The sequence below is a fragment of the Granulicella arctica genome, from assembly GCF_025685605.1.
GTDB classification, from domain to species: domain Bacteria; phylum Acidobacteriota; class Terriglobia; order Terriglobales; family Acidobacteriaceae; genus Edaphobacter; species Edaphobacter arcticus.
In genome coordinates, this window is sequence record NZ_JAGTUT010000001.1 from 4,604,891 (window position 1) to 4,662,561 (window position 57,671).

General features: G+C 58.2%; 44 protein-coding genes, 1 tRNA gene and 1 pseudogene (2 of these 46 running past the window's edge). 32 read left to right on the forward strand and 14 right to left on the reverse strand.

Translation table 11 applies throughout. From position 1 onward, the window contains the following. The 4 genes from OHL20_RS19465 to OHL20_RS19480 form a co-directional block, all read left to right on the forward strand. On the forward strand, positions 1–646 hold the 3' portion of the coding sequence (locus tag OHL20_RS19465; protein ID WP_263384818.1) for an ArdC family protein. The gene continues 311 nt to the left of window position 1, outside the view; the window shows 646 of its 957 coding nt (coding positions 312–957); its start codon lies off the left edge, out of view; its stop codon occupies positions 644–646. Beyond that, positions 646–1,062 (forward strand): DUF6908 domain-containing protein, encoded by a 417-nt coding sequence (locus tag OHL20_RS19470; protein WP_263384819.1) that lies wholly within the window; start codon positions 646–648, stop codon positions 1,060–1,062. Before OHL20_RS19465 ends, OHL20_RS19470 begins: the two co-directional genes overlap by 1 nt. 88 nt (positions 1,063–1,150) lie before the next feature. Continuing rightward, positions 1,151–2,848, forward strand: a complete 1,698-nt coding sequence (locus tag OHL20_RS19475; protein ID WP_263384820.1) for a ParB/RepB/Spo0J family partition protein — start codon at positions 1,151–1,153, stop codon at positions 2,846–2,848. A gap of 66 nt (positions 2,849–2,914) precedes the next feature. After that, on the forward strand, positions 2,915–3,760 hold the full coding sequence (locus OHL20_RS19480) for a RepB family DNA primase (RefSeq protein WP_263384821.1): 846 nt from the start codon (positions 2,915–2,917) through the stop codon (positions 3,758–3,760). Between the two features lie 170 nt (positions 3,761–3,930). On the opposite strand, the gene OHL20_RS19485 is transcribed toward OHL20_RS19480, so the two are convergent. Next, positions 3,931–4,464 carry a DUF1269 domain-containing protein gene (locus OHL20_RS19485; RefSeq protein ID WP_263384822.1) on the reverse strand — a complete coding sequence of 178 codons (534 nt, stop codon included), beginning with the start codon at positions 4,462–4,464 and terminating at the stop codon, positions 3,931–3,933. 168 nt (positions 4,465–4,632) lie between these two features. On the opposite strand from OHL20_RS19485, the gene OHL20_RS19490 reads away from it, so the two are divergent. From OHL20_RS19490 to glgP, 12 genes are all read left to right on the forward strand, one after another. Further along, positions 4,633–6,225 carry an oleate hydratase gene (locus OHL20_RS19490; protein WP_263384823.1) on the forward strand — a complete coding sequence of 531 codons (1,593 nt, stop codon included), beginning with the start codon at positions 4,633–4,635 and terminating at the stop codon, positions 6,223–6,225. A 107-nt stretch (positions 6,226–6,332) separates the two neighbouring features. Beyond that, positions 6,333–8,387: a glycogen debranching protein GlgX gene (glgX, locus tag OHL20_RS19495; RefSeq protein ID WP_263385059.1), complete on the forward strand. Its 2,055-nt coding sequence runs from the start codon at positions 6,333–6,335 to the stop codon at positions 8,385–8,387. Positions 8,388–8,501: 114 nt separating this feature from the next. Next, positions 8,502–9,971 carry a F0F1 ATP synthase subunit beta gene (gene atpD / locus OHL20_RS19500; protein WP_263384824.1) on the forward strand — a complete coding sequence of 490 codons (1,470 nt, stop codon included), beginning with the start codon at positions 8,502–8,504 and terminating at the stop codon, positions 9,969–9,971. A gap of 1 nt (position 9,972) precedes the next feature. Further along, positions 9,973–10,353: a F0F1 ATP synthase subunit epsilon gene (locus OHL20_RS19505; protein WP_263385060.1), complete on the forward strand. Its 381-nt coding sequence runs from the start codon at positions 9,973–9,975 to the stop codon at positions 10,351–10,353. Beyond that, positions 10,343–10,684, forward strand: a complete 342-nt coding sequence (locus OHL20_RS19510) for an AtpZ/AtpI family protein (RefSeq protein WP_263384825.1) — start codon at positions 10,343–10,345, stop codon at positions 10,682–10,684. Before OHL20_RS19505 ends, OHL20_RS19510 begins: the two co-directional genes overlap by 11 nt. Beyond that, complete coding sequence (locus OHL20_RS19515) at positions 10,677–10,985, forward strand: N-ATPase subunit AtpR (protein ID WP_263384826.1); 309 nt, start codon at positions 10,677–10,679, stop codon at positions 10,983–10,985. The genes OHL20_RS19510 and OHL20_RS19515 overlap by 8 nt, the downstream gene beginning before the upstream one ends. Beyond that, positions 10,982–11,689, forward strand: a complete 708-nt coding sequence (locus OHL20_RS19520; protein WP_263384827.1) for a F0F1 ATP synthase subunit A — start codon at positions 10,982–10,984, stop codon at positions 11,687–11,689. Before OHL20_RS19515 ends, OHL20_RS19520 begins: the two co-directional genes overlap by 4 nt. 24 nt (positions 11,690–11,713) lie before the next feature. Continuing rightward, entirely contained in the window at positions 11,714–11,998 is a 285-nt protein-coding gene (locus tag OHL20_RS19525; RefSeq protein ID WP_263384828.1) for a F0F1 ATP synthase subunit C, read from the forward strand. A 2-nt stretch (positions 11,999–12,000) separates the two neighbouring features. Further along, positions 12,001–12,801: a F0F1 ATP synthase subunit delta gene (locus OHL20_RS19530; RefSeq protein ID WP_263384829.1), complete on the forward strand. Its 801-nt coding sequence runs from the start codon at positions 12,001–12,003 to the stop codon at positions 12,799–12,801. Continuing rightward, positions 12,798–14,363: an alternate F1F0 ATPase, F1 subunit alpha gene (locus OHL20_RS19535; RefSeq protein WP_263384830.1), complete on the forward strand. Its 1,566-nt coding sequence runs from the start codon at positions 12,798–12,800 to the stop codon at positions 14,361–14,363. The genes OHL20_RS19530 and OHL20_RS19535 overlap by 4 nt, the downstream gene beginning before the upstream one ends. Further along, on the forward strand, positions 14,360–15,283 hold the full coding sequence (locus OHL20_RS19540) for a F0F1 ATP synthase subunit gamma (RefSeq protein ID WP_263384831.1): 924 nt from the start codon (positions 14,360–14,362) through the stop codon (positions 15,281–15,283). The genes OHL20_RS19535 and OHL20_RS19540 overlap by 4 nt, the downstream gene beginning before the upstream one ends. 15 nt (positions 15,284–15,298) lie before the next feature. Then, positions 15,299–17,827: an alpha-glucan family phosphorylase gene (gene glgP / locus OHL20_RS19545; protein WP_263384832.1), complete on the forward strand. Its 2,529-nt coding sequence runs from the start codon at positions 15,299–15,301 to the stop codon at positions 17,825–17,827. Between the two features lie 55 nt (positions 17,828–17,882). Here the strand turns inward: glgP and OHL20_RS19550 are convergent, their stop codons facing one another. Beyond that, complete coding sequence (locus OHL20_RS19550; protein ID WP_263384833.1) at positions 17,883–18,866, reverse strand: NAD(P)-dependent oxidoreductase; 984 nt, start codon at positions 18,864–18,866, stop codon at positions 17,883–17,885. Between the two features lie 197 nt (positions 18,867–19,063). On the opposite strand from OHL20_RS19550, the gene OHL20_RS19555 reads away from it, so the two are divergent. From OHL20_RS19555 to OHL20_RS19580, 6 genes are all read left to right on the forward strand, one after another. Beyond that, entirely contained in the window at positions 19,064–19,759 is a 696-nt protein-coding gene (locus OHL20_RS19555; protein WP_263384834.1) for an HAD-IIB family hydrolase, read from the forward strand. 147 nt (positions 19,760–19,906) lie between these two features. Then, positions 19,907–20,545, forward strand: a complete 639-nt coding sequence (locus OHL20_RS19560) for an HAD-IA family hydrolase (RefSeq protein WP_263385061.1) — start codon at positions 19,907–19,909, stop codon at positions 20,543–20,545. Between the two features lie 65 nt (positions 20,546–20,610). Beyond that, positions 20,611–23,055, forward strand: a complete 2,445-nt coding sequence (locus tag OHL20_RS19565; protein ID WP_263384835.1) for a phosphoketolase family protein — start codon at positions 20,611–20,613, stop codon at positions 23,053–23,055. Further along, positions 23,052–24,128: a class I fructose-bisphosphate aldolase gene (locus OHL20_RS19570; protein ID WP_263384836.1), complete on the forward strand. Its 1,077-nt coding sequence runs from the start codon at positions 23,052–23,054 to the stop codon at positions 24,126–24,128. The genes OHL20_RS19565 and OHL20_RS19570 overlap by 4 nt, the downstream gene beginning before the upstream one ends. Next, a complete protein-coding gene (gene tpiA, locus OHL20_RS19575; protein WP_263384837.1) occupies positions 24,128–24,937 on the forward strand; it encodes a triose-phosphate isomerase in 810 nt (269 codons plus the stop codon). The genes OHL20_RS19570 and tpiA overlap by 1 nt, the downstream gene beginning before the upstream one ends. Positions 24,938–24,994: 57 nt before the next feature. Beyond that, entirely contained in the window at positions 24,995–27,481 is a 2,487-nt protein-coding gene (locus tag OHL20_RS19580) for a heavy metal translocating P-type ATPase (RefSeq protein ID WP_263384838.1), read from the forward strand. 148 nt (positions 27,482–27,629) lie between these two features. On the opposite strand, the gene OHL20_RS19585 is transcribed toward OHL20_RS19580, so the two are convergent. Together OHL20_RS19585 and OHL20_RS19590 are read right to left on the reverse strand one after the other, a co-directional pair. Then, positions 27,630–28,649: a hypothetical protein gene (locus tag OHL20_RS19585; protein ID WP_263384839.1), complete on the reverse strand. Its 1,020-nt coding sequence runs from the start codon at positions 28,647–28,649 to the stop codon at positions 27,630–27,632. Positions 28,650–29,542: 893 nt separating this feature from the next. Continuing rightward, a complete protein-coding gene (locus OHL20_RS19590) occupies positions 29,543–30,634 on the reverse strand; it encodes a zinc-binding dehydrogenase (protein WP_263384840.1) in 1,092 nt (363 codons plus the stop codon). 317 nt (positions 30,635–30,951) lie between these two features. On the opposite strand from OHL20_RS19590, the gene OHL20_RS19595 reads away from it, so the two are divergent. Beyond that, complete coding sequence (locus tag OHL20_RS19595; protein ID WP_263384841.1) at positions 30,952–31,236, forward strand: YciI family protein; 285 nt, start codon at positions 30,952–30,954, stop codon at positions 31,234–31,236. 260 nt (positions 31,237–31,496) lie between these two features. On the opposite strand, the gene OHL20_RS19600 is transcribed toward OHL20_RS19595, so the two are convergent. The 3 genes from OHL20_RS19600 to OHL20_RS19610 all read right to left on the reverse strand — a co-directional run bounded on the left by OHL20_RS19600 (position 31,497) and on the right by OHL20_RS19610 (position 33,249). After that, positions 31,497–31,581: transfer RNA gene (locus tag OHL20_RS19600), tRNA-Leu, on the reverse strand. Between the two features lie 86 nt (positions 31,582–31,667). Then, positions 31,668–32,198 carry a DUF4232 domain-containing protein gene (locus OHL20_RS19605; protein ID WP_263384842.1) on the reverse strand — a complete coding sequence of 177 codons (531 nt, stop codon included), beginning with the start codon at positions 32,196–32,198 and terminating at the stop codon, positions 31,668–31,670. Positions 32,199–32,535: 337 nt separating this feature from the next. Then, complete coding sequence (locus OHL20_RS19610; protein WP_263384843.1) at positions 32,536–33,249, reverse strand: HAD family hydrolase; 714 nt, start codon at positions 33,247–33,249, stop codon at positions 32,536–32,538. A 113-nt stretch (positions 33,250–33,362) separates the two neighbouring features. On the opposite strand from OHL20_RS19610, the gene OHL20_RS19615 reads away from it, so the two are divergent. From OHL20_RS19615 to OHL20_RS19625, 3 genes are read left to right on the forward strand one after another with little or no spacing between them, the layout of a single operon-like run. Continuing rightward, positions 33,363–34,715: a Gfo/Idh/MocA family protein gene (locus OHL20_RS19615; protein WP_263384844.1), complete on the forward strand. Its 1,353-nt coding sequence runs from the start codon at positions 33,363–33,365 to the stop codon at positions 34,713–34,715. Beyond that, positions 34,708–35,736 (forward strand): DUF6807 domain-containing protein, encoded by a 1,029-nt coding sequence (locus OHL20_RS19620; protein ID WP_263384845.1) that lies wholly within the window; start codon positions 34,708–34,710, stop codon positions 35,734–35,736. The genes OHL20_RS19615 and OHL20_RS19620 overlap by 8 nt, the downstream gene beginning before the upstream one ends. 25 nt (positions 35,737–35,761) lie before the next feature. Then, positions 35,762–36,781: an arabinan endo-1,5-alpha-L-arabinosidase gene (locus OHL20_RS19625; protein WP_263385062.1), complete on the forward strand. Its 1,020-nt coding sequence runs from the start codon at positions 35,762–35,764 to the stop codon at positions 36,779–36,781. 221 nt (positions 36,782–37,002) lie between these two features. On the opposite strand, the gene OHL20_RS19630 is transcribed toward OHL20_RS19625, so the two are convergent. After that, the gene (locus tag OHL20_RS19630) at positions 37,003–40,539 is read right to left on the reverse strand and encodes a carboxypeptidase regulatory-like domain-containing protein (RefSeq protein ID WP_263384846.1); all 3,537 of its coding nucleotides are present in this window, start codon (positions 40,537–40,539) and stop codon (positions 37,003–37,005) included. Between the two features lie 162 nt (positions 40,540–40,701). Between OHL20_RS19630 and OHL20_RS19635 the strand changes: the two genes are divergently transcribed. Next, positions 40,702–42,450 (forward strand): coagulation factor 5/8 type domain-containing protein, encoded by a 1,749-nt coding sequence (locus OHL20_RS19635; protein WP_263384847.1) that lies wholly within the window; start codon positions 40,702–40,704, stop codon positions 42,448–42,450. Positions 42,451–42,799: 349 nt separating this feature from the next. Here the strand turns inward: OHL20_RS19635 and OHL20_RS19640 are convergent, their stop codons facing one another. Beyond that, positions 42,800–43,003, reverse strand: coding sequence for a hypothetical protein (locus tag OHL20_RS19640; protein ID WP_263384848.1), 204 nt, complete (start codon positions 43,001–43,003; stop codon positions 42,800–42,802). Positions 43,004–43,187: 184 nt separating this feature from the next. Beyond that, positions 43,188–44,306: an alkaline phosphatase family protein gene (locus OHL20_RS19645; protein WP_263384849.1), complete on the reverse strand. Its 1,119-nt coding sequence runs from the start codon at positions 44,304–44,306 to the stop codon at positions 43,188–43,190. Between the two features lie 194 nt (positions 44,307–44,500). Between OHL20_RS19645 and OHL20_RS19650 the strand changes: the two genes are divergently transcribed. Together OHL20_RS19650 and OHL20_RS19655 are read left to right on the forward strand one after the other, a co-directional pair. Beyond that, on the forward strand, positions 44,501–48,010 hold the full coding sequence (locus OHL20_RS19650) for a TonB-dependent receptor (RefSeq protein WP_263384850.1): 3,510 nt from the start codon (positions 44,501–44,503) through the stop codon (positions 48,008–48,010). Positions 48,011–48,071: 61 nt separating this feature from the next. Beyond that, positions 48,072–50,498, forward strand: coding sequence for a GH92 family glycosyl hydrolase (locus OHL20_RS19655; protein WP_263384851.1), 2,427 nt, complete (start codon positions 48,072–48,074; stop codon positions 50,496–50,498). Between the two features lie 3 nt (positions 50,499–50,501). Here the strand turns inward: OHL20_RS19655 and OHL20_RS19660 are convergent, their stop codons facing one another. Further along, positions 50,502–51,629 (reverse strand): SPL family radical SAM protein, encoded by a 1,128-nt coding sequence (locus OHL20_RS19660; RefSeq protein WP_263384852.1) that lies wholly within the window; start codon positions 51,627–51,629, stop codon positions 50,502–50,504. Between the two features lie 215 nt (positions 51,630–51,844). Between OHL20_RS19660 and OHL20_RS19665 the strand changes: the two genes are divergently transcribed. Both OHL20_RS19665 and OHL20_RS19670 read left to right on the forward strand, forming a co-directional pair. Next, positions 51,845–53,683, forward strand: coding sequence for a glycoside hydrolase family 127 protein (locus OHL20_RS19665; RefSeq protein WP_263384853.1), 1,839 nt, complete (start codon positions 51,845–51,847; stop codon positions 53,681–53,683). A gap of 166 nt (positions 53,684–53,849) precedes the next feature. Beyond that, a complete protein-coding gene (locus tag OHL20_RS19670) occupies positions 53,850–54,557 on the forward strand; it encodes a Crp/Fnr family transcriptional regulator (protein ID WP_263384854.1) in 708 nt (235 codons plus the stop codon). Between the two features lie 26 nt (positions 54,558–54,583). On the opposite strand, the pseudogene OHL20_RS19675 reads toward OHL20_RS19670, so the two are convergent. After that, positions 54,584–55,633: pseudogene (locus OHL20_RS19675) on the reverse strand (LLM class flavin-dependent oxidoreductase). A gap of 138 nt (positions 55,634–55,771) precedes the next feature. On the opposite strand from OHL20_RS19675, the gene OHL20_RS19680 reads away from it, so the two are divergent. Then, on the forward strand, positions 55,772–56,749 hold the full coding sequence (locus OHL20_RS19680) for a glycosyltransferase family 2 protein (protein WP_263384855.1): 978 nt from the start codon (positions 55,772–55,774) through the stop codon (positions 56,747–56,749). Here OHL20_RS19680 and bla read toward each other — a convergent pair whose 3' ends face one another. Together bla and OHL20_RS19690 are read right to left on the reverse strand one after the other, a co-directional pair. After that, a complete protein-coding gene (gene bla / locus OHL20_RS19685; RefSeq protein ID WP_263384856.1) occupies positions 56,750–57,604 on the reverse strand; it encodes a subclass B3 metallo-beta-lactamase in 855 nt (284 codons plus the stop codon). 24 nt (positions 57,605–57,628) lie between these two features. Further along, positions 57,629–57,671 carry the 3' portion of a DUF2199 domain-containing protein gene (locus OHL20_RS19690; protein ID WP_263384857.1) on the reverse strand. 461 nt of this gene lie beyond the right edge of the window, so the window shows 43 of its 504 coding nt (coding positions 462–504); the start codon falls outside the window, past its right edge — the gene reads right to left on this strand; its stop codon occupies positions 57,629–57,631.

Below are 57,671 nucleotides of genomic sequence, written 5' to 3' on the forward strand. Positions count from 1 at the left end.
CCCAATGATTGGAGCCCGCAAGAAGAAGGACACCGAGGCTAACAAGAGCAAAGACCCCGCAGCCGTCAACGCTCCCGTGTTGGTCGGATTTCGCGCCGTTTATGTGTTCGACGTGAGCCAGACCGAAGGCGCACCGCTTCCCGAGTTCACCGAGCGCACCAAGGGAGAAGTAGGGCAGTACCGCGAACGCCTTATCAACTGCACCATCGATCAGGGTATCCAGCTTGAGTTCAAGGATTCCATCGCGCCCGCGCTCGGAATGAGCTACGGCGGGAAGATTGCCATTCTTCCCGGCCAGGAACCAGCCGAGGAGTTCAGCACCCTTGTTCACGAACTCGCACACGAGATGTTGCACAAGGCAGAACGCCGCACCGCCACCACCAAGACCGTACGCGAGACAGAAGCCGAGGCAATCGCCTTTGTTGTGTCTCAGACAATCGGCCTGGACGCTGGACTCGCATCAGCCGACTACATCCAGCTTTACCACGGCAACGCCGCACTCCTCACCGAGAGCTTGGAAGTCATTCAGCGCACCGCCGCCCTGATTCTTTCCGCACTGGAAACCAAGGAAGAGGCAGAGCAGCCCGAAGCCGCACCCGCAACCGAGCAGCCCAACACCGACACCGTACTCGCGGAGGTGGCCTAGTGCAAACCATTCTCGACATCCTCAAGAAGGCCGGCGGGTGGCACCCTGGCCTCTACCTCAAGATCGACAACGCGCCATTTATGGAGCTTGTCATTGAAGCCCTAGACGAGTCAGGTCCCATGGGTTTGCCCGCCCTTTCAGTCGCCCACTACGGCACACAGAACGGCGATGCGATGCGCGACCCCGAGATGTATTTCGAGCTTGGCATCGGTGGAGGGTCGCACCTGAACCCCTTCTACTGGCGAAACGACTATGCCGGGGTAGAGCAGTGGAGCCGCAATATCGTCGGCACCAACTATGTGCAACTTGTGGAACTGCACCAGGAACACAAACGCTTCGCCGAGTTGTGGGACAGGAACCTGCGTCAGCAGGGCTTCGCCGAAGCCTACGAGCAGCACCGCAAGAACCGCCACTAACATTTTCCGTTCCGTCACGGAGCGGAAACCGATCCAGGGCGACCGCTCCGCAAACTCTCACCCCAACCATGCTCACAGGAGAACTACCGTGCAAAACAGCAGCGAATTCCAGTACATCGCCATCGACACGATTCACGAATCAGCCACCAACCCCCGCCGTACCTTTGATGAGTGCAAGCTGGGCGAGCTCGCCGAGAGCATCCGCACTAACGGCCTCATCCAGCCAATCACCGTTCGGCCCAACCCGGAAGGATTCGAGATTGTCGCAGGAGCCAGACGCTTTCGTGCCGCGCAGCTTGCCGAATTGTTTTCTCTCCCCGCCCGCATCGTCGATATCACCGACGCCCAGGCGCTTGAGTGGCAGCTAGTCGAGAATTCGCAGAGGGTAGACGTTCACCCTTACGAAGAAGCACAGGGCTTTCAGCGGCTTTTAGACATGCCCGGTTATGACGTGGCAACGCTGGTCGAGAAGTCAGGCAAGAGCCCCGCGCACGTCTACGCCCGTTTGTCTCTGCTGCAGCTCATTCCGTCGATTGCCGAGGCGTTCAGCGCCGAGCGCATTACGGCTTCTCACGCCAACCTACTTGCCCGCCTCCCGCAGGATGTGCAAGCCAACGCTTATGAGCAGTGCTGGCGCAAGGACTGGCAGGACAAAGAGCCGCACCTGCTACCCGCCAAGCACCTTTCCGCATGGATACAAACGAACCTCTATCTCTCTCTTGCCGACGCGCCATTCAACAAGGAAGACACCGCCTTGAACCCGCCTGCCGGAGCCTGCGTTACCTGTCCGCGCCGCAGTGGATTCAATACATCACTGTTCGCCGACGTTCAGGGCGACCAGTGCCTTGACGCGCCTTGCTTTCAAATGAAGGTAAACGCCCACATCGACCGCGAGATCGCAGCCCATCCCGAACTCATCCAGATAGAGAACGGATTCCGCGCCCCCAAAGAGCAGCGACCCGGCGCCGTGCGCGGCGGCACCTATCGCGAAGTCGACACCACCAACCAGAACCCCGACGCGGAACCCGTTGCCCCCTGCGAAGCCGCCAAACCCGCCATCATCGTTTACGGCAAGCGCGTAGGCACCACCCTCACAGTTTGCACCGATAGCAATTGCCCCATTCACGATCCTCGCGCCGCCGCCAAAGCCGCTGAACACCCCGCCCCGGTTATGCCGCCAGCACCCCCAACAGAAACCGAGGAAGAGGCAGAAGCCCGGAGGCAGCAGCACGAACAGCAACAGAAGAAGTACGCCGCCGAGCAGGAGCGCAGGACCGAGGAGTTCCGGCAGCGGCAGGAACGCGAACAGCAGGAGTACGAGGCGGAACAAGCGAGGCGCGAAGAGCGGCGCACGGCACGTGTCGCAACGTTCGACCGCATTATTGCTGCAGCCCCGGCCAGCTTCACTGCGCCTCAACTGCGGGTGGTCCTCCGCGCCATCGTCAACCTTGACCCGTACACCTTTGCTGATGATCTGGCTGAGGATATCGCCGCCAAGAATGAGAACGAGCAGCGCAGCGCGGAAGAACTTCTGCTGGCCACCATCGACGCTACCGCCGATGAAAGACTGACAGTGTTTGCACTTCGCCTTGCCCTCTCCGGTCACGTCGGCATTCCGAGCGAAAACGAATTCGACTTCCTCACAGAAGCCGAAGCGGTCTTCGCTCCGCTCAAACCCCAGAAGAAAACGAGCGCGGCGAAAGCCAAGAAACCAACGCTGGTGAAACCTCAGGGAAAGACACCCAACAACAAGAGCAAAGCAGCAAAGAAGCTGATCGCCGCCTAGACCAAGATGGGGGCCACACGGCCCCCGTCATTTCTTATCGTTTGCAGAAAGGAGCCAGGTGCAACCGTGGATAAGACAGAACAAGCCATTCGCAGGACCCTTGCCGCCATCGATGCGCCTCTGTATGACATCGGCATCCTGAGTGAACGCGGCATGTTTCCCCGCATGGATGCCCTCGCGGCCTCTCAGGTACTCTGCCGCATACCTTATCTCAAGTTCCGAAACGTGCAAGGAGCGCATATATTCTTCCGGCCCAGCGGAGAACACCGCTTCACCGTACTGGACGATCTCGACCGGCCCACCGTCATCCGGCTCTCCGCAGATGGTTTCGCGCCTTGCAGCTTGGTCGAGACCAGTCCCGGAAATTTTCAGGTATGGCTCAAACACGCTCAAGTCCTCTCAAAAGCTCATGGCAGCTTGGCAGCCCGAACCCTCGCCGCTCGCTATGGGGCCGATCCTAGCGCGGCTGATTGGAGAAGATTCGGACGGCTTCCCGGCCTAACAAACCGCAAGCCAGTTCACCGCAAGCCAGACGGACAATTCCCATTCGTCCGGCTTACCGCTTATTCCGGAAGCGTCTACGTCAAGGCTGAGGCCTTCACATCCGAAATCTCATCTCTCTATAGAGAGCAGGAACAGCAACGGAATGCCTTGAGGCAGAGCTTCCGGCCGTCATACCACCTGAGTTCCAGCCTCAGTCTCAGCCGATTCCGGAATGCGCCTAGATATGCAGGGCGTCCCGCAGCGGCAGATATGGCCTTCGCCATAGCCGCCTGTGCCCACGGGTGGCCTGAAAGCGGTATCGCCGCCGCTCTCACTAGCGACTACCTCTCCCGCAACGTCAGTCAGTCGCGGCGCAATGCTTACATCCGCAGAACTCTCGCAAAAGCAATCCTTTGGGCGGCTCGCTGATCCAGCGCGGGAGAACCCCCTTCGGGTTCTCCCCATCCCTCATCCCGCCCTCTCCGACACGCTCCACCTTGAGCGCATTCTGGGGCCGTTCCCTCCCCGCACCCCTCCCTTGCGGTTGTTGAGAGCTAGATTGATGGACCGCCAGCCTCCAAAGTTACGCAGGCCTGGTCTTAGCGGGCCATGACCTTCTCATCATGACAGGTGTAGGCGACGTGGTATCCGCCGTTCTGCAAGACTTCACGCGCAATGGCAACCTCTTCGGTTGTCCCATGGACCACGAGGAGGAACTTGTCAGTTTTCAGAGCTGTCTCGAACTCGATGATGCTGTCTTTGGGAATGCCAATACTTGCCAGCGCTGCGCCAAGCGCGCTCAATCCGCCTACAACGGCTGCGCCTTCCAGGCCCCCAACGATCCACGCCACCAGCGGACCGGCAACGAGAAGCGGTCCGATGCCGGGAATCGCGAACATCGCAGAACCGAAGAGCAACCCCCAGAAACCGCCCCAGTACGCACCCATCTTGCCCCAGTACTGCATCCGATCGCCGATATTGTAGTAGCCGACCGCATGCTCCTCGGTGTGCGTATCTTTAGCTGCGATCGAGAGACTCTTCAGACTCACACCCGCATCCTGCAGTTCCTGTATGGCTTTCTCTGCCTGTTCATGAGTGTGGTAAACGGCAACGACGGTATCGGTTTTCAGCATTGGTACTCCTTTTGAAACTCAAATTCGCTCTCGCGCTTTCACTAAGCCTCTACCCTGCAATCCGTGCTCGCTGTGCAATCCGATACAACTTGGAAAGCTCGTGAGACGGACAATCGGAGTCTGGGTTCCGAAAGCCCCAAATTCCTCGTGACTGCGCATGAAAGGAAGTTGCTTACGAACGATAGACACGCAAGTGCAAACTCCCAGTTCTACCTGGTAGGCGCCGGGATCGCCTCCCTTGCCGCCGCTGCCTTCTTGATCCGTGATGGAGGGGAAAAAGGCCACAACATCATCATTCTCGAAGCGTCCTCAATGATGGGCGGCAGCCTGGACGCGGCTGGAACGCCGCAGGATGGTTACTCCATGCGGGGCGGCAGGATGTTTGAGAGCAAGTACCTGTGTACTTTTGATCTCTTCTCTTCCATACCCACTATGGACGATAGTCGCACGGTGACAGAGGAAACGTTCGCCTGGAATAAGACCTTGAAAACGTCTTCCAAGTCGCGGCTTGTTAGGGATGGCAAAGGGATCACAGCTCCTGCCTTTGGACTGAGCGAAGCGCATATTCTTTCAATCGAGCGCCTCAGTATGGAGCCCGAGGCGATGCTGGGCAGAACAAGCATCGCTGAGCAGTTCGAGGCAGACTTCTTCCTCACCGACTTCTGGTTCATGTGGTGCACGACCTTCGCTTTCCAGCCTTGGCATAGCGCCGTCGAGTTCAAGCGCTATCTCGTTCGGTTCACGCACATGGTGTCTGGCTTCAACACGCTTGAAGGCATTATGCGCACGGTCTACAACCAGTACGATTCGCTGGTTAGACCCTTATGGAAATGGCTTGAAGAACGCGGCGTACAGATTCGATATGACGCCTGCGTAACTAAGCTCGACCTGACGCATGACTCTGAAGGATATAGCGTAAGCCGCATCCTGTTTGATCAAGCAGGCGAAGAGAAGCAGATCATCGTCTCCGATGACGCGTTTGTTCTGGTGACGCTCGGGTCAATGACCGAAGGATCTTCGGTGGGGTCGAACGATCGGGCACCTTCGCTCCTCGGCAAAATTGGCCGCGGGTCGTGGGCTCTGTGGGAGTCGATAGCAAACGGCCAGACTGACTCCGGCAACCCAACAAACTTTGCCGCGCATGTGGATGAGTCAAAATGGCTGTCCTTCACGGCCACCCTGAGCAAACCTGACCTTTTCGACTTCATACGCGATCTAACGGGAAATGCGCCAGGCGAGGGCGGACTTATCACGTTTCCAAATTCAAGCTGGCTAATGTCCGTCGTTCTGCCGCATCAACCGCACTTCATCGGTCAGCCCGAAAACGTGCAGGTGCTCTGGGGCTACGGCCTCTTCGTAGACAAGCCCGGCGACTTCGTTAAGAAGCCGATGGCGGAGTGCACCGGCCGGGAAGTTATGATCGAGTTGCTAGGCCATCTCCATGTGCAATCAGGATCGAAGCACATCCTCGATACCTGCCAGTGTATTCCATGCCTAATGCCGTTCATCACAAGTCAATTCTTGCGGCGAAGCCACGGCGACCGGCCCAACGTGATTCCTAAACGATCCAGGAATCTGGCATTTATAGGCGAATTTTGCGAGATGCCGGACGATGTCGTCTTCACGGTGGAATATTCGGTTCGTTCAGCTATGACCGCCGTCTACGGTCTGCTGGGTTTGGAGCTCAAACCGCCTCCAGTCTACAAAGGAGCCTACGACCTCAAGGTCCTGGCCGAAGCCTACCGCGCTCTGCATCAGTAACCCTTATCGATATTCGTGCTTCCAACGCGCGGGAGCATACGTATCACCTCGACCGGAGTTCGATGCGAATGACCGTAAAGACGCCTTTGGACACTTCACAGCTGCTAATGCCAGGGAGGCCTTTCCCTCTTGGTCCCACCATCTGTAAGAAGGGAACTAACTTCAGCCTCTTCTCAGCAAGTGCCACGATGGTTGAGCTTCTTCTCTTCAAAGGAGTCGATGACCTGGGGCCGTCAAGAACTATAGAACTCGACGCCCAGCGCAACCGCACTTCTCATTACTGGCATATTCTGGTCTGCGGCGTCGCAGCGGGACAGCTATACGGCTTTAGAGTTCACGGCCCGGACGACCCTGCGGCAGGTCATCGCTTTGACAGCCAGAAGGTTCTGCTGGATCCGTACGGCAGGAGCGTAGCCGTAGGCGAAAACTATAGCCGAGCCGCCGCCTGCAGACCCGGGGATACCGTCGCAACCTGCATGAAAAGCGTTGTCGTTGACCCAAGCCGGTTTGATTGGGAGGATGACTGCCCACTCAACCATCCGTTTCGGCAGACGGTTATTTATGAAATGCATGTTGCGGGCTTTACACGGAATCCGAACTCCGGAGTACCGGCCACCAAGCGTGGCACGTTCCTCGGTGTGGTGGATAAAATTCCGTACCTTCAAACGCTCGGAGTTACTGCTGTGGAGCTTCTACCCGTATTTCAATTCGATTCCCAGGATGTGCCCAACCGTCTGGAGAATTACTGGGGGTATGACCCGGTTTCGTTCTTCGCGCCACATCTGGCGTACTGCACGGACCGCGATCCGCAGCACTGCATGGACGAGTTCAGAATGATGGTGAAAGCACTTCACAAGGCAGGGATAGAGGTCATCCTCGATGTGGTGTACAACCACACCTCTGAGGGAAACGAGCAGGGCCCAACCGTCTGCTTTCGCGGCTTTGAAAACAACGTCTACTACATCCTCAACCAGGACAAAGCCCAGTACGCCAATTTCACCGGGTCTGGCAATACGTTGAAGGCGAACCAGTCCATTGTCAAACGCCTCATTCTCGACAGCCTGGCGTACTGGGTGACCGAGATGCATGTGGACGGGTTCCGATTTGATTTGGCATCTGTGTTTTCAAGGAACGAAGCCGGAGAGCCCATGATCAACGCTCCCATTATCTGGGAGATTGATTCGCACCCCGCACTCGCCGGCACAAAGCTCATTGCAGAAGCCTGGGATGAAGGAGGTCTGTATCAGGTCGGTAGTTTCGGACCTGATAAGTGGAAGGAATGGAATGGGCAGTTCAGGGATGACATACGAGCTTTTGTAAAGGGCGACCAAGGCACGGTGGTGAAGCTGAGGGAGCGAATCACGGGGAGCCTGGACCTCTACGGAGTAGGGGACCGACCGACAGGCCAAAGTATCAATTTCGTCACTTGCCATGACGGATTCACGGTCAACGACCTCGTGTCATATGACTCAAAGCACAACGAAGCCAATGGGGAGGGCGGCCGCGATGGGACGGATACCAATCACAGCTGGAACTGCGGGGCCGAGGGTCCGAGCGGAGATCAGACCATCTCACTTCTGAGATCGCGGCAGATCAAGAACCTGCTTGCTCTTACACTGCTTTCGGCAGGCACGCCTATGCTGCTGATGGGCGATGAAGGCCGTCGCACCCAAGGTGGGAACAACAACGCCTATTGCCAGAATAATGCGGCGAGCTGGTTCGATTGGAGGTTGGAAACTGGCAATCGGGATTTGGGCCGCTATGTTGCGCATCTGATCCGGTTGCGTTTTGGAACCGAGGTCTTAGGCAATGGTGGACGCTTCACCCTGGAGCAGTATCAGACCGAAGCGCAGTATGAGTGGCACGGGATCGAGCTCGGAAAGCCAGACTGGAAGGCCGATTCTCACTCAATCGCCTTCACGTTACATACGGCCTCGCAAAAGCGTCTGCTTTACGTGGCAGTTAACGCTTTCTGGGACACTCTTTCCTTCCAGTTGCCTAGCGGTGGAGCAGCCGGCCCGCTTGGCTGGCGGCGAATCGTGGACACCTCTCTCGCTTCGCCCGACGACATCGCCGATGCTGGAAGGGGAGTTCCGGTCACGGATGCCAGGTATATCGTCAACTCGCGCTCATTGATTGTTCTCGAGACCAGCCTGAGCTAAGTGAGCAAAAGAGCACAGCCCCATACTCTTGGGCGAGATACTGTTTGATAGGCCAGCAGTTGGCCATGTCCCCGATCCTGGGCGGCACATTGGCCAAGACTAGGGAGAAAAGCGATGTCAGACGAACATGAGGCATCGAACTTCGGCGTCATATCTTCCATCCGGGGCAGTGTCGTGGACGCGCACTTTCCTGGCTTACTACCTTCTGTATTCTCCATCCTGCGCTGTGGCACCAAGGAAGCTATTGTCGTTGAGGTGATGGAGCAGATCGATCAACATCGGGTCCGGGGCATAGCGCTCACAGCTACCCAGGGACTCGCTCGCGGAATGGTGGTACGAGATACGGGTAAGCCTCTTCAAGCGCCTGTAGGCAAGACAATCATCTCGCGCATGTTCGATGTGTTCGGCCGCGCGATCGACCGTCAGGCAGAGCCGACAGAGACGGAATGGCGCAGTGTGCATCGGTCTCCACCGTCAATGGCAGATCGTCTTACCAAATCCGAGATCTTTCAGACTGGCATTAAGGCAATCGATGTGCTGGTACCGCTGGAGCGCGGAGGCAAAGCGGGTCTCTTCGGAGGGGCGGGTGTAGGCAAGACCGTGCTGCTGACCGAGATGATCCACAACATGATCGGCCACCAAAAGGGGATGAGTATTTTCTGCGGCATCGGCGAGCGTTGCCGCGAAGGGGAAGAGCTCTACAGCGGTATGAAGGATGCCGGCGTTCTCAAAGACATGGTCATGGTCTATGGCCAAATGAACGAGCCGCCCGGCGCTCGTTTTCGCGTGGGCCACGCGGCACTTACCATGGCGGAATACTTCCGGGACGACGAGCATCGCGATGTCCTCTTTCTGGTCGACAACATCTTCCGCTTTATCCAAGCGGGTATGGAGGTCTCCGGCCTGCTCGGACAGATGCCTTCGCGGCTTGGATATCAATCCACCATGGGCACAGAGTTGTCCGGACTGGAAGAGCGCATCGCCAACACGCGGGCCGGTGCGATCACGTCGATCCAAGCTGTCTACGTGCCTGCAGATGACCTTACGGATCCCGCTGCGGAACACGTCTTCGGACACCTGTCCGCATCGCTTGTGCTTTCGCGAAAGCGCGCCAGCGAAGGACTTTATCCTGCAATCGACCTGCTGCAATCAAACTCTGCCATGGCGACCGCCGGCATTGTGGGCAAACGTCACTACGGGATCGCGCAGCAGATTCGCAAGACCCTCGCCGAATATGAAGCACTGAAGGATATCGTCGCCATGTTGGGGTTGGATCAACTCTCCCCGGCCGACCGCCTTACGGTCGGCAGAGCGCGACGACTTGAACGCTTTCTTACACAACCGTTCTTCGCAACCGAGCAGTTCAGCGGCTTGAAGGGCAAGCAGGTGAGCCTGGAAGATGCGCTCGATGGATGCGAACGTATCCTGCGGGATGAATTCAAGGATCTTCCTGAGAGTGCGCTGTACATGATCGGGGCCATCAGCGAACTAAAGCAGGCTGCGCCGAAGCCGCAGGAGCCTCAAACCGCACCGGCTTCCATGCTTCCGCCAAGCGTTCCTGCGGGGGCAGCCCATGCAGCTTAAGGTGCTTTTGCCCTCCCAAGTTTTCTTCGAGAACGACGATGTGGAACGGATTGTGGCTGAGACGAGCGAAGGCTCCCTCGGCATTCTTCCGCACCGGCGTGACTGTGTTGCGGCACTAGCACCGGGCATCCTCACCTATCAGGAGAAGAATGGTTCCCCAGCTTATTTAGCCGTGGATGAAGGCGTGCTCGCAAAGGTTGGGACGAGGGTGCTGGTTTCGGTCCGCCGAGCCGTGCGAGGTGCCGACCTTGGCCAGTTGCACGATGCCGTCAAACGGCAGTTCCTGACCCGTAACGATCAGGAGCGGCAGGTTCGCGAGGCTCTACACAAGTTGGAGAGCACGTTTGCTGGCAAGCTCGCGGAGTTCTCTCGTGAGCGATAAGCAACTTGGGTCACCCGGAGCATCGCCCAGCGAAGAAGATGTCTTCGCCGGGCGTATCAATACGAAAGCCGCGAGAAAACAGCGGGCTCTGCGTGCAGGAGACCAGGGTGTTTGGTTCGGCTTGGGAATGTCGGGGCTTATCGGCTGGTCTGTGGCGGTACCAACGGTTCTGGGCTCAGCTATCGGCGTTTGGCTGGATGATCGGCATCCGCAGAAGTTTTCCTGGACACTTACGCTCCTCTTCGCTGGCCTGATTCTTGGCTGCTTCAACGCGTGGCATTGGGTTGCTCAACAAGATGCGTCTATGCGCGAGGAGAACGCTGATGACTGAGGTAGCCAAGGTCATTGGCGCTCTAATCGGGGGCTTGGCTCTCGGAGCCTTCTTTTTCGTCGGGCTATTGTGGACGGTGCGCAGAGGAGTGATGGCCGCGCAACCGGCCGCCTTGTTTCTCGTCAGCATGGTTCTTCGCACGGTGGTCGTCATGGTGGGCTTTTACTACCTAGGCCGCGGTGACTGGCGAAACATAGTCGGTAGTCTCACTGGCTTTGTTCTTGCTCGCTTCATTGTCACGCGAAATGCTCGATTTGCCCCTCAGGCTCAGGCATTCGAGAACTTGGAAGGGGCCGAATGAATCTGACCTCCGATCAGCTGATCTTCTGGCAGCATGGATTCTTCAAGTTGAACGAGACCATTGTCACGACTTGGGCCATGATGTTGCTGATGGTCGTCGGCGCAATACTCATCACCCGCCGCCTCGCGACCGAGGGAAAGATCTCTCGCTGGCAGGGTGCTCTCGAGATCATCATCACGACGCTGGAGTCACAGATCAAGGAAGTTGGCCTGCCGCAGGCGCGCAAGTATCTTGCATTTCTGGGGACGCTGTTCGTCTTCGTCGCTACATGCGCCCTTTGCATCATCATCCCGGGCTACAAACCGCCCACCGGCTCTCTGTCGACCACGGCGGCGCTTGCGCTCTGCGTTTTCATCGCGGTGCCGCTTTTTGGCATCCGGGAGCAGGGCCTGCGTGGCTACCTGAAGTCTTATACGCAGCCAACCATCATCATGCTTCCATTCAACATTATCAGCGAACTGTCACGCACCCTTGCGCTGGCGGTACGCCTGTTCGGCAACATGATGAGCGGCGTTATGATCGTTGGCATTTTGCTGACGATCACTCCTTTTATCTTTCCCATCGTGATGACTGCGCTCGGACTGCTCACCGGGATGGTTCAGGCCTACATCTTCACCATTCTTGCTGGGGTCTATATCGCGGCTGCAACGTTAGTCCCAAAACGGCAAAGCGTCGTCGTTCCCGCTTCGAAACCGACTTCCTAAGCAAACCTGTACCAAGGAGACTTCATGGATAGCACAACCGCAATTGCAATCGCGTCGATCGTCACAGCCGGCCTGACGATCGGTATAGGATGCCTTGCTCCGGCTCTCGGTGAAGGAAAGTCCGTTGCCACGGCACTCACCTCGCTTGCGCAGCAGCCGGATGCGTCGGCCACCATTACGAGGACTCTCTTTGTCGGGTTAGCAATGATCGAGTCACTGGCCATTTACTGTTTCGTGGTCTCCATGATTCTGATCTTCGCTAATCCTTTCTGGAAGTTCATCATCGCGCATGCGGCTCAGGTGAAGTAGCTATGCTCATCGACTGGTTCACGGTCATAGCCCAGATGCTGAATTTCCTGATCCTTGTATGGCTCTTAAAGCGCTTCCTATACCAGCCGATTCTGGAAGCAATCGACGCTCGTGAAAAGGGCATCGCCTCCAAGCTGGCGGATGCCGAAGCGAAGGAGGCTGACGCACAAAAGCAGCAGCATGACTTCGAAGCCAAAAATAAGATCTTCGATGAGCAGCGGGCTGCGCTGATGACCAAGGCCGACGGTGATGCAAAGGCAGAGCACGACCGTCTGGTCGATGACGCTCACAAGCAAGCCGATGGCATTCGTGCCTCTGAAGCCTCCGCGCTCAAGAGCGATCAAGCACACCAAGCGGTCGCGATCCGGCGAATGGCTCAGGACCAAGTCTTCGCGATGACGAAGAAGACCCTGTCTGATCTCGCGACTGTGACTCTGGAGGAGCGGATTGGAGAGGTCTTCACTCGTCGGCTCCGGCTAATGAACCCAAAGGATAAAGATGAGATGGGCACCGCGCTCAAGACCTCACCCGAAGCTTCTCTTGTTCGCAGCGCCTTCAATCTCCCCGACGAGCAGAAAGCCGCCATTCAGAATGCTTTGAACGAAACGTTTTCCGCAGCGATCCGAGTTCGATATGAGACGGATGCGAGTGCCATAAGCGGCATCGAACTTGTCGCGCAAGGGCAAAAGCTATCCTGGAGTATTTCCAGTTATCTTGATTCCTTTGATCGCAGCCTTGCTGAACTGGTAGCACCCCCGACGAAACCGGGGCCTGCACCCGTGTCAGTTGCAGAGGCCAAATGAGTGAGCCATTCGGGGCTCTGCTGACCGCCCTCGACGCCGCGTTTGATGGCCTCACGGATGCGTGCGTGACGTTTCTGCCAAGCATGGTTCCTGAGGAGATAGGAACCATCACCAGTCTATCGACGGGCATCGCCACCATCTCCGGTTTGCCGAGTCTCGGCAACGAGGAGCTAGTCAGCTTCGCAGATGGTCGGCTGGGCATGGCCTTCAACGTGGATGAAGATGAGGTTGGGCTAATCCTGCTCTGCGATTACCAGGCCCTGCACGTCGGCGACGAGGTAAGGCGCACCGGGCGTGTGATGGATGTGGGCGTAGGCGATGCGTTGCTGGGCCGAGTGCTTGATCCTCTGGGCAGACCGATCGACGGTAAGCCACCGCTGACTACCGAGCACCGCCTTCCTGTGGAACGATCCGCGCCTGCCATCATGGACCGCGCGCCGGTAGGTGTTCCTCTGCAAACAGGTTTGAAGGTCGTCGATGCCATGCTTCCTATTGGCCGCGGTCAACGCGAACTCATCCTCGGCGACCGCCAGACGGGTAAAACCGCGATTGCGATCGACACCATTCTCAATCAGCGCGGGCAGAACGTGGTCTGCGTCTATTGTGCGATCGGGCAGCGAGCGTCTTCCGTAGCCAAGGTAGTAGCCGATCTGCAGGAGAGCGGTGCAATGGAGTACACGGTCGTTGTCGTGGCGGAGGGCAACGATGCACCCGGCTTGGTCTATATCACGCCGTACGCTGCAACCAGCATCGCCGAGTGGTTCATGGAACAAGGTCGCGATGTCCTCATCGTTTACGACGACCTCACTCAGCACGCTCAGGCGTATCGTGAGCTGTCCCTGCTCCTGCGCCGGCCGCCTGGCCGTGAGGCTTATCCCGGCGACATCTTCTACATCCACTCCCGCATGTTGGAGCGTTCCACCCATCTAATCAAGGAGCTTGGCGGTGGCTCCTTGACCGCTCTTCCAATCATCGAGACCGACGCGCAGGATATCTCGGCCTACATCCCAACCAACTTGATCTCGATCACTGACGGTCAGGTCTACCTGTCTCCGACGCTTTTTGAACTTGGAATACTCCCTGCGGTGGATGTTGCCCAGTCCGTCTCGCGCGTAGGCAGCCAGGCGCAGAAGCCCGCCTACCGTGCTGTCGCCGGTGATCTGAAGCTTGCCTATTCTCAGTTCGAAGAGTTGGAAACCTTCGCAAAGTTTGGAACTCATTTGGACGACGCTACGCGTAAGACCATCGATCATGGCAAAAGGATCCGAGCCTGCCTGAAACAGCCGCAATCGCAGCCTGTTGCGGTCGGAGAACAGATCATCGTGCTCATCGCACTGCAGGCTGGTCTGTTTGATCAAGTGCCTTTGGAAAAGATACCGGACGGCGAACTCGCACTTCAGAAGGCGCTCGCAACTCTCTCCAAAGATGTTGCAGGTCGGCTTCTGTCCGAGAACAAGTTAAGCGATGGCGACCACAAAACCATCGTTGACCTTGCGAAATTGGCCCTTGCAAGCTTTCAGCCAAGGCTGGATCCAGAACCGCCAGCCAAGGACGGCAAATGAGCGGTTCAACGGAACAATTGGGTACAAAGATCAGTGGAGCAAAAGATCTAGGCGGGGTCGTGCGAGCGATGAAGGCCTTGGCGGCATCCAGCGTTGGCCAGTACGAGAGGGCAGTTGAAGCTCTTGATGACTACCTGCGAACGGTCGAGCTTGGCTTGATTGCTTGTCTACACGGAGACGGCCAGGGGATTCGCACCGACACCGTCAAGCCACAGCACGCACCTCAGATTGGCGCTGTTATTTTCGGCTCAGATCAGGGGCTTGTAGGAAGCTTCAATGAAGTCATTGTTGAGTTCAGCCTGCAGGCACTCCGTGCCCTCCCAGGGAAGGTCAATCGGGTATGGGTTGTCGGCGAACGTGCCAAGACCTTGCTGAATGAGACCGGGTCAACTCCGGCAAGAGGACTTGAAGTTCCAGGTTCTCTCGATGCGATCACACCCCTGGTGGGGCAGATCCTGCTCGAACTCCAGGCTGCTCGGCAAAAGGGCGAGATTTGGGAGGTTCATGTCTTTCACAATCATCCGAAACCCAGCTCAGCTTACGAGCCCGTGGCCAGGCGTCTGCTTCCGCTGGATGCCGTATGGGAGGGAAAGCTTCGCGCTACGCCGTGGCCGACGAAGATGCCTCCGCAGGTGATCGACGGGGACGCGTCCGCATTGCCTGCATTCATTCAGGATTACCTATTTGTCGTGCTGTTCCAGGCCTGCGCGGAGTCGTTAGCAAGCGAGAACGCAAGTCGTCTTGCTTCCATGCAACGCGCTGAAAAGAGCATCGACGGCATGCTTGACGACCTGAATCGCAAGTTTCATCGACTTCGGCAGGAGGGTATCGACGAAGAACTTTTCGACGTGATTGCCGGGTTTGAAGCGCTCACCAACAACAAATCTCACGGAAAATCTGGGACCGTCACCAGTAGTTGAAAGCGAGAAAGCCACATGAAGTCGAAAGCAGCGAAAGCACCTCAGATGAGCCAGCCCGAAATGGACGGCGCTGCAAGCCTGGCTGAACTGGCATTAAATCTTCATTGGACATGGAACCATGCGACGGACGAGCTATGGCAGAGACTCGACTCCGAACTTTGGCAGGCGACTCAAAACCCGTGGGTCGTCTTGCAGACAATCTCGAAAGACGCGCTTGGTGGAGCTCTCGCGCAGCCCGGGTTCCGCCAGCGCCTCAATACTGTTCTTCAGCGGAACAGGGATAATTATGCGGCCGAGGCTTGGTTTCAGGATGGCCAACGGTCAGGCAAGCTGACCTCCGTCGCCTATTTCAGCATGGAATTCATGCTGAGCGAAGCGCTTCCCATCTACTCAGGCGGTCTCGGCCAAGTGGCCGGAGATCAAATGAAGGCCGCAAGCGACCTCGGCGTGCCCGTAACGGGGATCGGATTACTCTACGGCCAAGGCTACTTTCGTCAAGACTTCGACGCTGCCGGGCGCCAGCAAGTGCTGTACCCGGTTAATGATCCTGGGCAGTTGCCAATCAAGCCGCTTCGCCGAGCGAACGGTGAATGGCTGCGCATTCCTATTCAACTGCCAGGCTCGAAAATCTGGCTTCGCTGCTGGGAGGTCTCCGTTGGCAGGAACAAACTCTACCTACTCGATACCAACGACTTCGCCAACACGGCCGCACAACGCGGCATCTGTAGCCAGCTATACGGCGGTGACGCCGAGATGCGCTTGAGGCAGGAACTGGTACTCGGCATCGGAGGCTGGCGTTTGCTGCGTTCGCTCGGCGTGGCGCCTGAGGTTTGCCACCTGAACGAAGGACACGCTGCATTCGCTGTCCTCGAAAGAGCGCGCTGCTACATGGAAGACCATTCCGTGCCCTTCGCGCTTGCGTTGGCGGTCACCCGCGCCGGCAACATCTTCACGACCCACACCGCAGTCCCCGCAGGATTCGACCGCTTCGCTCCCGACCTCATCCGCAAATACTTGACCCACTATGCAGTCGATGAACTGAAAATCTCGACCGATGATCTCTTCGCTCTCGGACGGCAGTCGCCAGGCGACTCTTCCGAACCCTTGAACATGGCTTACCTCGCCATGCGTGGCAGCGGTGAGGTCAATGGAGTAAGCAAGCTGCACGGGCAGGTCAGCCGGCAGATCTTCCAACCGCTCTTTCCTCGCTGGCCAGAGGACGAAGTGCCTGTGGGCTCAGTGACCAACGGCGTGCATGTACCCACCTGGGACTCACAGGCTGCCGACGCCCTTTGGACCGCGGCCTGCGGCAAGGACCGTTGGCGTGGCGGCGAGCCTGACTCAAACAAGATCCGCCAGCTCACCGATGCGGAGCTATGGCAGATGCGGACGCAGGCCAGAAAAACATCGATCCAGCAGATTCGCCGTCGGTACCAGATTCAACTGGCCTCGGAAGGGAAAGATTGGTCCACGGCGATGACCATGCTCAACGATGACACGCTTACTGTAGGATTCGCACGTCGTTTTGCCACATACAAGCGCCCGAACCTGCTCCTGCACGATCCCGCCCGGCTGGTCCGTCTGCTTACCAGCAAAGAGCGGCCGATGCAGTTGATCCTCGCAGGTAAAGCTCACCCGCAGGACCTGCCGGGACAGGCTCTCATAAAGCAGTGGAACGATTTCATTCGAGTTGAGGGACTAGCATCTCAGGTGATCTTCTTGAGCGATTACGACATGCGACTGGCTCAGGAGCTTGTAGGCGGGGTCGACCTCTGGGTCAACACGCCGCGCCGACCCTGGGAGGCCTGTGGAACGAGCGGTATGAAGGTCCTCGCCAATGGCGGCCTGAATCTTTCCGAGTTGGACGGGTGGTGGGCAGAGGCCTACTCCCCTGAGATCGGCTGGGCCATTGGTGATGGAAGGGAACACGGCGAAGAGCCGGCCTGGGATGCGGCCGAGGCTGACGCGATGTATCAACTACTTGAGAACGAGATTGTGCCGGACTTCTATGAGTGTGCTCAAAGGGGAGATCCACCGGCTAAATGGCTGGCGCGTGTCCGCGAGAGCATGACGGCGCTCACCCCTGAGTTCTCCGCCAGCAGAGCTGTGCGCGACTATGCAGAGAAACACTACGTTCCGGCCGCAGCTTCCTATGTGAGCCGAGCCGCGAACGATAGCCTCGTTGCAAAGGAAATTCTGAAGTGGCAGAACGATCTGGCACAGCATTGGAGTTCACTACGTCTTGACCCGGTCAACGTCACGACGCAACGTGAGAACCATCTGTTCAAGGTCAAGCTTGCTCATGCGGACCTTCCGCCCAATTCCTATCGGGTGGAGCTTTACGCGAATCCTGAACAGGACGGTAAGGCTGATGTCTACACCATGTCGGTGTCGCAGGATACTTCGAAGCCGGAGGAAGATCACATCTACTCGGTGGAGGTCCCAGCGTTGAGATCGGCTGCCGATTACTCAGTCCGCGTAGTTCCCGAGCATGCTCAAGCATTCGTGCCGCTCGAAGCCGCTGCCATACTGTGGGCACAGTAGAGAACTGGACTAAGCGGACCATGCCGCTAGCCCGTTCAGGTTATATCCGCACTTTCTATGTCGGACATTGAGTTAACGTCTTTCGGGGATGGTCGGGAGAGTTCAGGAGAGATGGGAACCGAACTGACGCTTCGTACTCCGCGATGACTCGGCTGATGAATCCTGCTGTTCCGCTAATCATGATGTCCGTCAGTGCCGCCATGTGCGGAGTAATCAGAGCCTGCGGGAACGTGAGAAGCCGGTTGGCAGCCTCAAGCGGTTCGTGCCGTACCACATCCAGGCCAACGGCGGCGATATGCCCGCTTTCGAGAGCGGCGCAAAGAGCATCTTCGTCCACCAGCATGCCACGAGCAACGTTGACGATCACCGCACCGCGTTTCATCCCGGCGATGACCGCAGCGCTGATGAGGTTCTGGTTCTCCGCGCTTGCTCGGACGCAGATGATGATGAAGTCCGCATCTGCAACGGCAACCAGCAGCTTATCTGCAGCGAAGGCGGTGACCCCGGCGGGTGCGTGCTCCGGGTGCTCATCCGTAGCTAGCAGTAGCATACCGAAGGCACGTAAGCGCTCAGCAACCTGCAGACCGATGCTTCCCAGGCCGACGATGCAAACAGTCTTTCCGTTCAGAGCGGAGTGAAGCCTCGGTGCCGCCGTCCCACGGCCATCTGAATCGATGACGCGGCCAAGCTGCCGTGAAGCACCTAGAAGCAGGAGCACGGCAAACTCGGCCACTGAAGTTGCATTCCCGGTCAAGTCGGATGGCGCGTACGAAACCCATATGCCCAACCGATTAGCAGCCGCCAGATCGACTGTTTCATAACCTGTGCTGGTCGTTTGTATTAGTCCGAGCTTCGGCTGGCTCTCGAGTTGCACACTCGTCACGGCTCCGCTGACGAGGAGGACATCCAGGTCTTCACAGGGAGGCGTTTCGCCCTCCGGCCAAAGCAGCACTTCATGAGGCGACAGGCAGTCTCGCAACTGATTGCCCATCTGTAAGGTCATATCGTTCTCTTTACCGTGGAGAAAGCCAATCTTCATTTTGTCCTCAAGAGTCCCGCAAAGCAGCCTAATCAGTGGAAGGTCAGTTGCCGGTCAGAGTAGATGGTAGGTCGGGCGACTTCTCAGAACTGTTCCGTTTTGCTCAGCTAACTTCATCGTTGCGGTTGAGGGTGAATGCAGCGGATGTTTGCGTCGCTCATTGCGAAGAAAGGGGGCTAATCATCAAGCGACTCATCGTGTTCGATTTGGATGGCACTCTCGCACAAAGCAAGTCGCCCATCGACCCCCAAGTGTCGGCCCTCCTCCAGGATCTGCTTGGCTTTATGAACGTGGCCGTGATCTCCGGAGGAGACTGGCCGCAGTTTGAGAAGCAAGTGCTTTTGCACCTTCCTCCAGGGGATTACCTTGCAGGTCTGTCCCTCTTACCGACGTGTGGCACCAAGTTTTTCCGATACTCCGGTCAATGGAAGAAGCTGTATTCGGAGGACTTCACCCAGGAAGAGAAAAGCAAAATCATCGCGGCGTTCAACGAAGCAGTGGATGGGGCCGGCTTCAAAGCGCAGAAACTTTGGGGAGATGCGATTGAGGACCGGGGAAGCCAAATCACCTACTCGGCTCTTGGGCAGCAGGCTCCGCTGGCGGAGAAGGTGAAGTGGGACCCTGATTACGTGAAACGGAAGAAGATCAAGGCCTCCTTGGACAAGTTGCTGAGCGGCTTCTCCGTCCGCATGGGAGGCGCGACTTCGATCGATGTCACGAAGCCTGGTATCGATAAGGCCTACGGGATCGCGAAGCTTACCCTAATCCTCGACATAGCCAAGACTCAGATGATCTACGTCGGCGATGCAATCTTTCGGGAGGAAACGACTACCCGCCCAAACAAGCCGGGGTTCCGTCAATCGCAGTACAACACCCGAACGACACGAAGCTAGTCATCCAGACAGTCATCGCTTGTCTCTCGTAGATCAGTACAGACCTTACACAAATTCGCTTTGTATAGATTTGCTCATCCTCAAGGCGTCACTTCCGTCAGGATAGGAAGACTGCCGCTACGCAGTCGGCTCGAAAGTCAGGTGCAGATGAAACGCCAGTCACCGATCACGACACTGTTTGTTGATGTCGGCGAGGTATTGCTGACGAATGGCTGGGATCATCTCGCTCGCAAACGTGCTGCCAGGCATTTCCATTTGGATTGGGCAAGCATGGAAGAGAGACACCGGCTTGTCTTTGAAACCCATGAAGAAGGAAAGCTTACCTTCGAAGAGTACCTGCACTGGGTCGTGTTCTTTGAAAAGCGTTCCTTCACTAGGGCTCAATTCCAGGCGTTCTGGTTTGAGCAATCGAAACCTTATCCGAAGATGATTGATCTGATCGGCAAACTCAAGACTGAATACAAGCTCAAGATAGTGGTCGTGAGCAATGAATCGCGTGCCGTGAACGCCTTCCGTATTGAGAAATTCAAGCTGGACCTGCTGGTCGACACCTTCGTCTCTTCTTGCTTCGTCGGCATGCGAAAGCCCGATTCGAACATTTTTAAGCTTGCTCTCGATCTCGCGCAGGCGAAGGCGTCGGAGACTCTTTTTATCGACAACACACTTATGTTCACGCAGGTCGCGCAAAAGCTGGGGATTAGAAGCATCTTGCATACAACGTACAACTCCACCTGCACTGCGTTGTCAACCTACGGGCTGAAAACCGGCAAGAACCTCTCTGTCTAGTCGGCAGCTCTCCGGACTTCGAAGCATAATGTTCCAGCTTTCACGACCATCAGGAGAATCGAAAGATGCCCACGAAAACGCTCACTCAGGATCTCTTATTGCACGAGACGGTTGCCGTCATGGACGGGGAAGAGACCCTCAAGATTCCTACGCCTCTCGATCCGGAGCTGCTTCGCAGGATGAATGCCTACTGGCGCGCAGCAAACTACGTGTCTGTCGGCCAAATCTACCTCTATGAGAACCCGCTTCTGAAAGAGCCGCTAACACTGGCGCATGTCAAGCCGCTAGTGGTCTCGCATTGGGGCACCACACCCGGGCAGAACTTCATATACGTTCATCTGAACAGGGCCATCAACAAGTATGACCTGAACATGTTCTACATTGCGGGTCCCGGGCACGGTGGCCCGGCGATCGTGGGGAACGTTTACCTGGAAGGAACCTGGACTGAGACTTACCCCAACGTAACGCAGGATGAGGCGGGGCTGAAGAAGCTCTTCAAGCAGTTCTCGTTTCCTGGCGGCATCTCCAGCCATGTAGCCCCAACGACCCCGGGATCGATCCACGAGGGCGGCGAATTGGGCTACTCGCTCAGCCACGCCTTCGGCGCGGCGTTCGACAACCCTGACCTGGTTGTCGCCTGTGTGATCGGGGATGGAGAGGCCGAAACGGCGTCGCTCGCAACCTCGTGGCACTCTAACAAGTTTCTCGATCCAAGAACCGATGGAGCCGTGCTGCCCATCCTGCACCTGAACGGATACAAAATCAGTAACCCGACCGTGCTCGCTCGCATCGAGCATGAGGAACTTGACCAGCTGCTGAGAGGCTACGGATGGAACCCCTATTTCGTCGAGGGAGACGATCCAGAAACGATGCACCAGCTCATGGCTGCCACCCTCGATCACGTGATCGAGGAGATCCGCGGCGTTCAGGAGGAAGCACGTACCAACACGACCACAACACGGCCTCGTTGGCCGATGATTGTCTTGAAATCGCCGAAAGGCTGGACCGGACCGAAGATCGTGGACGGCCTGCAGATTGAGGGGACTTTCCGCTCTCATCAGGTGCCGCTGCTGGTCGATGCCCAGCATCCAGACCACGTTGGTCTGCTTGAGGAGTGGATGAAGAGCTACAAAGCAGAAGAGCTCTTCGATCAGAACGGCCGGCTCATCCCGGAGCTGGCGGAACTGGCGCCCAAGGGCAATCGCCGCATGGGAGCGAATCCTCACGCCAACGGTGGAGTTCTCTTGCACGATCTGGAGATGCCAGATTTCCACGAGCACGCGGTGATCGTCACGTCACCTGGCGCAGTGCAGATCGAAGACACCCTCATCTTGGGGGCGTTCCTCAGAGATGTAGCGAAGCTCAATGAAGACAAGCACAACTTCCGTGTCTTCGGTCCAGACGAAACGATTTCCAACCTGCTGCAGGCGGTCTTCGAGGTCACGGATCGTCAGTGGGACGCACGCGAGTTCGGCAACGACGAGTTTCTGGCTCCGGCGGGTCGTGTTCTCGATTCAATGCTGAGCGAAAACCAGTGTGAGGGTTGGCTTGAGGGTTATCTGCTCACCGGACGGCACGGCATTTTCAATAGCTACGAAGCATTCATCCGGATCGTCGATTCGATGTTCAGCCAGCACGCGAAGTGGCTGAAGGTCTGCCGCGAGCTGCCGTGGCGTCGCGACATCTCGTCGCTGAATTATCTGCTCGCATCCCATGTCTGGCAGCAGGACCATAATGGCTTCACTCACCAGGACCCCGGCTTCCTCGACCATGTCATCAATAAGAAGGCAGACATCGTGCGTTGCTACCTGCCAGCCGATGCCAACTGCTTGCTGTCCGTGACAGACCACTGCCTCAGAAGCAGAAACTACGTCAACGTGATCATCGCCGGAAAGCACGCGCTCCCGCAATGGCTGACCATGGATGCCGCCGTCGTGCATTGCACGGAAGGCATCGGTATCTGGCAGTGGGCCAGCAATGACCAAGAGACTGAGCCGGATGTTGTCATGGCATGCTGTGGAGACACGCCCACGCTCGAGATCATGGCTGCAGTCTCGATTCTGCGGGAACACCTGCCGGAACTGAAGATCCGTGTCGTCAATGTGGTCGACCTGATGAAGTTGCAGCCCAGCACGGAACACCCACACGGACTTACGGACAAGGACTATGACTCGCTGTTCACTAAGGACAAGCACATCATCTTCGGATTTCACGGATATCCGTGGCTGATCCATCGCCTCACGTATGCCCGTAACAACCGCAACCTGCACGTGCGCGGGTACAAGGAAGAGGGAACAATCACAACACCCTTCGACATGAGGGTGCAGAACGATTTGGATCGCTTCCACCTGGTGCAGGATGTAGTGGATCGTGTACCCAATCTAGGGTCGAAGGGGGCTTATCTGAAACAGCAGATGAAAGACAAGCTCATCATCCACAAGCACTACATTGATGCGCACGGCCAAGACATGCCAGAGATACTGAATTGGAAATGGGACGGTGCGAAATGAACACCCAATCTCTCATCGATACTTCAAATAAAATGGTCGCTGACGGAAAAGGTTTGCTGGCGATCGACGAGAGCACCGGCACCTGCAATGAGAGATTTGAGCAGGCCGGCATCCCGCAGACTGAAGAGATGAGGCGCAGCTACCGAGATCTCATCGTCAGCACGCCTGGCATTTCGGAATCGATCAGCGGCATGATCCTCTTCGATGAAACGATCCGCCAGCGAACCGGTGAAGGGATCCCATTCGCTGAAGCTCTTACCCAGAAGGGAATCATCCCCGGAATAAAAGTGGACGTGGGTGCAAAGCCTCTGGCCGGATTCCCCGGAGAGAAGGTCACCGAGGGTTTAGACGGCTTGCGCGAACGCCTCTCGAACTACTTCGCAATGGGTGCACGGTTTGCCAAGTGGCGTGCAGTCCTCACCATCGGCAGGGAAATCCCGAGCCGCGGGTGCATACAGGCCAATGCAGACGCGCTTGCCCGTTATGCAGCGCTATGCCAGGAAACGGGTCTCGTCCCGGTCGTCGAGCCCGAGGTGCTCATGGAGGGCACGCATACCCTGGAGACCTGTCGCGTCGTTACGGAGCAGGTGCTGCGCTGCGTCTTTGAAGAACTTGTCGCGCAACGGGTACTGCTGGAGGGCCTAATCCTCAAGCCCAACATGGTGCTTCCCGGCCTGGACTGCCCCATACAGGAATCGGTCGACGAGGTGGCGGACGCTACGATGCACTGTCTCCGCCGCACCGTTCCGGCCGCCGTTGCAGGGGTGGCGTTCCTGTCGGGTGGTCAGTCCGGTGGGCTTGCCTCGGCGCGTCTTAACGCTATGCACCTCAACCACATGGCAAGATTGCCCTGGGCGGTCGGATTCTCTTTCGGTCGCGCAATCCAACAGCCCGCGCTAAGTATCTGGGATGGTTCTCCGGCAAACTCGCGGGCTGCTCAGCGAGCTCTTTACCATCGCGCTGCGTGCAACCGCGCGGCGCGGTTTGGGGAGTACACGCTGCAGTTCGAAAGCGACGCCGCGCAGGTGCTTCCGCCTGCCATACCTGAAGCCGTATTCGCGGGTGTTGTGTAGTGGGGACCAACGTCCGTCGCAAAACAATCGTAGCCAATTGGAAGATGCACACGTCGACAGCCGAAGCCGCGCAATTAGCTAATGGAATCGTCAAGGGGCTCAGTCCTGAAGAGCGCGTATCGGTGATCCTTTGTCCCCCGTTTCCCTATCTCGCGCTGGTCGGCGAACTCCTGAGAAATACTCAGATCCAGCTCGGCGCTCAGAACATGTACCCGGCAAACGACGGCGCCTTCACCGGCGAGGTAAGCCCCACGATGCTGCTTGACCTCGGTTGCAAGTATGTGATCCTCGGCCATAGCGAACGCCGACATGTTCTAGGGGAATCGGATGAGTTCATCAACAATAAGGTCAGGTTTGCGTTGGCGGCCGGGCTGGATGTGATCCTATGTGTGGGAGAAACTCTGGACCAGCGCAACAGCAAACAAACGGAAGTAGTGATTGACCACCAACTCAACTCTGGGCTGGCCAACGTCGCCGAAGCCGAGCTGCTCCGCATCAGTGTCGCCTACGAGCCGGTCTGGGCCATCGGCAACGCGGAGCACCATGCCACTCCGCAGCAAGCCGCAGAAGCGCATGCGATGCTGAGAACCCGCTTTGCTCAGATATTTGGAAAGTCGGCTGCGGGAGCGCTGACAATCCAATACGGCGGGAGCGTTGTACCCGCAGACGCAGCCGCAGTCCTAAGCCAGCCCGGCGTCGACGGCGCTTTGATCGGCGGTGCCAGTCTGAAGGCTGAGGATTTCTTATCGATCTTAGGTGCAGCCGTGGGTTGTTTCCGGAACGACTTCGAATCGGGCAGCTACTCCTAGCTCCACACGATCGGGTCCGGCGTTCAGGCCTTTCCTTATTTCAAAGAAGGAGGAACCATGAGCTCTGACACAGCCTCTACCGGTGCGGAATCTGACATCGGCTCGCGGAGCAACGCGCCGAACCTCCCGCCTCAGGCCGAACTCGATCCGGTTTGCGGTATGAAGATTGATCCGAGCAGCGCAATGCACTTGGAATACTGCCGCAAGACTTACTTTTTCTGCAGTTCGGAATGTGCCGCCAAATTCCGCGAGATGCCTGAAAAATACATCCAGCCGAAGATGGCGACTGCGAAACCGGCCACGCCGGTTTCGCCAGCGAAGACGAATGGCTACATCTGCCCTATGCACCCCGAGGTGCATCGAGATGATCCGGGCGACTGCCCGCAGTGCGGCATGGCGCTCGAACGGGAAACGTTGACCGCCCCTCCAAGCAGCCCGCAATACACCTGCCCCATGCATCATCAGATTGTTCGAGACGAGCCAGGGAACTGCCCAATTTGCGGCATGACGCTGGAGCCCGTGACGGTCACGGTAAACGAGGCGAATCCCGAACTCGACAGCATGACGCGGCGGTTCTGGATTGGTGCAGTCCTGACGCTCCCACTGCTCGCCATCATGGTCTCTGACCTCCTGCCTACCCATCCGATCCAAGGGCTCTTAAAGGGTTCGTTACTTGGCTGGTTTGAACTTGCCATCGCTTCACCGGTCGTTCTCTGGGGAGGCTGGCCATTCTTTCGGCGGGGCTGGGCGTCCATTGTGAGCCGAAACCTCAACATGTTCACCCTCATCTCGATTGGGGCCGGCTCTGCCTACCTGTACAGCGTCGTGGCTGTCTTTATGCCACAACTCTTCCCAGGATCGTTCCGCGACATGTCCGGTCAATTGGGCCTCTACTTCGAGGCTGCAGCCGTCATCACGGTACTCGTCTTGCTGGGCCAGGTCTTGGAATTGAAAGCGCGTAGCCAGACCAGTAGCGCGATCATAATGTTGCTCGGATTAGCACCCAAGACGGCACGACGCATCTCGGCAAACGGCCAGGAGCAAGATGTAAACCTGAATCAAATTCAGGTAGGCGACATTCTGAGAGTCCGCCCAGGTGAAAAGGTTCCAACGGACGGTGTCTTGACTGATGGCAGTAGCTCCGTGGACGAGTCGATGGTCAGCGGAGAACCCATCCCTGTTGAAAAGACCAAAGATGCAAAGGTCATCGGCGGCACGATCAACGGCACGGGCAGCTTCGTCATGAGGACTGAGCGCATCGGCGCTGACACTCTCCTCGCCCAGATCGTAAAGATGGTCAGCGAAGCACAGCGAACCCGCGCGCCCATCCAGCGGCTCGCGGATACCGTCGCCTCCTACTTCGTTCCAGCCGTACTTGTCTCTGCGGTCATCACATTCATCACATGGGCGATTTATGGGCCGCAGCCTCACTACGCCCATGCACTCGTAAATGCGGTGGCCGTGCTCATCATCGCCTGCCCGTGTGCATTGGGACTCGCAACGCCGATGGCGATCATGGTGGGAACGGGTCGAGGCGCCGGAGAGGGCATCCTCATCCGCAACGCTGAAGCACTGGAGATTCTGGAGAAGGTGAACACGCTTGTAGTCGATAAGACCGGAACGCTGACAGTCGGCAAGCCGGTACTCACCGCCCTCATCCCAGCCGAAGGCTTCGACGAGGCCAATCTCTTACAACTTACGTCAAGTCTCGAAAAGGCAAGTGAGCATCCTCTGGCGGCAGCCATCCTTGCGGCGGCCCAAGACAAGAAGGTTGAGCTGCTGACCGTCGATGCATTCCAGTCCGTGACCGGAAAGGGCGTTACCGGGACAATTCAGGGTAAGAAGATCTCCATCGGAAATGTAACCCTTATGGGTGAACTGGGAGCTTCCATCGAGACTTTGCGCGAGAAGGCGGAGGTTCTACAAGCCGAAGGGCAAACCGTGATGTACGTCGCATCAGACGGACGTGTCGCAGGTTTCGTCGCAGTTTCTGACCCCATCAAGGATTCGACAGCGGAGGCAATTGAACAGCTCAAGAAAGAGGGAATCAAGGTCGTTATGGTGACGGGCGACAATCACAAGACAGCCGCGGCCATCGCGAAGAAGCTGGGCATCGACTTCGAGGCTGACGTTCTCCCCGAGAAGAAGGCCGAGGTGGTGAAGAAGCTCCAAGCGGCCGGTGCAATCGTCGCAATGGCCGGGGACGGCGTGAACGACGCTCCCGCTCTCGCGCAAGCCCAGGTCGGCATCGCGATGGGGACGGGCACAGATGTAGCAATGGAAACAGGCGGCATCACCCTCATCGAGGGAGACCTTCGAGGCATCGTCAAAGCTAGAAGGCTAAGCCAGCACACGATGAGCAACATTCGGCAGAATCTCTTCTTTGCCTTCTTCTACAACGCTCTTGGGGTCCCGTTAGCTGCCGGAGTGCTCTACCCCTTCTTTGGGCTCCTGTTGAGTCCTATGATTGCCGCTGCTGCGATGAGCTTCAGCTCAGTTTCGGTAATTGGCAATTCTTTACGGCTTCGAAGCGCGAAGCTCTGAGGCCCTATTCGAGCGCGTAGCGAATTGCGAGAACAGGGTAGCTCCTTGATCGCAGGAGTGGCACGCCTGATCTTGATCCTTGCCGCCGAACGCTTTTACGAAGGCCCTTTCTCCTTAGACCATCGGAAATCTCTGAGTGGTGGAAACTTTACAGATCATCGCTCATAACAATGCGCCACTCTTCGCCATCTCGGGCGAATGCCATTCCGTGAAGGGCAATCAGTTCACAGAGGAGATCGTACACAGGCGCAAAAACTTCGAGAGACTCCCAAGCAAATTCCGATAGCCAAAGTTTGTGGAGCACCCGCTCCAACTTCGTAAGCAGTTTTCCAAGGGGAGGATCATTTTGGACAACCTGGCGAGTTGCTGGGGCCTCATCTATCCCACAGAGTTCGATTCCGTGGAGGTGACCAAGCAGGTAACCTGCGGAAATAAAGACATCCCCAAAAACCTGCTGTATTTCCCGGAACGAGTCGTATGCCTTTCCGCTTTCTCGATAGTATTCGATCCACTTCTGAGAGGCCGCACGCCCCGATGTGAGAGCCTGACAGAACGCCTTGTCAAAGTCTTGTATCGCCTCTGGTCGGAACTCTGCTGAAGAACGACAGGCCGCGTATTCACTCCAGACATCAAGCGCCTTGATAAAGGTTTGTCGCGATCGATCCCCACAGTCCAGCTTGCGTCCGTAGAGACCAGGAAACTTCCTGTAAAGTAGCCCCTCGTGCTGGACGTGGGCGGCTTCATGAGCCACGCATCCACAGGCTAGCGTTTGTTCTTTTAGCTTCGACGAAAGCACCAAGAGACCGACGCCAGCACGAAGAACAATGTGGAATTTGAATTCCGATCCGCGTTTGACTGCGACTGTTCGAGCCAACTCCATCGTTTCCGGCCGTTCGTTCATCTCCAACGGAATAACCCCATCGGGTAGCTTCTGCAGTCCGCAAGCTGCGCGTCGGGCATCGAGGGCGAGGGTCACGCCGTCCAGAGCACTCAGGTCCATTCCGGTGAGTGCAAGCGCATAGAAAGCCTCTTCGAAAAAGCTCACGATGGCTTGTTGGATTTGCGTCGATTCAAAGCAGCCAACCGAAACAGAGCATTCTCGGGGCAGGGGCAGCGGCAGGTGTCTTTCTCGATCCTGTTGAAAGTTCAGGAGGTATTCACCCGACATTTCTAAGCCTCATAAGCCGTCCGCGTTACAGCGTATCGGAAGAGGATGTCTATCGCATTAGCAAAAGCAACAATGAGCGACTGATCCGCAGATTGTATACTTCGCCAATCCCATTCTCACGAGATCTACGACGTTTCATCCAACTCGTTCAGGGAAGACATTTCTGCGGTGCACCCCCGCAGACAGCCCTATAGACCCGTGATCGGGGAGTTGGAAAACCGAACAGAGTACGGTTCCTGTGACCTTTAGCTTTAGGGGCCTGGACATACGTCGCAGGCTCCCCGACCGCAAAGGCAAGGGAATCTCTCGCGCTGATTCAGCACGATTACTCTGTTAGGGGTTTCCACACCCCAGGGCGGCGCGTCACCGTCCCGACTCCATGATCGGACATAGACCAGCGAATGGCAATGGGCCTCGCCGTGTCGACCTAACAACGACTCGTTCAGGTCGGAAGTTTGCTCCCGGAGGAAGGCTCCTCTCTGGCTTCAGCCGGCGAGGCGTCTTCCGGCCACCCACCTCAGCGGGCCTGTTCCTGCCGGCAACGCCGAACCTGAAAGCCTCTTGTGCGCTCCGCGCCCTGCAATGAAACCAAACCTGCTGAAGGGTGAATGTAACCGGGACATGCGTTAGGTTGTGGACCTGAGACATCCGTTACAAGCCCTTTGCGGTGTCGATGCTTCAAGTTGAGTGGGCACGAGAAGACAAATAACTCCAGTCGTCGAGGCCGTGGAAATATGGAAATCCCGAAGGCATTTCCAAAGAGTGTGGGAAAGGGTGGGAAGCCGGCATCATGGCTTTCCATGATTTCCACACTCTGTCATTTCCATGGCCTGCTAAACGCTGGCATCGGCGATTTGTCGCTCACCGAGGTCATCACCTGACGAGAACGGCGTTTAGCACGATCTATCAGGGCGCAGCGCGATGAGGCGAAGTGAACCTGCATTGGCGGCGGCGTAAGTCACAGCATCGTTGGCTTTGTCCAGGGAGAACTCGGTCACATCAAACTGGGCGAGGTCGATGAGGCCGGCTCGAACCAGTCGCACCATCTGAGACACAGCAATACGCGGGTACATCCATTTGCCACGCACGGTGATGTCGTTGCGCATGAACCAAGGATATGGCGGCGCAAGACCGTCACCGCCCTGCCTGCCCACGCCTCCCATCAGCACCACTCGGCCGCCCGGACGCACAGCAAGAACGGCGGCAAGCACCTGCGAGGGAGAGGCCTCTCGCGGCAGAAGATCGAGCACGAAGTCGATCGGCCCGCCGGCGACCTTCCCGATTAGTCGGCGATCGTCTTGCTCGAAGCCGGTCATTCTGGCAGGCTGCACGCGCGGACCAAATCGGTGGGCTAGGTCCTCCAGCGCCCCTTCGCTGCGGCCGGTTGCGACCACTTTTCCTGCACCCATGGCGAGAGCCACAACAATGCCGGCGCTTCCGAAACCGCCAGTGGCCCCGTTGATCACCAGCGTTTCTCCGGGTCGCAGATCGCCGGCCAGCAACCCTCCATACGGAACGAGCAGACTACTCAGCGCACACCAGCGCCCCGCGTCCGCCGCTTCAATCTCACCGATAGGCGTCACGTTCTCGGTCGGAAGCAGCACCTGCTCGGCGAAGGTGCCGTTATGAAAGTAGCGGTGCAGCGGCAGAGCGGCGGGCCCCACGGCGGTCCAGCCTAGAAGCATCATGTCGGGCCGAACCGCGTCGTCGCGCGAGCGGATCGTCGGGTCGCAAAACACCCATTCGCCGATCACGAGTTTTGTTGCGTCCGGCCCGGTCGCGCGCACCCGGCCTATACCTCCCGGCCCGGGCACTACCGGCAGCTCCAACAGGTACTTGCGAGCGCCGGAAAGAACACCGCCTGTGTAGCTCGCCACGCCCGCAGCGACAACATCGACGATCACTTCGCCAGTGCCGAGTACCGGATCGGGGAGAGTTTCGATTGCGAGCTTCTCGCCGAACGCATTCAGGACTGCAGCTTTCATAGAAGCCTCCAAGCTGACTACAACGATCCTATGCTCTCGCCGCTACGCTCTTTCTAATCGCGAGCTACGGCTAATGGCTCGACAAAGAGTGAATACGCATGCGCTCCTTGGTCTTGAGCACAGGTCAGTCCTGCGAAGTCGCACAGTGATAATTAATTGGACATGGCCTGCCCCCTGGAGGCAAAACCTAGGCCAACTGCTGCTCAGCGCGTTTGTGGGGCGGACCCCACGCGTGACTTCGGCGTACTCAAGAGCTATCGACAGACGAATCTTTGAGTCAATCCACAAAACCAACCCTCCAATACGGGAGGGTCACAATGAAGTTCGTCGCGATTATTGAATACGGGGATACAGAGAAGGTTAGGGAATTGCATCCAGTACATCGCGAATATCTGCGCCGATTTCTGGAGAATGAGCAGTTGCGTGCCGCAGGCCCGTTTGCTAATGATGAAGGTGCATTGTGGGTTCTTGACGCGGAGACTGCCGAAGCGGCGGAAGAGATCGTTAAAGGCGATCCCTATGTGGAGGCAGGAGCGATTGTCAGTTGGAAGATTCGCCCACTCGCCTATTGGTCTGCACAGCAGGCTAAGGGCTCGCGGTAGGTCCTACCCTCTCCTCGCTGCACACCTGAGGCTGCGTCACTGACGCAGCCACAGGCCTGCGACCTTGCACGCCACTCGCTTCAGAAAAGTTTGCGGGCTTCCGGGCCCGCCGATGAGTTCCATTTCAGCAAAGGGACCGCGAGTCGAAGTACCTGCGAAATCATGACACTTTCGCAACCGTGACAAAAACCGTGACAGTCGCAAAATCGAAAGGCCAGCCTGAATGGGCTGACCGTCCGTAAGGTATTGATTCTAAGGATTGGTGCGGAGGAGGGGACTTGAACCCCTATGCCTTGCGGCGCTAGCACCTCAAGCTAGTGCGTCTGCCAATTTCGCCACCTCCGCATATGTCTTAAGCCCCATCGATGACGATGTTTTTGCGGGTCAAGTGCGGTGAACAATCCGAAGCTTAGTGTAGCATCCGGCGAGGGTTATGGGTGCACCGAATTTGAGGCCGCGGGCCTGGGCGTGTAGACGGGATCGGGGACGAGGCGCGTGGACTCATAGGTAATTTTTGCGGGTGTGGGTCCGCAGAGATGGTAGTCGAAGGCCGTTGTAAGCTCCGTGCCGCCGATGTTGATGGAGAGGGTTGCCGGGGTGAGGCAGGTGCCGTGATCGAAGACGTCTCCGGAGACCCAGCGGAGGCTGGCAGTGACCTCTGCGTTGGGAGCGATGATGGCGGGGAGGATGACGGGACCGGGGTGCATGCCGGGCGGGACCTGGCGGGTGATGGCGACGGTGGCTTTGGCGGCGTCGCGGAAGATGAGGACGGGGAAGCCGGGGACGGAGCAGGCGTCTGGGCCGATGTTGCGGAGGATGAGGAGGGTGCCGCCATGGGACATGCCGTCGAAGTTGCCGCCCTCGCTGTCAGTTGCGAGCGAGATCTGGTTGCTGGCGCAGGCGGGCACGGCTGCGTGGGCGATGGGTGCTATGAGAGAAAGCGTTAGAAGGAGAAATTTCATGTGATTGCTCATCATTTCCTTTGTGATGCCTGGAGCGCTGCCCAGTGCTGGAAGTGTATCGACATAACGTACTTCCCTAGGGAGTTGCAGACGCCGGGGCTCGATGCAACGGCAACGACAAGGGCAGCGGCCAATGAGGGGGTCTCCCCACTTCGCGTTGATCCGGTCGAGATGACGGGTGTTTTTGGAGGTGGCCGGAGTGCAAACGCAGGTTCCCTTCGGGAATGACAACCAGAGGGCAAACGCAAATGCAACCGCAGGTCCTTCGACTTCGCTCAGGATGACAGGTTCTGGGGTGGTGTGACGAAAGGCCTAATTTCGATCAGTGCGATGGATCTTAGAAGTGCTTTGTCAGGTCGGCGAAGCAGGCTAGTTCGAGAAGGGTTTGGCCGGTGGGTGGCGGGTTGACGACCTCATGCTCGAGGACCCATGTGAAGTCGTGGGGGATGAAGATGGCGTGGAGGCCGGCAGCGAGCGCGGGGTTGATGTCGGACTTGGGGCTGTTGCCGATCATCCAGGTGGTGGCTGCTTCGCAGGCGTGGTTGGTGGAGAGGGAGCGGTAGGCGTCCTCGTGCTTCTCGGGGAGGACCTCGACAGCGGCGAAGAACTTTGCGAGGCCAGAGCGGTGGAGTTTGTCCTTCTGCTCCACAGGATCGCCCTTGGTGACGAGAAGGATGCGGTGGCGCGTGGCGAGGTCGGCGAGGGTTTCGGAGACGCCGGGGAGGAGTTCTATCTCCTGATCGGCGATGGACTGGGCGAAGCTGTGGATGCGGTGGCGCTTGGCGTTGGTGAGGGGATCGTCGGCCAGCTGCTCGAAGCAGGTGACGAGCGACTTGCGGAAGCTCTCGAGGCCGTAGCCGTGGGCAGCCACTGTGGCGTGCTCGACGACGTTGAGGTGACTGCGGACTTCGGCGGGCGTGTGGACGCGGTGGTCGAGGTAGGAGATGAACGCGGTGATGGCGCGTTCGAAGTAGATGTTGTTCTCCCAGAGCGTGTCGTCCGCGTCGATGAGGAGGGTCTGGCTGCTGGTAGTGGTGTTTGGAGAGGGCACGGGTTGATTGTAAATGCTTCGGTGTGGTCAAAGGCATCGCGCGTGGGCTATAACTCAACCGTGAATCAATTTCCGATTTGTGAATGCTCTGAGAACGGTACGGAGGAGATTGCATGGCTGTGAATTCAGATCGACGTGAGTTTTTGAAGGTTGGCGGCGCTGCGCTGGCGGCAACGGTGGTTTCGCGGAGTGCGACGAGCTATGCGAGTATCCTTGGCGCAAATGATCGGGTGCGGGTGGGCGTGGTCGGATGCGGGGACCGGATGAAGCAGGCCCTGATTCCTTCGTTCCAGCAACATGCGAAGGAGTTGAACTTCGAATTCGTAGCGGTGTCGGACATCTGGAATCGGCGACGGGATGAGGGTGCGGCGTTTGTCCAGAAGATGAGCGGATCGCCGGTTGTGGCGGTGCGGAATAACGATGAGCTGTATGCGCGCAAGGACATCGACGCTGTGCTGATTGCGACGGCCGATTTCCAGCACGCGCAGCATGGGATTGAGGCGGTGAAGGCGGGGCGCGATGCGTATGTCGAAAAGCCGACGGCGCACAAGATGGAGGATGCGCGGAACTTTCTGGCTGCGGTGAAGCAGACGGGAAAGATCGTGCAGGTGGGAACGCAGCGTCGGAGTACGCCGAGCTATCAGCGGGCCTATGAGTACATCAAGTCGGGCAAGTTCGGCGACATCGTAATGGTGGAGATGACGTGGAATGTGAACCAGCCGGGTCGGTGGCGAAGGCCGGATGTGGTGCCCCTGTTGAAGGAGCAGGATACGGACTGGAAGCGGTATCTGCTGAACTATCCGTACGAGCCGTTCGATGCGCGGAAGTATCTGGAGTTCCGGCTGTTCTGGCCGTACTCGTCGGGGATTCCAGACCAGTGGCTCGTACACCAGATCGATACGGTGCATTGGTTCAGCGGCTATCCGCATCCGCGGAGCGTGGTGGCGAATGGCGGGAACTATCTGTGGCATGACGGGCGCAAGAACTGGGACACGATGACGGCGGTGTTCGACTATGGTCCGGAGGATGACCTGACGAAGGGCTTCCAGGTGCAGTACTCGTCGCGGTTTACGAACTCGGCGGGTGGGGTGAAGGAGCTTTACTACTCGAACGGCGGGATGCTGGATATGGATAAGCAGCGGGTGACGCCGGAGGGTGGACTTTCGGCGAAGTCGGCGGCGGAGATGAAGATGCCGGCGAATGAGCTGGCAAGTTTCTCGCTGAGTGAGAACGTGCAGAAGGCGGAGACTTCGGCGAATACGGGAGCCGATCCTGAGACGTCGGCGAATATGCGGAACTGGATGGAGTGCGTCCGATCGCGTAAGACGCCGAATGCGAGCATCGAGGCGGGCTATAGCCACTCCGTCGCGCTGTGCATGAATATTGCGGCGATCCAGACGGGGCAGAAGGTGACGTTCAACGACAAGACGCAGCAGGTGATGGTGGGAGGGAAGGTGTATGCGTAAGGCGCTCCTCGGCTGTGCGGTGGCGGTGATGGGGATGCAGATGATGGCGCAGGGAGTGAAGGTGGTTCCGGACGAGGCGCGGAAGAGGGTGGATGTGACGGTGGATGGTGCGCCGTTTACTTCTTACCTCTGGGGGACTGCGCAGAAGAAGCCGGTGCTTTATCCGCTGATTGCGCCGGGTGGCGTGGAGGTGTCGCGCGGCTATCCGCTGGCTCCGCGGGAAGGGGAGCGGACGGATCATCCGCATCATGCGGGGATGTGGTTCAGCTATGGGAACGTCGACAACTTCGACTTCTGGAATAACTCGGATGCGATCAAGGTAGAGGATCGCGGGAAGATGGGGACGATTCATCACCAGAAGATTGTGTCGACGAAGAGTGGGCGCGATCGGGGTGAGTTGACTGTTGAGTCTGTGTGGACGAATGGAGCTGGTGAGGACGTGCTTGCACAGACGACGCTTTATGTTTTTGGTACCAAGGCCGGAGAGCGGAGCATCGATGAGGTTGTGACGCTGAAGGCGCTGCGGAAGGTGGTGTTTCACGACGACAAGGAAGGGATGCTGGGGATTCGGGTGGCTCACTTTCTGGAGTCGGCGAATGAGAAGGGTGGGACGTTTACGGATGCTTCCGGACGGCCTACTCCGGTGCAGACGAATAATGTGCCGGGGGCTACCGGCGTTTATTTGACCAGCGAAGGCAAGCAGGGTGATGCGGCGTGGGCGACGCGGGGGCGATGGTGTCTTCTGACGGGAACGACGGGCGGTCATGCGATGACGATTGCGATTCTGGATCATCCGAAGAATCCGAACTATCCGACTTTCTGGCATGCGCGGGGGTATGGGCTGTTTGCGGCGAATCCGCTTGGGCAGCATATCTTCGATCCGAAGGCTCCCGAGTTGGATTTCATGCTTGAGAAGGGGCAGAGCGCTACGTTTCGGCACAGGGTTTTGCTGATTGATGGTGCTCCCGGGGCTGCGGATTTGAATCGGGATGCGGACGCATTTGCGGCGGAGTATCGGTAGGGTGAGGGTGACTTTGTTTCGATGGATGCGGGTTGCTGGGGTCTTGTCGACTCTTCTGCTTGCGGTGAACTTGTGCCGGGCTGCGGAGCCTCATGTTTATTTGTTGTCGGGCGATGTTGCGGGCACGCATGATCCCTCGATCATGAAGGAAGGGAAGACCTGGTATGTCTTCGCGACGGGGAAGGCTCCCGATGGTGGGCAGTTTGCGGTGCGGTGCTCGGATGACCTGGAGCATTGGAAGCTTTGCGGGCATGTCTTCGATGCGGTGCCGGACTGGATCAAGGAGCGGAGTCCGGGCACGAAGGACCTCTGGGCGCCGGATGTTTCGTACGTGAACCATGAGTACCGGCTGTATTACGCCTATTCGCTTTTTGGGAAGAATACGTCGGGGATTGGGTTGGCAGTGAACAAGACGCTCGATGCAAAGAGCCCTGCCTTCAAGTGGGTCGACAAGGGATTGGTGTTCGAGTCGAAGGTTGGGGATAACTACAACGCGATCGATCCGAACTTTATTCTTGATGGCAAGGGTGGAGCGTGGCTTTCGTTTGGGAGCTTCTGGGATGGGATCAAGATGTGGCGGCTGGATGATGCGGGGATGTTGTCGAAGACGGACACGACGCTCTACTCGCTGGCGCGGCGAGCGAGGCCGGAGAACGCTGAGCCTGCTCCGCCGAACCTGCCTGCGAACTGGGAGGCAGTAGAGGCTCCGTTCATCGTGCGGCACGGAGGGTACTTCTATCTGTTTACTTCATGGGACCTTTGCTGCCGTGGGGTGAAGAGTACGTACCGGACGATGGTGGGGCGCTCAAAGTCTGTGACCGGACCTTATGTGGATATGAGTGGGAAGGCGCTGACGGATGGGGGTGGGACGGAGGTGCTGGTGGCGAATGCGCGGTGGCTTGGTCCGGGTGGGGAGAGTGTTTTGGCTGGTGGGAAAGACTTGATGGTGTTTCATGCTTATGACGCGGCTACGGGGAAGCCTTCTATGCAGCTTTCCACGATTGAGTGGCGCGGTGGGTGGCCGCGAGTTGGGTTGGGGCGGTAAGAGTTAGTGGCGGTGAGGGGCCAGATCCGAAGATCCTTTGGTTGACGACGTGGCGAGGGAAAGCGCAGTTCGAGATCGGTATGTGAGGAAACCGAAGGTCCTTCGACTGCGCCTCTCGCGGCAAGGCTGCGAGAGGCTTCGCTCAGGATGACATATTTTTATTGGAACTCAGAGAGACCGCTCAGGATGACGGCTTTTGGGTTGGAAATGAGAGAGTGGCTCTAAAAGGAGAGCTTGCCTCCGAACTGGAGGATGCGGTTTTCGCGGGCTGCGGTGACTTGCCCGAAGGTGGATGGGGTGGTGGCGGCTACGGCGATAGAGCTGAAGTTGGTGTGGTTGAGGGTGTTGAAGGCTTCGCCTCGTAGCTGGAAGGCGGCTCGTTCGGTGATGCGGAAGTTGCGGAAGATGCCGGTATCGAGGCGAACAAAGCCGGGGCCGATGATGGTGCCGCGCTTGGCGTTGCCGGGCTGGCCGAGGGTGGCGCTTGGCGAGGCAAAGGCTGCGGTATTGAACCATTTGAGGCGGGTCTTGAGGCCGGTGCCGTTCTGGGGGCTGGAGATCTGGTCGGGGCGGAGGCCGGCGGGGCTGGCTCCGATGATGCCGAGGCCTGCTACGTCTGCATTGACTACACCGTTGATGAGGCCTCCTGCGGAGGTGCTGACGCTGAAGGGTAGGCCTGAGTTTGCGGCGAGGATGCCGGAGGTCTCCCAGCCGCCGAGGACGTGGCCGACGATGCCTTTCTGATCGTGGAACCAGGGAAGCTCCCAGACGCCGTCGATGGTGGCGATGTTGGTGCGGCTGAGGATGCTGCGGCCGTACTCCCCTGCGATGTTGTAGATGTTCTGGGGCGCGCCGCTGCGGTCGGCTGGGCTGTTGGTCATGGAGTTCGACCAGGTGTAGTTGCCGTCGATGAGGCTGTTGCCTTTGAAGCGCTTCTTGACGGAGATCTGGAGGGAGTTGTAGTTGGAGCTGAAGATGGTCTCGTCGCCGTACATGCCGCCGTAGCCCTTGTAGGGGCGAAGTTGATTGGCGAGCTTGGTCTGGGTGGAGTTGATGAAGCCGCCCGCGGGCAGGATGCCTGCGGCTGCGGCTGCGCCCGGACGCAGAGCGTTGATGTCGATGTAGCCGAGGAGGTGGGTGTCATGATCGCCGAAGTAGCCCATGTCGAGGACGAGGGTGGGAGTGAGCTGCTGCTGGATGTCGACTGAATATTGCTGTGAGTAGGGGGTGTGGAACTGGGGCGACTCGGAGTAGATGGTGGGGAGGGCGGGTGCGGCGGTGGAGACGGTGCCGCCGGTTGGGTTGTCGAGGGTGGTGAGGGTGTAGGTTGCGGTGCCGACGTAGGGCGGATTGTAGAAGACGTTCTGCTCGTAGTCGCCATAGAGGGAGGCGTCGTAGGCGATGCCGTAGCCCATGCGGAAGGCGGTTTTGCCATCGCCGAAGAGGTCGAAGGCGAGGCCGATACGAGGGGCAAAGTTCGCCTTATCCGCTGTGCCTACCTGTGCGCCGTAGGGGGAGGCGTGGCCGAAGTTGCCGGGAGTTCCGAGAACGATGCCGTTGAGGGGATCGTAGGTGGGATTAGGGACACCGGTGTTGAGGTGGGCGGTGTTGGCACAGGGTGCAGCGGTGCAGAGGTTGCCGTTCGAATCGATAGTGGGTGCATTAGCGGCGATGTAGGTGGCGGGGTTGAAGTTCGAGAGCTGGTTGTTGGAGTCGGTGGGCTGCTGGAAGTAGGAGTAGCGGACGCCGAGGTTTAGGGTGAGGCGGTGGGTGGCCTTGTAGTTGTCCTGCGCGTAGACCTCGATCTGGTTGGCGTGGAGGTTGGGTGTGCGGGAGCTTGAGTTCTGCACGAAGCCACCGGTCGCAGTGCCGAGGAGGAAGTTGGCGAAGGACTGCTCGAAGATGTTGTCGACGTTTGCCCCGGCTTGCGAGCTGGTGGGCAGAGAGCCTACGGCTGCTGTGAAGGTGAACGATCCTGCGTTGCCGCCGGTGAGGTTCTCGGTCTTTTGGTAGCGGTTGTAGGTGACGCCGAAGATGAAGGTGTGGCTTTTCACAAGCTTGGTGACGTTGCCGAAGATGTTGTGATTGCGGTTGTAATCGTTGTAGATACCAGCGTTGTTGATGCCGGTGAAGCCGGTGAAGGACAGGTTGGGGACGACGCCGAGGGTGGAGGTGTAGGGGAGGGTTGGCTTGATGTCGGGGGAGTTGGTGCTGAGTCCGGAGCCGACGGGGGTGCTGATGATGGCTCCGGAGGAGTAGGCGTAGCCGACATCGGCAAGGAGTGTGGCGGATTGAACGTAGGTGGCGTGGCCGAGGTGCTGGGTGCCGGGGGATCGGGTGTTGGTGATCTGGACGCCGGGGAAGCCAGTGCTGCCGCTGCCGTAGCCGTAGGGCTCCTGCGTGGGGATGCTGTCGTGGACGAGACGGTAGAAGACGTTCAGCTTCTGACCGAAGGCCTGGTCGATACGGACGACTTCCTGGGTGTCGTTGTAGACGTTACGGCCGTTGTAGGTGAAGGCGTGAGGGTCCTGACCGGCGCCGGGGTTGGGGAGGGGAACCTTGGAGCCGTCGAGGGAGTAGATGTCCTTGAGGTAGGCCTGCGCGAGTGGCGATAGGCGGGCGGCGGGAAGTTGAGTGACGCCGGCGTCGTTGCACTTCGAGGCGGAGGAGTTGAGGTTGGCGCAGACGGCGAAGGGGAAGATGCCGGCGCGCTCGGAGGCAGAGGGCACGTTGAGGGTGACGGGGGAGTAGGTGATGACGCGGCGGAACTCCTGCGAGAAGAAGAAGAAGGTGCGGTCGTGCCCGTTGTAGATCTTCGGGATGACGACGGGGCCGCCTGCGGTGTAGCCGAAGTCGTGATAGTGAAGGGGAGCGAGGGGCGTGGGGATGGCGGTGAGTTTGTTGAAGTAGGCGTTGGCGTTGAACTCGTTATTGCGGAAGAACTCGTAGGCGCTGCCGTGGATCTGGTTGGTGCCGGAGCGGGTGACGAGACTGACCTGACCGGCTGCGGCCCGACCGTACTCGGCGGAGTAGGTGCCGCGAAGGGTTTTGAACTCGGCGATGGCGTCGACGCTGGGGAAGGAGAGGAGGGTGAGGTTGGAACCGCGGTCTACGTTGTCGGCGCCGTCGATAGTCCAGCTATTGGCGCTGGTGCGTTGCCCGTTGACGGAGAAGGCTACGGTGTTGGCGCCGCCGAGAGGATTGGTGGGGCCGAGGTAGATCTGGTCGGAGGTGCCGGTGTAGGCGACGCCGGGCTGGAGGCCAAGGAGCTGTTCATAGTTGCGCGTGTTGAGGATGAGTTCGCGCATCTGAGTGCCGTTGATGAGGCTGGCGGAGGTGGCGTCTTCAAGGTTGAGCTGGAGGGCGTCGGCGGTGACGGCGATCTGCTGGTCGGAGCTGCCAACCTGGAGGGAGCGATTGATGGTGATGGAGTCCTGAACGTGAAGGACGAGGCCCGTGATGGACTCACTCTTGAAGCCTGCGTCTTCGATACGGATGGTGTAGCTGCCGAGGGGGAGCGAGTTGGCGGTGTAGAAGCCTGCGGCGTTGGTGGTGAGGGAGCGCTCTACGTGGCCGCGATCAGCGTTGGTGAGGGTGACGATGGCACCTTTGACGCTTGCACCGCTGGGGTCGATGATGGTGCCGCTGATGCTGCCGGAGACCTCCTGCGCGGATGCGACGCTGGTGAGGGTGAATGCGGCGATGAGCAGAGCGACCCTGGCGAGGCGCTGGCGTGGAACATCTGTGACTGGACCCATGGTGTCTCCCGTGCGACGGCTGTGCATTATGTGAAGCTTGAGTTAATTATGTGGAGGGAGGGTTGTCAACTCTTGACGAGCCGAAGGAGAGCGGGTGCTTCACGTCATGGATAATGATCAGCGTGGAGTGAAGGCGATTGGCAAAGATCCCGGGGAGATTTAATGAACGGCAAGCAGTTGTTTGAAGTGATTATGTTGCGCGGGTTCGCGCTCGTGTTGGGTGGGTTCAGCGTTCTTCCTGTGATGGCTGCAGGTGCAACGAAGCCTGACTTCGGCCCGAACGTTGCGGTGTTCGATCCGGGTATGTCCTCGGCTGTCATTCAGCAGAAGATCGATGCGGTGTACGGGGTCCAGCGACACAATGAGTTTGGGCCGGAGCGGAATGCGCTGCTGTTCCTGCCGGGGACGTATCACGTGGATGTGCCGGTGGGCTTCTACACGCAGGTGCTTGGCCTGGGCGCTTCGCCGGATGAGGTGAGCATTGCGGGTAACCTGCATGTTGATGCGAGCCTGAAGAGCAATAATGCTACGACAACTTTCTGGAGGGGCGCTGAAGGAGTTGCGGTGACTCCTGCTGGAGGGACGATGCAGTGGGCTGTGTCGCAGGCGGTGCCGTTTCGGCGGATGCATGTGCGCGGGAGTATTGTGCTGCACCAGAATGATGGGTGGGCCAGTGGCGGATGGATGTCCGATGATCTGGTCGATGGAAATGTTGGGGCTGGTCCGCAGCAGCAGTGGATCTCGAGAAACAGCGAGTGGGGAAGCTGGACGGGATCGAACTGGAACATGGTTTTTGTGGGGGTCCCAACGATGCCGGTTGGGGAGTGGCCTGCACCACCGTACACGAAAGTGGCGAGGACGCCGGTCATTCGCGAGAAGCCTTTCCTGCAGGTGGACGGTGTGGGGAACTATAGTGTGCGGGTTCCGTCATTGCGGCGGGATGCCGTGGGGATTACGTGGCGAGGTGGGGTTACTCCAGGTAGGTCGATTGCGATTGAGAACTTTTACATTGCGCATGCGGGAGTGGATACGGCGGCTGGTATGAACAAGCAGCTTGCACGGGGAAAGAACCTCTTGTTTATGCCTGGGGTGTATGAGCTTTCTGAGCCGATCCGTGTAAGTCGCCCGGACACGGTGGTGCTTGGGCTGGGGTTTGCGACGCTGCGTCCTGTTACGGGTAAGGCTGCGTTAGTTACAGCGGATGTGGATGGGATCGTTCTGGCTGGACTGCTGCTGGATGCGGGTCTGGATAAGTCGCCAGTGTTGCTACAGGTGGGGCCGATTGGGAGTACGGCGAGCCATCGCGATAACCCGGTGTCGCTGCACGATATCTTCTTTCGGGTAGGTGGTGCGGGACCCGGAAGCGCGGGTGTCAATCTTGAGGTGAACAGCAACGATGTGGTGATCGACCATACGTGGATCTGGCGGGCGGATCATGGGGCGGGTGTCGGCTGGGCAACTAATCCGAGCGCGAACGGTCTTGTTGTAAATGGTCAAAATGTAACTGCGTATGGATTGTTTGTCGAGCACCAGCAGGAGTTTCAGGTGCTTTGGAATGGTGAGGGAGGACGGACTTACTTCTACCAGTCAGAGATACCGTATGACCCTCCGACACAGGCGAGTTTTACGAGCGCTGCAGGTACCGATGGCTGGGCGGCGTACAAGGTAGCCGATGCAGTGAAGAGCCACGAGGCGTGGGGTCTTGGAATCTACAGTGTCTTCACGCATCCGGATATCAAGCTGAGTCGAGCTATTGAGGTGCCAACGCGACCGGGCATTCACTTCCATCACATGATCACGGTCTGCCTTGGGAAGAACGGCGGGATCCGCAATGTGATTAACAAGGCTGGCGGAGCTACAGAGATCGATCCGAGAGTTACGCCTAAGGTTGCTGAGTTTCCGGTGGAGTGAAAGTTTTATATTGAACTGGATTAAGGAGCGTGGGTCCCTTGTGCATCTTGGGAATCCAGTCGGTGCCGGCGCGCTCGGGATAGGTCTTAATGCCGCACTTCGGACAGGCCTGGGGTGACATCGTAGAAAGTGGGAAGCCAGAGAAGAGGCGCTTCTGTGTATCGCTAAAGGTTCCGTTACAAAGACTAAAGCTTGCAGCCATTGCGTTACCTCCTATTGCTGAGAGTGACTTTAGACGTTGTGCCCAGCTTTCATTGTCCGATGGGCGACTTAGTCCGCAGGTTACTTGCGTGGAGTCGATACGTTTGAAGTGAGTCGACTTGTGCGTAGGTCGTTTCATTTAGGTCTGCTAGCGTGCGGTGAGAAAGTTGATCTTCAACTTCTTGTCACCTGCGGAGGCGAAGTGGACGAGCGCTACATCTCCGTAGCAGTCTTTGACTTCACCTTCGCCGAAGCGTTTGTGTCTTACTTTGCTTCCAGGCTTATAGTTGCCGGTGACTTCTTCGTGGGCCTGGTAAAGTTTCGGGCGCGGCCGTGACGATGGGAGTGACATGACTCGTACGTGTTTTCGTTGCCGCTTCCGCACTCATAGTAATGACGTTCTCCCACTTGCTGCGCCTGCATCACTCCCTTGGATGCGCATGACGTAGTGGCATCATCCCGAGACGCGATGATGCTTCCTGCTGTGAATCACAGGACTCCTCATAAATTTGATTGGTTCGAAATAATGTTGCTTCTTAGTGGGTGGCTTGCGTGGGTAGCGGCTTTCCTGCGCGAGGTTCTTGTGCGTTCCAATCCAGACCAAGGTACTGTGCGACGGTAGCGGCGACCTGGTTCTGCGTTACTTCGGCAACGTTCTTCTGGAGACCCGTGGCTGGGACGCCGGCACCGAAGAGGCCGATGAAGATGTTCTTTGAGTCGGGGGTCTTCTGGCCGTGGCCCTTCCAGTCGTCTGGACCGCTGCCGCGACCATGATCGGTGAGGAAGATGAGGGTTGTGTTGTTGCGATACTGCGGCATGCTTTGGATCTGCTTCCAAAGTTGCGCGAGGTCAGCATCGACACGGTTGGCGGAGTCGAGGTACTCGCCGTAGTTGCCACCGTGAGCCCAGTCGTCTGTCTCGCCGAGAGAGAGGAACATGACGCGTGGCTGCTTGAGTTTGAGGTAAGCCATGGCGGTGTAGAAGGTGGGCGCGTCGAAGGCTTCGTCGTCCCAGATACGAGGGGACTCGGCTTTCCATTGATTGAGCAGATCGATCTCGGGGGTCGATGGCGTGAGGAGCAAGGGGTCGTAGGAGACGGCGACGGGGAAGTTACAGCGCGCGGCGTTGACGATACCGCCAATGACCTCCCATGCTCCGAAGGCGGCTACTTTGCCCTGGAGGCCGGGCTGCTTGTTGAGCCATTCGAGGACGGTGACGTTGGGGTTGGGCTTGTTGTCGTTCGAATTGATGTTGGGGTCGGGATGGCCGGTGAGGGTTTCGCTGTAGCCGGGGTACGAAAAGTTGAAGCCGTTGGTGACGTGGGCGTCGGAGCCGGCGTCGAGGTCGCCGTAGAACTGGCCCTGCGGGATGAAGGTGCTCCAGAGGAAGGGGAGCAGGCGGGCGCGGCGGTCTTCGGGGGTCGGTGCGAGGAACTTCTGCTGGAGCTTCTTGACGTCGCGACCATCGTAGTAATTTATGGGGGTAAGGAGGGTTTCGTCGGCTCCGCGGAAGACCTCCTGCCAGCGAAGGCCGTCGGTCATGACGATGATCACGTTGCGGTCTTTGACGGAAGGCTTTTGAGCACCCGCATTTTGGAGTGGGCTGAAGCACGAGAGACCCAGAGCAAAAATACTTACTAGATTGCGGATGTTCATGATAAGAATCCTCTATCCGGCTGATGTTACACAGGTTTAAGGCATGCACCGATAAAGACACTATTTATCGGCTGGTCACATTGCATTCTTGGTACGTTCGCAGTCCTTTTATATATTGAGCAACAACCAACATTAGTCGAGCTTCTACAAGATTGATTGCCACTCAACCATTGCTGTTCTTCAGGAGCCCATTCATGCAGATGTCCATGCGCCGATCGTTGATGATTATTGTCTGTCTGTTCAGTGTTACTAGCGGGATTGGCTTGAAAGCGCAGTCGACGCAGGGGTTGATTGTGGGCACGGTTCAGGACCCAACCGGAGCGGCGATCAGCTCTGCAACTGTGAAGGTTACAAACACGGATACGGCTGTGGTTCGGACGACGCATGCAGACGGTTCGGGGAACTACGAGGTCAACAATCTTCCGCCGGGGCACTACGTCGTGCATGTGGATGCTGCCGGATTCAAGTCGACGGAGGTGCAACAGCTTGTGCTGGCAGCGCGCCAGCAGTTACGCGCGGATGTTGCGGTGCAGCCCGGTAGCGTGTCGGAGCAGGTGACGGTCGATGCTTCGGCCGCTGGTGTGATTGACACGGAGACGGCGTCGATTGCGGCCAGTCTGGATGCGGCGGATGTACGAAATCTTCCGGCAAATTATCGGGCGAGTTCGAGTGGGACGAGCCCGTTGAACCTGATCCAGACGCTGCCGGGGGTGCAGACGGATACGGCTCCGAACAATGGAACGGGTGGAGGATTTTCGATTCAGGGTGGGCTGCCGTTCCAGACGGAGGTGACAGTGGACGGTATTACTTCGCAGAATGCTACGTCGAACTCCCCGCTGCCGAATGCGTTTCCTTCGGGCGAGTCGATCGCGGAGCTGCGTGTGGACGGCGTGCTGAATAATGCGCAGTTCGGGCAGCCGGGTGAGGTGACGACAGTGTCGAAGTCGGGCACGAACAAGCTGCATGGCGGTGTGTTTTGGTATCACCAGAATGCGGCGTTCAATGCGACGCCGTTCGGTGCGGCAACGAAGCCGCGGCTTGTGGGTAATGACTTCGGGGCGAGCGTTGGCGGGCCGGTGACGATTCCGCATCTTTATCATGGGCGCGATAAGACTTTCTTCTTTGGGACGTTTGAGGCGTTCCGGCTGCCACAGAGTACGCCGAACCAGTACATCGTTCCGAGCACGCTGATGAAGACGGGAAACTTCAACTACCTTCCGGCGAACTCCCTGAGGAATCCGTTTGCTCCGGGAACCTTCTATGCGAATAATCAGCTGCCGAACATCAATACGGCTTCGCAGAAGTTTCTACAGTTCTTTCCTGATCCGAACCATGGCGATCCTACTGTGTTTCCGAATGGGGTGCCGAACTACTATGTGAACCAGGCGGCGGATCAGTCGTCGAACCAGTTCGATGTTCGTGGCGACCAGTACGTGGGCCAGAAGGCGCTGTTCTTTGCGCGGTATACGTGGAAGAACTACAACATCGGCCTGCCGGAGCCACTGCTGGTGCCGAACAGCCAGGAGACGATTCAGGATCGCATCCTTGTGCTTTCGGCGAACTACAACATCACGCCGAAGCTGATTAATGAGTTTCGATTTGGCTTTACGTTCGACAACACGGGCCAGACGAACGGCTTCAACGGGCCGGGGTTCGCGCAGTCGACGGGGCTGCAGGGGCTGACGAATCTCTTCTTCAACGGGGTGCCGGAGCTGGACTTCAAGGCGCTCTCTTCGCTTAATGCGGATAGGCTTACGTCGATTACGAAGTCGCGGACGATCCAGTATCTCGACACGGTGAGCTGGCAGGTTCGGAGCCACATGATGAAGTTTGGTGTCGACTTCCGGCATGTCGAGGCTTTGACGCCGCTCGGATTCTTCGGGGCGGATAACTATGGGACGTTCGACTTTACGAGTGCGCAGTTTACGGGGCAGGAGTTCGCCGACTTCCTGGTAGGTACGCCGAACGTGACGGAGTATGACCAGGTTGCAGCGGATAACGATGGCAAGTCGCTGTACTCGAATGCGTTCTTTCAGGATGAGTGGCATGCGCGACAGAATCTGGTCGTGAGCTATGGTGTGCGGTATGAGTATCACCCGGCGTACCACGATCCCTCGGGCAACATCGGGAATTTTGATCCATCGGTGGCCAAGTCGGGCCGGGTGGTGTATCCCGCTGGAGGCGAGGGTGTGCTGTCGCAGGCGTTTCTGAATAGCTTCAATGGGTGTGCGATCGGAACCTCAACGGGCGGATCGACGGTGAATGGTGCGGCATGTACGCCGGTGGTCTCGAACGCGCAGGCTGGCTTGCCGTCTGGCCTGCGTGAGGTGCCGACGAAGCGCTTCATGCCGCGATTTGGGGTGGCGTATCGGCCGTTCGGCAACGACCGGACTGTGTTGCGCGGCGGCTTTGGGATGTACGACATTACGCTGCTGGGGCGGAACTTCTACTCGCTGACGGGAACGCTACAGTCGTACACGGTGGCGTTCCCGAATGTGCAGACGGCGACCGGGCCTGCGTTTGCGTGGCCGGCGATTGGGGCTGGTTCGGGGATCAACAGCAACACGGCATCGTTCGGGCAGGCTTACTTTGGAACGGCGAACGATATTCATTGGAAGGACCCGTACTCGGAGCAGTACTCGCTCTCGATTGATCGAGACCTGGGGCATTCGTTTGGGCTGCGCGTCTCATATATTGGCCTCGAGACGCATCAGCTGGTGTGGGCTCCTAACTTGAATGACCTGGCTTATTCTTCGACGACTTCGGCATATGTACAGCCATTGACGGCGCGGCCTTTCCCGAACTGGGGACGCATCAACACCCGGTCAACTGGCGCGAATGCGAGCTACCACTCGGGGCAGGTCGAGTTCTCGCACCACATGAATCGCGGGCTTGAGTTCGACTCAACCTATACCTTTGCGAAGAACGTCTCGGACAACCAGGGGCCGAACAACACGGGCTTTGCACTGGAGAATGGTGGAGCGCGATCTTCGTATGCGGGTGATCGATCGGTGGACTTTGGCAACGTGTATGGGACGCGTCGCAATCACTGGAGCTCGACGGTGCTGTACGATCTGCCGATCGGTCGCGGCAGGATGATTGGGTCGAATATGAGTAAGGTTGCGGACCTGCTGGTTGGAGGATGGCGGACGAGCAACATCTTCCTGATCCAGACGGGGCCGTTCCTCTCGGCTTACATACCGAGTGGCGAGGCTGACCCTTCGGGCACGGGGTCGGGGCTCAACGGCGGTCAGTTTGGCGACCTTGGGCATCGTGCACAGAAACCGGACAGGGTGGGTGCGACGAAGCCTTCCAACCAGAGCCGGAGTAACTGGATCAACACGGCGTCCATTGTGTGTCCGGGTGCTCCGAACTGGACGCCGGGAACGAATTGCTACACCGGTGGCAATCCCGCACAGGCTGGGGCTACGCCGCCGATTGGACGATTTGGCAATGCGCAGATCGGGTCGATTGTCGGGCCGGGAACTGTAAACCTATCGTCGGGTGTATCGAAGGAGTTCGCGCTCATCGAGGGTGTGAAGTTCCGGGTGGAAGGCACGTTTACCAATGTACTGAACCATACGAACCTGAGTGATCCGGCGTTGGATATCACGACTGCCAACTTTGGCAAGATCACGCAGGCGCGTGGGTCTGACTTTGGTGGCAGCCGTACGGGGCAGGTATCGGCTCGGCTTGATTTCTAGAGCGTCAGCAGGAGCAGGCTTGTGCTGGTTGCGAGCCTGCTCGATGCCGTAGTCTACAGGCATGAATGTACGAGCCACCTCCGTGTTTTCCCGCCTGCTGGTTGGCGGACTAATGATTGGCACTGTCGCCTTTGCAGCAGCTCTAAGCGATGCCCAGGATCGAGCTGCGCTGGTCAACCCGCTGATTGGGACTGCCAACGGCGGGAACGTGTTTCCCGGCGCGACGATGCCGTTCGGCATGGTGCAGTTCAGCCCTGAGGCGACGCCTGTCAATGCGAAGCGGATGATCGCCGCGCCGGGTGGCTACGAGTTTCGCGCAGACAAGATTCGCGGGTTCAGCCTGACGAACGTTGAGGGCTGGGGGTGTGCGGGAGGATCGGGCGACGTGCCGCTTATGCCCGTGACAGAAGCGATTGGGCCTTCGCCTTCGAGCGACTTCAGACATAACTACGCTGCTGGGTTTACCCATACCGATGAGAAAGCGGAGCCGGGATCGTATCGGGTAACACTGGCGAATGGCGTCGAGGTTTCGCTGGCTGCAGCTACGCGGATGGGTGTTGCGACCTTCCGCTTTCCGGAGGGGAAGCCGGCGCGATTGCTGGTGAGGACGTCAGACTCCGAGGTGGGGTCGACGGCGGCGGAGAGCCGGGTTGATGCGGCTTCGGGAACGATTACAGGGTCGGTAACGAGCGGGAACTTCTGTGGCTACCTGGGGACGGAAGATCGACGGCCGTACTACACGCTGCACTTCGTGGCGCGATTTGACCGACCGATGACGGAGACGGGTGCTTGGACGGATGAGAAGGTGACGCCTGGGGCGACGGCGGCAACGGGTGGAACAGGATTTGGGCCTAAGGGTTTTCCGGAGGCTGGGCACGGGTCTGGGGTGTGGGCTGGCTTCGGAACGGGTGGAGAGGTGCGAGTGCGGATTGGCATCTCGTATGTGAGCGAGGCGAATGCGCGGGCAAATCTTGATGCCGAGAGCATCGCAGGGGTTCGCTATGAGGAGGTTTCCGCGAGGGCACGGGCTGCGTGGAACAAGCGACTCAACCAGATCGAGATCGAAGGTGGAACGGACGAGCAGCGAACGGTCTTTACGACCGCACTTTACCACTCATTGATGACACCGACGACCTATAGCGATGCCAACGGCGAGTACACCGGCATGGACGCGAAGGTTCATCGGGTTGGCAGCGGGCAGGCGGTGCAGTATGCCAACTTCTCGGGATGGGATGTGTACCGGTCACAGTTTCAATTGCTGACGTGGCTCGATCCGAAGCAGGGAAGCGACGTGGCCCAGAGCCTCTATAACCAGTCGGAGCAGGATGGTGGCAGATGGGATCGGTGGACGCATCTTGGTGGCGCTACGCATGTGATGAACGGTGATCCGGCGGCAGCGGCGGTTGCGGATATCTTGGCGTTTGGCGGGCGGCAGTTCGATGTAAAGGCGGCTTTGGCCTCGCTGGTGCGCGCGGCGGATGTGCCTACGAAGGAAGACCTGAGCCATGATGGGTGTCCCGTGGAGTGCGTTGGTCAGAGGCCGGGGCTGGACCAGTGGTTGAAGCTGCACTACATTCCTGTTGGTGCTCCGGCGTGGGGGCCGGCGGCGGATACGTTGGAGGATGTTTCGGCGGAGTTTGGGATCTCGGCGCTTGCCGGTCACCTGGGTGATGAGGCGGTGAGGAGCAGGTTTGCGGAGCGGGCACAGTACTGGAAGAACATCTGGAATCCCAAGGCTGCACCGGATGGCGGGTACTTTATGAATCGCAATGCGGATGGGAGTTGGCCGCTGGTGCAGGATGATGACGATAAGGCTGCGAAGGCGTTTACCCCCGCTACCGAGGATGGGTTTGTGGAGGGTAGCGCGGCGCAGTATGTGTGGATGGTTCCGTTCAACGTTGCCGGGTTGTTCGAGCAGATGGGTGGGCGGGATAAGGCGGTTGCGAGGCTCGATCGTTTTTTCTATGACGAAAAGGGTGCGCCGGCGGTGACGAAGTCGGGACCGCTGCATGCGGAGCTGGACAATGAGCCGTCCATTGAAACGCCTTGGCTTTACGACTTTGCCGGGCAGCCCTGGAAGACACAGCAACTGGTGCGGCAGGTGCTGAACACGATCTGGAAGAATGAACCGAAGGGTGTTCCGGGTAATGACGATCTTGGCGAGATGTCGTCGTGGGATGTGTTTGCGTCGATGGGGCTGTATCCGGAGATTCCGGGCAGGGCGGAGTTTGTGTTGGCTAGTCCGCTCTTCTCGAAGGTGACGGTTCACCGGGCTGGCGGGGATGTGCGGATTGTGGCGAAGGCGGCTGGAACGGATCATCCCTACGTACATGGCTTTAAGGTGAATGGCAAGTCGAGTTCGAAGACGTGGCTGCCGGAGAGCTTTGCGTTGAAGGGCGGGACGCTGGAATTTGACCTTGGTGATGCGCCCGATAAGACGTGGGGCGTGAAGAAGGGCGATGAGCCGCCGTCGTTTGGCGCGCAGTAGAGGTCAGGCCCAGTAGAGGATGCGGGCTGTGGGCAGGAGGGTGGCGATGGTCTGCTCGAAGAAAGAGCGCATCTCGCCCATGGAGTCCTTTGGGTAGACGAACTTGAAGCCGCCGAACTTGGTGCGCTTCTGGGTGCGGGCCTCTTCGCGGAGGTCGAGGCTGGTCTTGGGGTACCAGCCGATGAGGACTTCCTTCGAGCCGGGCGTGAAGCGGTGGGTGATGAGCTCTACGGTGAGGTCGAGGGCGGCTACTCCTTCGACGGCTTTAGCGACGGCGGTCAGGAGTTCGGTGTACTGGGATTGCCAGTTCTCTACGGGCATGATTGGGGCAATGGTGAGACCGATGGGGTAGCCTGCGAGGGCCATGCGCCGCAAAGCTCCGAGGCGTTGGGCGATGCTTGCGGTTCCGCCCTCGAAGTCGCGGGTGACGCTGGCGGCGTTGATGGAGAAGCGAACGCGGGTGTGGCCGCGATGCTCGAGGGCGAGCAGAGGGCTGACGGCTGCGAACTTGGTGGTCCAGCGTAGTTGGACGGCGTCGTCCCACTGACCGAAGAAGCGGATCGACTCGGCGAGCGCGCCAGTGAGGTGCTCGATGCCGAGGGGATCGGTGTAGCAGGAGGCCTCGAAGGTGGTGCCTTCGTGGGCGCGAAACTCGGAGCGCGAGGTGACCTGGCCTGCGCCCGCGTAGGATCGGAGGCCTTCGAGGATCTCGGGCAGGTTGGCGTAGGCGCGGGTGACAGGTGGGCCGCTGAGCGATCCGGCGAGATAGCAGTACTGGCAGTGCGCCGGGCAGCCCTGGGCGATGTGGAACTGCCAGTCGGCGGATGGTGGGATGGGCTGGAGCTTGCGCTGGCCGGGAGGCGATACGACGATGGCGAAGGTGGTCTTGGCCAGGGCGTAGCTCTTGCTTTCGCTCTCTGCCTTGAAGCCGGTGAGCCGATTGTTGGGGAGGCGGATGACCTCTGCGCCGTGTGAGGCGGCACGGTCGAGCATGGCACGGCCGTAGGGGAGGGAGAGGGCGTCGGGGGTGATGAGGACGCGGCGGGGTCGCCAGAGTCTGCCGTCTGTTTCGATCGGGCCGATTTCAGCTTGCGCCGTGTCTAGTTCGCAGGAGGAACTTGCGGTTGCCATGGGAATAAGAGGCATCTGCCTGCTGTCAGGATGCGTGAGGAAGGTCGAAGTGATTGAGTTTGTGAAAGAGGCTCGAAATCTCGGTGACGGGGCAAATTTACTACATTGTCTCGGTGGTGCTACGCTGCTTGTGGCTATTCTTCTGTCATTCTCGATCGACGGTGGAAAACGCTTACTAGAGTTTTGTTGGATGTCTTGCCCGATGGAGTTACTGCATGCAGAAGACCTCTCGTCGCGCCTTTGTTAGAGGAAGTGCTGCTCTTGCTGCGGCCACAGCCGTTCTACGCGATGCCCATGCGTTCCAGGCAGCCGGGGTGATGGCGAAGCCCTCGACGCCTCTGATGCAGTTTGACTATAAGGATGTCCGGCTTCTTGATGGTCCGATGCTTATCCAGTTCCAGCATAATCATCAGCTCTTTCTGAATTTGAATGAGGACAGCCTGCTGAAGCCGTTTCGTCAGCTTTCGGGGCTTCCCGCACCGGGGGAGGACATGGGCGGCTGGTACTCGCCGTCGCCACTGTTCGATCCGCCGAAGAATATGACGGGCTACATACCCGGGCATACGTTTGGGCAGTATGTCTCCGGGCTTTCGCGGGCGTATGCCGCCACGGGTGATAAGGCTACGCAGGCTAAGGTGCAGCGATTGGTAGCGGGTTTTTCGCCGACGATCAGTGAGAAGTTTTATAGCGATTACTGTATTCCGGCGTACACATTCGACAAAACGAACGTCGGCTTGATCGATGCTCACGAGTTTGCGGGTGATCCGCAGGCGCTTGCTGTGCTTAACCGGGCCACGGATGCAGTGCTGCCGTTCCTTCCTCCGAAGGCGCTGAACCGTGAGGAGATGATGGCTCGCCCGCACAAGAACGTCTCGTTTACGTGGGACGAGAGCTATACGCTGCCGGAGAACTTCTACCTGGCCTACCAGCGCGGGGCGGGGGCGCGGTATCGCCAGCTTGCTCAGAGGTTTTTAGAAGATGACACCTACTTTGGACCGCTCTCCGAGAACCGGAATGTGCTGCCGGGGCAGCATGCTTACAGCCATGTGAACGCGCTGTGCTCGGCCATGCAGGCGTATCTAACGGATGGCAGCGACAAGCATCTTCGTGCTGCCCGCAATGGATTCAGCTTTGTGCAGGCACAGAGCTACGCGACGGGAGGGTGGGGTCCCGATGAGGGCTTCCGCAAGCCGGATACGGATGAGCTTGCTGCTTCGCTTGGGAAGACACACAACTCCTTTGAGACGCCGTGCGGGGCTTATGGTCACTTCAAGATCACGCGGTACCTGATGCGCGTCACAGGCGATTCGCGCTATGGCGACTCCATGGAGACGGTGCTGTACAACACCATTCTGGGAGCAAGACCAATTCGCACGGACGGTGTGAGTTTCTACTACTCGGACTTTGGCCAGGATGCGAAGAAAGTCGACTATGAGCAGAAGTGGCCATGCTGCTCCGGTACGTTTCCGCAGCTTACGGCGGACTACGGCATCAGCTCCTACCTGCGGAGCGCGAAGGGGATTAACGTCAATCTCTATGTGCCTTCGAAGATTATCTGGCAGCAGGGTGGCGCGCGTGTCTCGCTGACGCAGCATACGCAGTACCCGGCGAACGGGGAGACGAGCATGCAGCTTTCCGTGTCGAAGCCGGAGCGGTTTACGATTGCGCTTCGGATTCCGGCCTGGGCGGGTAGCGGGACGAGGGTTGTGGTCAACGGCAAGGCCGCGGACGTGCAACTGACGCCGGGAACGTGGGCCAGCATCGACCGTACCTGGAAGGAGGGTGATCGCGTGGAGCTTTCCCTCGATATGCCGCTGCGGCTGTCACCGCTCGATGCGCGTCACCCGCAGCTTGTGGCGCTGCTGTATGGTCCGGTGGCGCTGTTTGCGATCGAGCCTGGCTCTCGGGCTATGACGCAGAAGCAGCTTCTCGCGGCACAGCGGGTAGGATCTTCTCCTGCTTGGGAGGTGGCGACGGATGGAGAGAAGGTCCGCATGCTGCCTTACCCCGAGATCAAGGATGAGAGTTACCGGCTCTATCAGCAGACGACCTGACGGGTGGTTTTCTACGAGCGAGATCAATGCACAAGCGGATCTATGACACAGGCGTATAGTCGGGTTGGGAGTTGCATCCAGCCTACTTCCATCTAATCAGAGACGTGACCCGCTGCCGTTTTCCTGTAGACGGCGGTCCTTTGCGAACTGAAGCAAAGGAGAGTCTATGTCTACTCCCGTAGCAAATCTGTTTTTATCGAGCCTGTCCGCACCGAGCCGTGAGCTGCTGCTGGCACATTCGACGGCAGTGCACCTTCCGCTGCGAACGGTGCTCTACGAGCCGGAGGTGACTCCGCCTCATGCATACTTTATGACCTCAGGCATCGCCTCGGTCGTGGCTTCGATGGTCGAGGGCGGGACGGCGGAGGTAGGCGTCATCGGCCATGAGGGCGTTGTGGGGAGCCTGCATCTGCTTGGTCCGGCGAAGGTTCCGACGCGCTGCTTTATGCAGCTTGAAGGGAGTGCACTGCGCATTCCATTTACGGAGCTGCAGAAGGCTTACCGGTCGACTGGCGAGATTCGCGATCGCATCCTTGAGTTTGTTCAAGAGCAGGCGCTCAGCTTGAGCCAGGTCGCGGCATGTCATCGGCTTCACGACGCGGAAGAGCGGCTTGCTCGATGGCTGCTGATGGTGCAGGATCGAACTCAATCCAATGTACTCAACCTTACGCAGGAGTTCCTGGCGGAGATGCTTGGAGCGCAGCGAACGACGGTCACCATGGTCGCGGGTGCGCTGCAACGTAGTGGGCTGATCGAATACCAGCGCGGCCACGTGAAAATCCTGAACAGGGAGAGCCTGGAAGCTGCTGCGTGCGACTGCTACCAGGTGACGAAGAGTCTCTTTCTCAATCTCTATAAACAGGATCTTCCGTAGAAGGTGCATGCCGTCGCTGACTTCAATTAGCTGGCGACTTCTACTCCAAGTTCCTTGCGGATGGCGGGAGCTACCTGCATGCCAAGTAACTCGATGCTGTGAAGCATTGTGGCGTGAGAGAGCGCTACATTGGTCATTTGGAAGTTGATGCGGGCAATGCCGCCGAGCGCTTCGTTCACGTAGAGGATTTTCTTAATGACGGTCTCCGCATCGCCTACCAGCAGTGCTCCCTTTGGACTGCGGGTGGCATCGAACTGGGCTCTGGTTGTCGCTGGCCAGCCACGTTCCTTGCCAATTTTGGTAAAGAGCAGGGCGTATCCGGGGAAGAAGTCATCGGCGGCCTGGGCGGTGGTGTCACCGACGAAGCCGATCATATGGAGGCCGACCTTCAACGTCTCCGGGCTATGGCCGGCGCGGCGCCCGGACTCGCGGTAGAGATCGACCAGCGGACGGAAGCGGTGAGGCTCACCACCGATAATGGCGATCATCAGGGGCAGGCCAAGCATGCCAGCGCGCACGAAGGACTCCGGCGTACCGCCGACACCGAGCCAGATGGGCAGGGGATCCTGAAGAGGTCGCGGATAGACGCCCTGGCCAGTCAGCGCGGCACGATGTTTGCCGGACCAGTGGACGGAGGTGCTTTCGCGGATGGTGAGCAGTAGATCGAGCTTTTATGCGAAGAGGGAGTCGTAGTCTTCCAGGTTGAGGCCGAAGAGCGGGAAGGCCTCGGTGAAGGAGCCTCGTCCTACGACCATCTCGGCACGCCCCGCGGAGAGGAGGTCGAGGGTGGCGAACTCCTGAAAGACACGGACGGGATCGGCTGCGCTCAGGACGGTTACGGCGCTGTTGAGCCGGATGCGTTTGGTGCGCGCTGCGGCGGCAGCAAGAATGATGGGGGGCGCGGCATCGAGGAATTCGGGGCGATGGTGCTCGCCAACGCCAAAGGTGTCGAGACCGACCTGGTCGGCATGTTCAATCTCGTCGAGGAGGTTACGCAAACGCTGCGAGGGGCTTAGGGTGATGCCGGTGGACGGGTCGGTGATGGTCGCAGCAAAGCTGTCGATGCCGATTTGCATCTGGATTCTCCTAAAAGTGCATTGTTATTTCTATTTTGATGCTTTCGGAGTTGACCTGATTCAGCGGAGTCTCTTTTGCATCGTAGAGTCAGCCGAAGATGACGATGGCTTTTGTGCACTGCGGGGGTAAAATAAGGTGTGCTGAAATACTCTATCGTCGTTCCATTTCATAACGAAGAAGATAACGTTACGACGCTCTACGACCGCTTGAAGGGGGTTATGGATCAGGTCGGCGAAACGTTTGAACTGGTGTTTGTCGACGACGGTTCGCGTGACCGTACGTACCGTTTGCTTGAAGAGATCGCCGCGGTGGATAGCCGGGTTATGGTGATCAAGCTTCGACGGAACTTTGGTCAGACGTCGGCCCTTGCTGCGGGCTTTGACCATGCGCAAGGCGAGTTCATCCTGGCGATGGATGGCGATCTGCAGCACGATCCGCAGGAGGTTCCGACGTTCCTGGCAAAGCTTGAAGAAGGTTACGACGTCGTCAGCGGTTGGCGTGTCGCGCGCGTCGATAACGTGATGTTGCGCCAGATTCCGTCGCGTGCGGCGAACTGGCTGATGGCGAAGCTTTCGGGTGTGGACATCCATGACTTTGGGACGACCTTCAAGGCGTACCGTCGCGAGGTGATCCAGAACATTCCGCTGTATGGGGAGATGCACCGGTTCATTCCGGCGCTGGCCTCCTGGTATGGCGCGAGCATCTGTGAGATTCCGATCACGATCGTTGAGCGGGAGCATGGCAAGAGTCACTACGGCATCTCGCGGACGTTTCGCGTCTTCTTCGATCTGCTCACGATTCGTTTTTTGCTGAAGTATATGACCCGGCCGCTTCACTTCTTTGGAACGATCGGCGCGCTGGGCATGATGGGCGGCACCTTTATGGCGATGTGGCTGCTGGTGCTGAAAGTCGCTACAGGGCAGAACATCATGCTGCTGCATGGTCCGCTCTTTGTAATCGCTGGTGTGCTGATTCTTGCGGGTGTGCAGATGATGGGGATCGGCCTGCTGGGCGAGTTGCAGGTTCGTCACTTCCACACGGCTAACAACCGGGCACCGTATGCGGTGGATCGGATACTGCGGCTGCGTTCTTCGGAAGAGAGCCTGCTGCAGTAGCTAGTGCTTTGTGGCGGTTTGTTTCGCTAGTTCTCTGCGGTAAGCCTGCTCGTGGTCTTCTACGAAGGATGCATAGCCTTGCGGATCTACGAAGGGATTGGCGCTGCCTTGTCTGATCTGTGCAAACTTTTCGTTGAGTGCAAAGTAGCTGCCGTGTGCGCCTAAAAAGATGTCGCAGGGTAGCGACTTGAGAGTGCGGAAGGTGCGGGCGTAGTCGGCTGACATCTGAGGGTATTTTGGATCGCCTAGGAGCTTATAGCCGGGATTGATGCCCGTGCTCCCAATGATGACTACGTTGTAGGTTCGGCTGGCTTCGGTGATGCGCATGGTCCAGGTGGTGCAACCCTTGGTATGGCCTGGTGTGAGGTGTGCGGTGAGGATCGATCCGCCTAGCTTTACTTCGTCGCCGTCGTGCAGGGTGCGATCTACCTTGGCGGGAGTGTAGGAAAGGGACCTTCCGCCGTAGAAGAAGTCGGCTTTGCCGCCGCTCTCGACTACGGGAACGTCTGCGTCCATGACCTCATACTTTGCACCGGTGAGCTGCTTGATGGAGGCGCTTCCAGCGTCGTGGTCACGGTGTGCGTGGCTGATGAGCAGGATCTTGACGTCGTTGAAGTGGAAGCCTAGGGCTTCGACGTTGTGGCGAATCTGCGGGACGGAACTTTGCAGGTTGCTGTTGATGAGGATCAAGCCTTCGGGTGTCGCAATGAGATAAGAGGCGAGATCGTTGCTGCCAACATAGTAGAGGTTGCCGACGATGCGAAATGGTTGATGGTTCGCTGTCCACTCGGGATTATTCTGCGCTTCAAGCTGCGGGACGAGCAGGAGGCAAAGGATGAGGTATCGAAGAATCATTGGTTCAGGGTAATCGGTGCATCGCTAATCATCGTCGTGGAGGATCATTTCGGCTATTTGCTGGACG

What these genes read in the sequence shown, in the direction of transcription:
- OHL20_RS19485 (WP_263384822.1), bottom strand. Translation starts at nt 4,464, where the DNA reads ATGCTGAAAACCGATACCGTCGTTGCCGTTTACCACACTCATGAACAG.
- glgX (WP_263385059.1), top strand. Translation starts at nt 6,333, where the DNA reads ATGCCAGGGAGGCCTTTCCCTCTTGGTCCCACCATCTGTAAGAAGGGA.
- atpD (WP_263384824.1), top strand. Translation starts at nt 8,502, where the DNA reads ATGTCAGACGAACATGAGGCATCGAACTTCGGCGTCATATCTTCCATC.
- OHL20_RS19515 (WP_263384826.1), top strand. Translation starts at nt 10,677, where the DNA reads ATGACTGAGGTAGCCAAGGTCATTGGCGCTCTAATCGGGGGCTTGGCT.
- OHL20_RS19520 (WP_263384827.1), top strand. Translation starts at nt 10,982, where the DNA reads ATGAATCTGACCTCCGATCAGCTGATCTTCTGGCAGCATGGATTCTTC.
- OHL20_RS19525 (WP_263384828.1), top strand. Translation starts at nt 11,714, where the DNA reads ATGGATAGCACAACCGCAATTGCAATCGCGTCGATCGTCACAGCCGGC.
- OHL20_RS19530 (WP_263384829.1), top strand. Translation starts at nt 12,001, where the DNA reads ATGCTCATCGACTGGTTCACGGTCATAGCCCAGATGCTGAATTTCCTG.
- OHL20_RS19535 (WP_263384830.1), top strand. Translation starts at nt 12,798, where the DNA reads ATGAGTGAGCCATTCGGGGCTCTGCTGACCGCCCTCGACGCCGCGTTT.
- OHL20_RS19540 (WP_263384831.1), top strand. Translation starts at nt 14,360, where the DNA reads ATGAGCGGTTCAACGGAACAATTGGGTACAAAGATCAGTGGAGCAAAA.
- glgP (WP_263384832.1), top strand. Translation starts at nt 15,299, where the DNA reads ATGAAGTCGAAAGCAGCGAAAGCACCTCAGATGAGCCAGCCCGAAATG.
- OHL20_RS19550 (WP_263384833.1), bottom strand. Translation starts at nt 18,866, where the DNA reads ATGAAGATTGGCTTTCTCCACGGTAAAGAGAACGATATGACCTTACAG.
- OHL20_RS19560 (WP_263385061.1), top strand. Translation starts at nt 19,907, where the DNA reads ATGAAACGCCAGTCACCGATCACGACACTGTTTGTTGATGTCGGCGAG.
- OHL20_RS19565 (WP_263384835.1), top strand. Translation starts at nt 20,611, where the DNA reads ATGCCCACGAAAACGCTCACTCAGGATCTCTTATTGCACGAGACGGTT.
- OHL20_RS19570 (WP_263384836.1), top strand. Translation starts at nt 23,052, where the DNA reads ATGAACACCCAATCTCTCATCGATACTTCAAATAAAATGGTCGCTGAC.
- OHL20_RS19580 (WP_263384838.1), top strand. Translation starts at nt 24,995, where the DNA reads ATGAGCTCTGACACAGCCTCTACCGGTGCGGAATCTGACATCGGCTCG.
- OHL20_RS19585 (WP_263384839.1), bottom strand. Translation starts at nt 28,649, where the DNA reads ATGTCGGGTGAATACCTCCTGAACTTTCAACAGGATCGAGAAAGACAC.
- OHL20_RS19590 (WP_263384840.1), bottom strand. Translation starts at nt 30,634, where the DNA reads ATGAAAGCTGCAGTCCTGAATGCGTTCGGCGAGAAGCTCGCAATCGAA.
- OHL20_RS19595 (WP_263384841.1), top strand. Translation starts at nt 30,952, where the DNA reads ATGAAGTTCGTCGCGATTATTGAATACGGGGATACAGAGAAGGTTAGG.
- OHL20_RS19605 (WP_263384842.1), bottom strand. Translation starts at nt 32,198, where the DNA reads ATGAAATTTCTCCTTCTAACGCTTTCTCTCATAGCACCCATCGCCCAC.
- OHL20_RS19615 (WP_263384844.1), top strand. Translation starts at nt 33,363, where the DNA reads ATGGCTGTGAATTCAGATCGACGTGAGTTTTTGAAGGTTGGCGGCGCT.
- OHL20_RS19620 (WP_263384845.1), top strand. Translation starts at nt 34,708, where the DNA reads ATGCGTAAGGCGCTCCTCGGCTGTGCGGTGGCGGTGATGGGGATGCAG.
- OHL20_RS19625 (WP_263385062.1), top strand. Translation starts at nt 35,762, where the DNA reads ATGCGGGTTGCTGGGGTCTTGTCGACTCTTCTGCTTGCGGTGAACTTG.
- OHL20_RS19630 (WP_263384846.1), bottom strand. Translation starts at nt 40,539, where the DNA reads ATGGGTCCAGTCACAGATGTTCCACGCCAGCGCCTCGCCAGGGTCGCT.
- OHL20_RS19635 (WP_263384847.1), top strand. Translation starts at nt 40,702, where the DNA reads ATGAACGGCAAGCAGTTGTTTGAAGTGATTATGTTGCGCGGGTTCGCG.
- OHL20_RS19640 (WP_263384848.1), bottom strand. Translation starts at nt 43,003, where the DNA reads ATGTCACTCCCATCGTCACGGCCGCGCCCGAAACTTTACCAGGCCCAC.
- OHL20_RS19645 (WP_263384849.1), bottom strand. Translation starts at nt 44,306, where the DNA reads ATGAACATCCGCAATCTAGTAAGTATTTTTGCTCTGGGTCTCTCGTGC.
- OHL20_RS19650 (WP_263384850.1), top strand. Translation starts at nt 44,501, where the DNA reads ATGCAGATGTCCATGCGCCGATCGTTGATGATTATTGTCTGTCTGTTC.
- OHL20_RS19655 (WP_263384851.1), top strand. Translation starts at nt 48,072, where the DNA reads ATGAATGTACGAGCCACCTCCGTGTTTTCCCGCCTGCTGGTTGGCGGA.
- OHL20_RS19660 (WP_263384852.1), bottom strand. Translation starts at nt 51,629, where the DNA reads ATGGCAACCGCAAGTTCCTCCTGCGAACTAGACACGGCGCAAGCTGAA.
- OHL20_RS19665 (WP_263384853.1), top strand. Translation starts at nt 51,845, where the DNA reads ATGCAGAAGACCTCTCGTCGCGCCTTTGTTAGAGGAAGTGCTGCTCTT.
- OHL20_RS19670 (WP_263384854.1), top strand. Translation starts at nt 53,850, where the DNA reads ATGTCTACTCCCGTAGCAAATCTGTTTTTATCGAGCCTGTCCGCACCG.
- bla (WP_263384856.1), bottom strand. Translation starts at nt 57,604, where the DNA reads ATGATTCTTCGATACCTCATCCTTTGCCTCCTGCTCGTCCCGCAGCTT.